A 56950-nucleotide genomic window follows, 5' to 3' on the forward strand; every position below is an offset into this window, starting at 1 on the left:
TTCGGCTCGGTCAAGCAACTGATTAAGCGTATCGATCAATTCGTGTCCCACTACAACGAGAATTGCAAACCTTTTACATGGACCGCTTCCGCTGACTCCATCCTCGCAAAGCTACAAAGACTTTGTACGAGAATCAGCGGAACGGAACACTAGCAGCGTTTGGGCAAATGCCCGCCTGCGCATCCACTATTGTCCTGGTTTAATCGGCTGGCATACTAAAGGCACTTGCGCGCTTAGGCCACCCAATACACACCGGGACTATTCACGAGATGACTGAACCAGCAAATGCACTTACCTTGCGCGACATCCGCCGTGCCGTCGAGAGCGGTGTCCTTACAATCCGGCAAAGCATTGAATCCGCCGATGAGGCGGCCCGGCGAACACAGCCGTGGTTGCATGCATTCAGTTATCTGCCGGACTCGCCAGCGGTCAATCAAGCAGATACCGGGTTGCCGTTCGCGGGCATTCCCGTCGGCATAAAGGATCTTATCGACACGGCGGACATGCCGACCGAGTACAACTCGCCGGCCTACGCGGGCCGCAGGCCCGGGACCGACTCGGTATTGGTGGCGCGCTTGCGGCAAGCGGGTGGAACCGTCGTGGGAAAGACCACACAACAGAGTTCGCCTGGCGCCATCCGGGTCCAACGGTTAATCCGTGGAATACGAAACATACGCCCGGAGGCTCGTCCAGCGGGTCTGCCGCGGCTGTGTCAGCGGGGATTGTCCCTCTCGCGTTCGGGACACAGACCATTGGTTCCGTCATTCGCCCTGCAGCCTATTGCGGTGTCGTGGGATTTAAACCGACCTATGGCAGCATCGCCAGAACCGGTGTGTTGCCGCTGGCGCCATCGCTCGATCACATAGGGCTGTTTACCGCCAACGTTGCGGATGCGGCTTACGCCTTCAAGGTCGTATCGGGCGGTGACGACCAGGACTTTCACTCTTCTCATGTACGCCGCAATGGCAAAGGCAATGACGGCAGCGCACACATGCGCATCGGTATGCTGCGCAGACCAGTAGGGACCGCGATGGAACCGGCTCAGCACAGCGCGTTGACGCAACTGGCCGCACGACTGGAAGCGGATGGAGCGGAACTTGTCACGGTCGATTTTCCCGACGAACTGGGGGACATGGGCGCGTTGATCTCCGCGATATTGTCGGTGGAAGCCGCGGTGGTGCACGGCGCGCTTCTGGACCGGTCGCCCGGTCTCGTCAGCCCGGTCATGACATCGTTGATCAACGATGGCCGCGGGGTATCGAGCGTTGACTATGCGCGGGCGAGGGCTGCGCAGGTGCGGCTTGCCCATTTTTTTGACCACTGGTTGCAAGCCGCCATGCGTCTTGACGCGCTTCTCGTCGCGCCGGCGCCGGGGGAAGCACCGGTCGGGCTCAGCTATACCGGCGACGCTTCGTGGTGCGCTCCATGGACATTCCTGGGCGTTCCCACCGTCACCGTACCCATTGCTCTCGGACCAGCAGGGTTGCCCCTGGGCGCTCAACTGATCGGCGCAGCCCAACACGACGAACGCTTGCTTGCGGTGGCAGAGTGGGTGGAAGCGCGAGCGGGCTGGCAGGATGTGAAGCTGAAGGCAAGCACGAGTCGCGACAACACACGCGACACGTGATGTTTCAAACTCCGCGGCCCAGTCACGTAAATGACCGATCAAGACGGTGATTGCGCCGCACGCATGTCATGCGCCGCACTGAAGACACGCGCTACCACTACGACCAGGAAACCGTAGAATGCAAAGGCATCGAGACAGCACAACACGTGACCTTGCGTATCCGCTCGTCGCGCAGTCACACTGAACGTCCTCCATGTCGGGAGCAGTCTTGTGAAAGATCCGCTGGTTCTTGGCTTCGTGCTGGTCATGACCGACGTCGTGCTCTGGCGTGCGGCGTTTCCACGCAACGACACCATTTGCTTGCTGCTCAGACTGGTGATTTTCGCGCTGCTGAGCGCCCTGTTGTTCGAATCGGCCCTGAGTCCCTTCACGCCGGCGCCGTGGCCTGAATCCCCGGGCCGTCATCTTGCGGCGCAGATCATCGAGGTGTCGTGGTGGCTCATCGGCGCGCGTCTCCTTACGTTGTCGCTGGACGCCGTGTTCCGATCGCGGCATTGGCACAAGGAGCGTCTCTTCCAGGACGTACTTGGCGCACTGGTGTTTCTCGCAGCCGTGGTGGCCTCACTCGCATTCGTGCTGGGGTTGCCGGTGACAGGACTGGTCGCTACCTCCGGCGCGTTGGCAATCGTGCTGGGTCTCGCAATCCAAAGCACGCTTAGCGATGTGTTCGCCGGGATCGTACTGAACACGACCGAGCCCTATCACATTGGGAACTGGGTATCGGTCGATGGCGTGGAGGGCAAGGTGCTGGAGATGAACTGGCGTGCGACGCACCTGCTCACCTCCCAGGGCAATGTCGTCATCGTCCCAAACAGTGTGGCGGCCAAGGCGAAAATTACCAACAGCAGCCGTCCCGTTGCGCTTCACGGCGTGTCCATCACGCTCCAGATTTCGCCGGAAGAACGCCCGGCTACGGTCCTTGGCGCATTGGAGCGCGCAATAGAGGGAAGCAGCATGGTGCTGCAATCGCCGGCGCCCTATACGCTTGTCAAGAAAGCCTCGATCAATGCGATTGAATACGAAGTCACGGTTTATGTCGACGACATAGGCAAGTCCGTGGTCGTGACGAACCAGCTTTACGACCTGTGCCATCGTCATCTCGCCGCTGCGGGAATCGAACTGTGGCCATTGAGCGTTCCCCGGCCGCCACGCCACGACGCCGCCGACAGCCGGCAACGGCTCCTGTCGCACGTCGAGCTCTTCCGTGCCTTGAAGAGCGAGGAAGTCGAAGCGCTGTCGAAGAGACTGTCGCGTCACGAATATGAAGCGGATCAGGTAATCGTCAAGTCAGAGGAGGTGACGGACTACCTGATGATCGTCGAGTCGGGTGTCATTTCGGTGATGGTGGCAGGACCCTCGGGTCCGGTCGAATCCGCGCGCCTGGGACCTGGAGACTCCATTGGTGAAGCGGGCGTCCTGGCGGGGTTGCCGGTCCAGGCGCAAGTCACGGCTTTGACGCGGGCGATAATCTATCGGCTGGACAAGACGGACCTGACGCCCTTGTTAAAGAGCCGGCCGGAGGTCGGCCAGCAGATGTGCCACCTGCTTTCGCAACGGCAAGACTCCCTGCGCAAGCTGAACACCGAGATACCCGTGCCAGTGGGCACCGAACACACGCTGCTGGACTGGGTGCGCGCCGGCATGCACAAGCTACATGACCTGACCACTTAGCGAGTCCATGAAGCAAACGGCTTGGCGAGCAGTGGATTAGAGCAAGGGGCCATCGGCTCGCATGCAACTCATGTTGGCATAAAAGCGCTCTTTAGCGCTGACATTCAGTCGACTTAAAAAGGCAGCCTCATGCTTTGCCTTATGTCTTGTTTTTCAATAAAAAACCATCGCTATAAAAATGCCCGATTTATTGGCTAATACAAAGAGCGTCTTAGTCGTCAAGGCTAGCGGCAATCCACTGCTGGCCTAAGTACCTCATGCCGTGTTGCTTACATTGCACGTGCTCGCAGGCTTTGCCAACCGAAACACATCAAGATTTTCGATTTGTCGGATCGAAATTTTTCAATGTTTCATTCGTGTCCGTGCCGTAAGATTTGCCAACTGAATCGCTTATTGCCGTCACCCGTTTTTTCACCAGTCTCCCTTCGGAATGGAGTGTGCGATGGTCCGGATCGGGCAACTTCTCATCTCCCTCGAAAGCAGGGAAATCCAGCTCAACAGCGAATCGCTGCGCATTGGCCGCCGCGCATTCGACATTCTTGAGGTATTGATCCGCGCAGAGGGAACGCGCAGCCCACAAAGAAACTAGAATCTCCACTAGAGAACAGCGGTTCAGACAAAACGATCAGGAGACGTCGTGGATCTTTTCATATCGATGGAAGCGTTCGTGCGCGCCGCCGAAGCGCAGAGTTTCGCGAACGCGGCACGTCAGCTCGGTGTTGCAAAGTCGGTCGTGACATCGCGCGTGAAGCAGCTTGAAGAGCATTTCAACGTCGCGCTTTTTCATCGCTCCACGCGCGCTGTGCGCTTGTCCGAAGTGGGTGAGTCGTATTATCGCGACTGTGCGCAGCTCGTCAATAAAGTCCACGAACTGTCCGGCCGTACCAGCGCCGAAACCCATTCCTTGAGCGGAACGCTCAACGTTCACGTACTGCCAGGTTTCGCGCTGGGTCACTTTTCGCACGCGCTGATCGCTTTTCGCGAGGCGCATCCCCGTATCGAATTCGTGGTGACGGTCAACGACCGCGTGATTGATCCCGTGCAGGAAGGGTTTGACCTGGCGTTGCAGATCTACCCGCCCGCGTCGAACCTGCTGGTCGAACGCAAGCTTTTCCCGGTGCGCGGCGTGCTGTGCGCGGCACCGGGTTACCTGAAGGAGGAGCCCGTCATAGAAACGCCGCTCGACCTCGTGCGGCACGACTTTGCGCGTTATTCGTATTACCCGTGGGGCGACAACTGGCCCCTCATGAAGGGCAACGAATGTTTCGAGATCGCACTCAACCCGGTGCTCAAGACCAACAGCGTGCACCTGCTCCTCGAATTCGCCCGCGCCGGCGCCGGTGTCGCTTATCTGCCGACCATGGTGGCCGCCGCCGACCTGCTCGAACGGCGTCTCGTACGCGTGCTGCCCGAGTATGCTGCACCGCCGCTATGGCTCTCGGCGGTCTATCCTGCGTCTCACAGGTCGACCACAAAAGTGAAGGCGTTCGTCGAGTTCCTGCGTGCACGCTACCTGCGCGAACCGCAGTGGGACCGGGCGCTCGGCATCTCGCCGCCCGATGACGAAACGAAGAGCGTCGACGACGAACTCGGCGACGCGTGAGCGCGATAAGCGCCGCGCGGCGCGCTTCTTGGTACGCTTCTCAGTACTTTCCTCAGTAATTTCCTCAGTACTTTCCCTAGCGTCTTTTACGAGCACGCAAGGTTCGCCAAACGCGAACCTCAATCCATTGCCCCGTTGCGCGCGCCGCCCTAATCTTCGTTCCAAGGCAACGCGTTCATCACCGTCTTTTACGGAGCAATGGAGACAGACATGCAAGAGACCTATCTCGGCAGCCTCGGTAATTACCGCAAGGGCTCCATCGAAATCATCAAGGGCAAACCCGGACATTACGCCATGTCCAACGTATTCGAGGTCGCCAGCCACGCCGCACCCTACGAGAAAGTGGTGGTCGGTAAAAACCTCAAATACGTGATCGAGACGGTTCGCGCCGAAAGCGTCTCACCGTGGTTCAGCGCGTCGCACGACGAGTTCGCGGTGGTGCTCGACGGCGAGATCGACGTGCATTTCATCAAGCCCTCCAACGGTCCGCTCGTCAACGCCGATACGGAAGGCAGCGTGCGTCTGGACGCCGAACCTGCAGGCCAGCCGATGGGTTATGTGCGTCTGCGCCGCGGCCATCAGGCGCTGCTGCCGGCGGGCGCTGCTTACCGGTTCGAAGCCCGCCAGACCGGCGTCCTGCTCGTCCAGACCATTCTTGGGTCCTGTTCGGTCGAGAAGTGGGCCGAGATCTGCATTCAGTGAGAAAGCCGGTGATTGAGGCGCAAGCCGCCTTGTCGACCTGATCAATTTTCGAGGAACAAGCCATGGACCAGTCAGCAGGTTTTCAAAGTGTCACCGCGACCGACCCGGACGCGACGAGCGGTTACCGCACCTTCACGCTAGGCGATTTCGAATTCAGCCGGGATGCTTATTTCGTCACGGTCAAATGGCCATCCAAGGGAGAAACCCGTTCGCACCAGATGCACGCCGACGACTTCCTGCGCGCGATGATGCGCGACGTGGCGTGGGGATTTTTCTACGGCTGGGTCAACTTTGACGAAGTGATCGGCACGCGCAATCACTACGGCCGCGTGGACATGTATGCCGGTTCGTATAACGCCAGCTTCAAGGAAGCAGGCGTCGACTACACGCAGCAGTTCGAAACGCCGCTGATCATGGCGACCTTCAAGGCGATCCTGAAGGACTGGGTCAACGAAGGGTTCGATCCGTTCGCGGCTCCCGAGGAAACGGGTTCCGCATTCGGTATCAAGCATGGCGACAACATTGGCGCGATCGAGCGCACGCGCATTGCGACGAAACGCATGCCGGGGCTCGTGGGCGATTCGCCGTTGCGCGATGACCTCCCGGTTAACCGGCAATTCGCGGACGTCGGCCAGGACGAGCCGGAGATTCACGCCGAGCCGGGCTTCGAACATGAGCTGCATGCGTTCAGTCTTTTCAAGTACCTCTCGCGTTCGGACGTGACCTGGAATCCATCGGTGACATCGGTGTGCAAGCAGAGTCTCTTTTGCCCGACCACCGAGGAATTCGTGCTTCCGGTTTTTCACGGCAACGACCGCGTGGAGTGGTTCCTGCAACTCTCCGACCAGATCATCTGGGACGTCGGCGACAAGGACACGGGTGAACCCCGTGCCCGCATCACGATGAACGCCGGCGACATCGCCGCCATGCCGGCCGATATTCGCCACAAGGGTTATTCGCAAAAGCGTTCGATGCTGCTTGTGTGGGAGAACGCAACGCCCGATCTGCCCAAGCGTTACGAGAGCGGCGAACTCCCCCCGTATCCCGTGCCGCTTTAAACCCCTTTTTCGTCTATCCAGGTCCCGAACGACGCAGGCCCCGCCGGCGTCGCGGGCAGGGCTTTGTCTTCAGTTTTTATCAGGCAGGACCACCATGCAAACGCAACTGTTCATCAATGGCCGTTTCGTTCCCGCCGAGAGCGGTGAAACGCTGGCGTCACTCAACCCGCACGACAACTCCGTGATCGCCCAGGTATCGATGGCCGGACCTGCGGATATAGACCGTGCCGTCGCCGCGGCAAAAGCCGCATTCCCGAAGTGGAGCAACATGGCGGCGATGGATCGCGGCCGCCTGCTGCTCAAGCTGGCCGACGCCATTGAAGCGAATGCCGATGAACTGGCCCGGCTCGAATCGCTGGATACGGGTCATCCGATTCGCGATACCCGCAATCTCGACGTACCGCGCACCGCCGTCACGTTCCGTTATTTCGGCGGCATGGCGGACAAGTTCGAAGGGTCGGTTGTGCCGGTTGAAGCGGGCTTCCTGAACTATGTGACGCGCGAACCCGTTGGCGTGGTCGGGCAGGTGGTGCCATGGAATTTCCCGCTGATGTTCACCAGCTGGAAGATGGCGCCCGCGCTTGCCGCCGGCAATTGCGTGATCATGAAACCGGCTGAACTCACGCCGCTTTCCAGCCTCGCGATTGCCGAACTGATGGCCGAGGTGGGCTTCCCGCCGGGCGTGGTCAACATCGTTCCCGGTCTCGGTCAGGTGGCGGGGCAATATATCGCCGAGCATCCGGAGATCAGCAAGGTGGCATTCACGGGCTCGACCGCAGTCGGGCGCAAGGTCGTGCAGGCCTCGGCAGGCAATCTCAAGAAGGTGCAACTCGAACTGGGCGGCAAGGGTGCGAACGTCGTATTCGCCGACGCGAACCTTGACGCTGTCGTGCAAGGCTCGGCGTTCGGGATCTTTCATAACCAGGGGCAGGCGTGCATTGCCGCTTCGCGGCTGATCGTGCATGAGTCGGTCGCGGACGAACTGCTTGAGCGTTTTATCGCGCTGGCGCGCTCGATCAGGATCGGCGATCCGCTCGATCCGGCAACCGAGATGGGGCCGCTGACGTCGCGTCATCATCGGGACCGCGTGCTGTCTTATGTCGATGTCGCGCGCGAGCAAGGTGGCCGCATTCTGTCAGGCGGCAAGGCGCCGGATAACGCCGCGCTTGCCAAGGGTTGTTACGTTGAACCGACTATTGTCGCGGCGAAGCCAGGGGACCGCGTGTCGCAGGAAGAGGTGTTCGGACCGTTCGTTACGGTGAGCACATTCGGGAGCGACGAAGAGGCCCTGGCCATTGCAAACGGCACCGAATACGGCCTTGGCGCCGGCATGTGGACACGCGACCTGCAACGCGCACATCTCTTTGCGCGGCAGTTGAAAAGCGGCATGGTCTGGATCAATTGCTATAAGCGCGTGAGCCCGGCGTCCCCGTTCGGCGGCGTGGGATCGAGTGGTTATGGCCGCGAGATGGGCTTTGAAGTCATGCGTGAATACACGCAAGCCAAGTCGGTCTGGGTGAACGTCGACGCCAACATTCCGCCTTACTACCCGCGCTGATCATGGACCCGTTCATCTATCAGGGCATGCCTTCGCGCGTGGTGTTTGGCGCGGGCAGCATCAGCCACCTCGAGCGCGAGATCGATTTGCTGGGGGCCAGGCGAGCCATCGTGCTGTCCACGCCGGAGCAGCGCGAGCAGGCCGAAGTGTTCGCCGCGCGACTTGGCTCACGGGCGGTCGGGGTGTTTTCGAAGGCGGTCATGCATGTGCCTGTCGAGACCGCGCAGGCGGCACGCGACTACGCCGCGAAGCTGGGCGCCGACTGTGCCGTGGCAATAGGCGGCGGCTCCACGACGGGGCTCGGCAAGGCAATTGCGCTCACCTCATCGCTGCCGATCCTTGCGGTTCCGACCACGTACGCCGGCTCGGAAATGACGCCTGTCTACGGGCTTACCGAAGGCGGGTTGAAGAAGACCGGCCGTGATCTGCGGGTGCTGCCGAAGACGGTGATTTACGATCCCGAGCTCACGCTGTCGCTGCCCGCCTCGCTTTCTGTCACGAGCGGCATCAACGCAATCGCGCACGCCGCGGAAGGGCTCTACGCGCAGGATGCGAATCCGATTACCGCATTGATGGCCGAGGAGGGTATTCGCGCGCTGGGAGCGGGTATAGGCCGCGTCGTATCACGCCTCGACGATCTCGATGCCCGCGCCGATTGCCTCTATGGCGCGTGGCTGTGCGGCTCTGTGCTCGGCAGCGTTGGCATGGCGTTACATCACAAGCTATGTCACACGCTCGGGGGCACCTTCAACTTGCCGCACGCCGAGACACACACCATTGTGTTGCCGCACGCCCTTGCGTACAACCGCGAAGCCACACCGCTCGCGATGCAGCGGATCGCGCGCGCACTTAAGGCATCGGATGCCGCGCAAGGCGTGTTCGATCTTGCCCGTGACAACGGCGCGCCGACGGCGTTGAAGGATATCGGCATGAAGGAATCGGATATTGGCGTCGCACTGGATATCGCGTTGAAGAACCCCTACTGGAATCCAAGGCCACTTGAGCGTGCCGCATTGCGGGCTTTGCTCGAAGCCGCTTACGAAGGCCGCCGCCCCGACTGATTACCCTGGGTCAGGCACGCAAGAAGGCCGGCACAGCACGATAAAAGACTGAAGGAGACAAACATGGACGATCATTCCATCGACGGCGCTCGCCGCCATTTCGTAAAGCTGGCGGCGGGCGGTACGCTTATCGCAGCCTCACCGCTGTTTGCGCGCATCGCGAACGCTGCCAGTTCGCGCACACTGAAGATTGGTTACGTGTCGCCACAAACCGGTCCGCTCGCGCCATTCGGAGAAGCGGATCGCTTTGTGATCGGACAGATGCAGGCGGCACTTAAAGACGGCATCGCAATCAATGGCAAGCAGTATCCGGTCGCGATTCTGGTCAAGGACAGCCAGTCGAATCCGAACCGCGCCGGCGAGGTGGCGAACGACCTGATCCTGAAGGACAAGGTCGACATCATGCTGGTTTCCGGTACGCCGGAGACCGCCAATCCCGTGAGCGACGCATGCGAGATCAACGAGATGCCGTGCGTCTCCACCGTCGTCCCGTGGCAACCCTGGTTCTTCGGCCGCAAAGGGGACCCCAAGAAGGGCTTTCGTTTTACGTATCACTTCTTCTGGGGCCTGGAAGACGTGATCGCCGTGTACACCGGCATGTGGCAATCGGTGCAGACCAACAAGTCGGTCGGTGGCCTTTTCCCCAACGACGGCGACGGCAACGCATGGGGTGACAACAAGCTCGGCTTTCCGCCCGTGCTCGCGCAAAAGGGCTTTACGCTGAAGGACCCCGGCCGCTTTCAGTCCATGACGCAGGACTTCTCGGCACAAATCGCAGCGTTCAAGCAAGGCGGTGCGCAGATCGTGACGGGTGTCGTGATTCCACCCGACGCAAAGAATTTCCTGGTACAGGCGCGCCAGCAGGGTTTCAAACCGAAGGTCATTTCTATTGGTAAGGCGTTACTTTTTCCGACGTCGATCGAAACGCTGGGCGATCTTGGCGAGGGTCTCTCAACAGAAGTGTGGTGGTCCCCCTCGCACCCGTTCAAGTCTTCGCTGACAGGGCAGTCGGCCCGCCAGTTAGCAGATGCGTACGAGAAGGCGGCATCGAAACAATGGACCCAGCCCATCGGCTTCGCGCACGCGTTGTTCGAGATTGCGGTGGACGCGCTCAAGCGCAGCAAGGACGTGGACTCGAACGAAGCGATTCGCGACGCGGTGGCATCAACGAAGCTTGATACGGTCGTCGGTCACGTTGCATGGGGGAGCGGGCCGGTGAAGAACGTCGCGAAGACGTCGTTGGTTGGCGGTCAGTGGGTCAAGGGGCAGTCGCATCGCTTCGACCTCGCGATCGTGAACAACCAGCTCGCGCCGAACGTGCCGCTGTCAGGCCCGCTCAAACTCATCGGATAGAGGGGAGGCGAGCATGAACTGCGTTCTCAGATTGACGGACGTCTCGAAGAGCTACGGCGCGCTGAAGGTCACTGACAACATCAGCTTCGCGATCGAACAAGGAGAGACCTACGGGATTCTCGGACCGAACGGCGCGGGCAAGACCACCCTTTTCAACCTCATCAGCGGCGACGTGAGGCCGGACGCAGGCACGATCGAATTCGACGGAGGCGATATCGGCAAGCTGGCGCCGTATCGCCGGTGCATGGCGGGTATCGGCCGCTCGTATCAGGTGCCGCGACCCTTCGGCGGGATGACGGTGTTTGAGAACCTGCTGGTAGGTGCGACCTTTGGCGGCGGACTGAAAGAACGTGAAGCAGCGGACCTGTGCATCGATGTACTCGAGCGCACCGGTCTCAAGCGCCGCGCGGACCAGTTGGCCGGCACGCTTACGCTGCTGGATCGCAAGCGCCTTGAACTCGCTCGTGCGCTGGCGACCCGGCCGAAACTTCTGCTGCTCGATGAAATAGCAGGCGGCCTGACGGAGCCGGAGACACACGAACTCGTCGATGAAATCCGCAGCGTCAAGGAACAAGGGGTGACGATCGTATGGATCGAGCATGTGGTGCATGCGTTGCTCGCCGTCGCCGACCGGTTGCTGGTCATTCACTTCGGCAAGCGTCTTGCCCAAGGCATCCCCGCCGCCGTGATGGATGACCCCGAAGTCAGGCGTGTCTATCTCGGTCTGGAGGGTTGATCGTGGAGGCCATTCTTGAAACTCGCGGACTGACCGCTTTTTATGGCGATTTCCAGGCTCTTTTCGGTATCGACGTGATGGTCGAACGCGGCGAAGTGATCGCGCTGATTGGCTCGAACGGTGCGGGAAAATCCACCTTCCTGAAGGCGCTGGCCGGACTCCTGCCGGCGTCCGAGCAGCAGATTGCCTACAGGGGCGAGGCGATCGGGGGCATGCCGGCGGCACGCATTGTCGGAATGGGGATCGCGCTCGTCCCTGAAGGGCGGCGGCTTTTCGCAAGCCTGTCCGTTGAGGAAAACCTGCTGCTTGGCGCTTATTCTTCGCGCCCCGGACGCTGGACCCTGGACACCGTCTATACGCTTTTCCCCATCCTGAAGGAGCGCCGCCATCATGCGGCAACCGCGTTGTCCGGCGGCCAGCAGCAGATGGTTGCACTCGGCCGCGCATTGATGAGTAATCCGGATCTTCTCATGTGCGACGAGCTTTCTCTCGGGCTCGCACCGGTCGTGGTCAGGGAAATCTATGCCGCGCTGCCGTCGATTGTCGGGGACGGTATGAGTGCGATCGTCGTCGAGCAGGACGTGCAACTGGCGCGACGCGTGTCAAAGCGCTTCTATTGCTTTCAGGAAGGCCGCGTGTCGCTGGCGGGCGCCTCGGCTGAGGTGTCCGACGAAGCTATCACGCGAGCCTATTTCGGAGCGGTCTCATGAGTTCACTCGTCAATATCCTCTTGCAGGGCGTGCTGCTCGGCGCCCTTTATGCACTCTTCGCAATGGGCCAGTCGCTGGTGTTCGGCGTCATGCGCCTGACCAACACCGCGCATGGCGATTTCATCGTGCTGCTGGTCTTCGTCCTGTTCGTGCTGACGAACCTGGCTCATATGCCGTTGTGGGCCGCTGTGCCGGTGTTGATCGGGATCGCATTCTGCGCGGGATATGCAGTGCAATACACCGTGCTCAATCGCGTCAGCAGCCGGGACCCCTTGCCGTCGCTCGTGGTCACCTTCGGTCTCTCCATCGTGATCCAGAACGTGCTGCAGGAAGTGTTTTCCGCAGACCCGCGCTCGCTTGCGACCGGTGGCTTCGAATCGATGAGCATTGCGTTGCCCGGCGGCATGGCGCTCGGACTTCTGCCGCTGCTTACGCTTGCCGTCGCGGTCGTGGCCACGCTTCTCCTGCAGTGGCTCTTTGGCCGCACGCCGCTCGGACGGGTCTTCCGCGCCACGTCCGACGACCGCGAGATCGTGCAGCTGATGGGCGTCTCGCCACGCAGGACGTTCGCTCTTGCAATGGGCATCGCGTTCGTGCTGATCGCGCTTGCCGCGACGCTTTATGCCACGCGTACAGCCGTTTCTCCATCCGACGGCCCTGCGCTGCTGCTCTACGCGTTCGAGGCGGTAATCATTGGCGGGATGGGTTCGTTCTGGGGAACGTTCCTCGGTGGAATCGCACTCGGCGTGGCGCAGCAGACCGGTTTCTACATCGACCCGGGCTGGGGCATCTGGCTGGGACACGTGCTGTTTCTGGCGCTGCTGACGATCCGGCCGCAAGGCCTGTTGCCCAAGACCGCGTGATGAGCGCCGGGAGGTTAAGCACATGAACGTCAATGAACGACATTTCGAAATCCGGCGGGCAACGCGGGCGAGCAGGGTGGCCGTGTTCGTGCTGTTGATTGCCGCGGTACTGGTCGCCAGTTTTCCGTATTGGGCCGGCCGGAACACCCTGCGCGACTTCACGCAGATTGCCGCGTACCTGGTCTTTGCCATGATGTGGAATCTGCTTAGCGGTTACGGCGGAATGGTGTCGATCGGACAACAGGCGTATTTCGGCATTGGCGGATACGCCATGCTGATACTCGCAAACTACGGTGGCCTGTCGCCCTTTGCCGCCGTGCCGGTTGCGGGGGTGATTGCCATGCTGATCGCGGTGCCGGTCTCCCTGGTCGCGTTCCGGCTTGCGGGCGGGTACTTCGCCATAGGCACATGGGTGATCGCCGAGGTCTTCCGCCTGACACTGGCAAACGTGTCCTGGCTCGGCGGCGGGTCGGGCACGAGTCTGACCGCGCTGCAAGACATTCCCAGGTCCTTGCGCGAGTCGCTGACGCTGTGGCTGGCACTGGCAATCGTGGTGGCCGCTATCGGCTTGCTGTATGTCTTCCTGCGCTCGAAACAGGGTCTCGCGCTCACCGCCATGCGTGACAACGCGGTGGCGGCGAACAGTCAGGGTGTCGATGTGAAGCGCGCCCGGTTCGTCGTGTATCTCGTCTCGTCAGGGGGCGCGGCGCTCGCGGGCGGGCTCTATTTCGTGAGCAACCTGCGGATCTCCCCTGACGCCGCGTTCTCCGTGAACTGGACTGCTTTTGCGATTTTCATCGTGATGATAGGCGGCCTGGGAACGCTTGAAGGACCGATCATCGGCACGTTGATATTTTTCCTTCTGAACAAGTTCCTGTCGGACTTCGGGACCTGGTATCTGATCGGACTGGGCACGCTCGCCGTTGTCGTCACGATGTTTTTCCCTCAGGGACTGTGGGGTTACGTATCGCGACGGTTCGGGCTGCAACTTTTCCCCGTCGGCCGGCGTGTCGTGTTTCTTGATCGAGGGGCGGTGGTTCGACCCGCGCGCACGGAATCGGCAGACCCCCGGCACGCGGCGCACTGAGGATAGAAGGAGTAAGCCGCCATGAACGATGGAGCGAGCAATAGCAATAGCGTGCCCCTCTGTATTCTCGAGGACGTGCCGGACGGTGGCGGCCTCGAGGCCCGGGCAGAGGTCGTGGTGCTGCGCCGAGGAGACAGCGCGTGGGCTTACCGCAACGTATGCCCGCACTTTTCCATACCATTGAACTATGAGCCGAACACGTTTTGGGCCTATGGCGGCGAGCTTCTCATGTGTGCCCATCACAGCGCGATGTTCCGCTTCGAGGACGGCGTGTGCGTGGATGGCCCGTGCCTTGGCGCCCGCCTGACCCCCGTGCCCATCCGCATCGAGGGCAGGAGAATATTTGCCGATGAATAGGCCCTGAAGCCGCTATTCCTGCAAGCTAACCAGTGAACCGGCCGCTTCGCCGCGCTTGAACGCCTCAATGTCCCTATACCTCGCACCGGGATGCCCGGCCGGCAGCAAGCGCCCCTTGCCAAACAGTTTTTCGCGCAGCGTACCGGGCGTATATTCCTGGCGATAAACGCCGCGCCGTTGCAACTCCGGCACCAGGTGATTGACGATGTCCTCGAAGGTCTCGTGCGCAACCGCATACGCAAGATTGAAGCCGTCCACGCCGGTTTCTTCCACCCAGGTTTGCAGGATATCGGCAACGGTTGCCGCCGAACCCACGAACACCGGTCCCATGCCGCCAATACCACCCCATGCCGCGAGTTCGTCGATGGTCCAGGATTTCGCACCGCCCGCCAGATGTTCGATGGCGGAGGCAATGGCGTTGGTTTCCACTTTCCTCACCAGATCGGTTGGCGCGTACTGACCGAAGTCGACGCCCGTCCAACCAGACATGAACACAAGTGAGCCGTCGTATGACGTGTAGCGGCGGTACTCCTCGAACTTTGCCTGCGCCTTGGCATCCGTCTCGTCCACGATGACCGTGACCAGGTTGTAGATCAGCAAGGCGCCCGGATCACGCCCGCCAAGCGCTGCCTGTTCGCGGACGTCGGCAACATAGGCCTTCAGCACTTCCTTCGTCGGGGCTGCGACGAATACGCACTCGGCATGCCGGGCCGCGAACGCCTTGCCTGCACCCGACGCACCAGCCTGATAGAGCACGGGAGTGCGCTGAGGCGAGGGTTCGCAAAGATGGTAGCCGGGCACGTCGAAGTATTTGCCGTGGTGACCTATCTCATGCACCTTCTCGGGGTGCGTAAACACCCGGTTGTGCCGGTCGCGGACCACGGCATCGTCTTCCCAGCTTCCCTCGAACAGCTTGTACAGCACCTCAATATATTCCGCTGCCACTTCATAGCGGTTCGCGTGCTTGCGCAAGCCGCCTTCGCTGATATTCTTCGCGCCGCTTTCCAGATACGACGTCACGATATTCCATCCCACCCGGCCTTTGGTGTGATGGTCGGCTGTCGAAAGCCGCCGGGCGAATGTGTACGGATGCTCGAAGGTCGTCGACGCCGTGATGCCGATTCCCAGATGCTCGGTCACCATCGCGATAGGCGCCGCAAGCTGCAGGGGATCGTTGACGGGGATCTGCGCCGCTTGGTGGATCGCGTGATAGTTGCTGCCTTTGTAGACGTCGTAGTAACCGATTACGTCGGCTATGAAAATGCCGTCGAAGAAACCCTTCTCGAGAATTTTTGCAAGATCCGTCCAGTACTCGAGGTCCTTGTATTGCGATGACCGGTCGCGTGGGTGAGACCACAGGCCCGGCGACTGATGGCCGACGCAGTTCATCTCGAACGCATTGAAATGGATGGTTTTGCTCATGGCTGCCGGCTTCCCGATGATCACACTAACAACCGGACAATCTAGTCTTCGAATCGACTGCACGCTCCAACAATTTCAGCTTTGCATAGGTGTGTGGCTGCAAAGGCTTGTGCTTCAGTTCAGTGCGTGCGGCAGATCATGATGGCTTGCCCCTTGCGGTTCATATCGAAAGAAAAACTCCTTCTTTGCGTGACGTGATGGCTGTCCGTATAAAGCTTCTTTGCCGTGCAATCTCACTCGTCAAGGAGGCGCATCTTGAGCACCGTCGACATTGAAACCGCCCTGCCTGCGTCACTGCCGATCGGATCGGCCAGCGACGTGTCGCGCTTGATCAACACAAGCCTCTCGAAGAACAATCACGCGCGCGTGATTGTCTTGCTCGCGCTAGGCGGCGTTTTTCTCGATGCATACGATCTGACGACGCTGTCGTATGGCATTCAGGACGTTACGCGTGAATTCAACCTGACCCCGGCGCTAAGCGGCTTCGTCAGTTCATCCATCATGATCGGCACGATTCTCGGCAGCCTTGCCGGTGGATGGCTGACGGACAAGATCGGCCGCTACCAGGTCTTCATGGCCGACATGCTGTTCTTCGTTGTTGCGGCCATTGCAGCCGGGCTCGCGCCGAATGTCTGGGTGCTGATCGCCGCGAGGTTTGTGATGGGATTGGGCGTGGGCATCGACCTGCCCGTTGCCATGGCGTTTCTCTCGGAGTTTTCGAAATTCAATGGGCGCGGCAACAAGGCGTCACGGCTCGCGGCGTGGTGCCCGATGTGGTATGCGGCGTCATCGGTGTGTTTCCTGATTGTGTTCGCGTTGTACTTCATTCTGCCGGCTCAGCACGCCGACTGGCTTTGGCGGGCGTCGCTGATCTTCGGGGCCGTGCCGGCACTGATCATCATCATGGTTCGCAGCAAGTTCATGAATGAGTCGCCGTTGTGGGCGGCGAACCAGGGCAATCTTAAAGAAGCGGTGCGTATCTTGCGTGAGTCGTATGGCATTCACGCGCACGCCGTGGACGATACGCAAGAGCAGAAAGCGTCGAAGCAGCCGCCGGCCAAATTCCGCGTGCTGTTCCAGCGGCCCTATCTGCAGCGGACGCTCGTTGCCAGCGTGATGAATCTCTGCATCCCGTTCGAATACACGGCGATCGCCTTTTTCCTGCCGTCCATACTGTCCCAATTCCTGGGCGCGGGTGTGTTTGAAACAATCGCGGCATCGCTTGGGCTGAACGTGTTGTTCGCGCTGACAGGCGGTCTGCTCGGCATGAGGCTGGCTTATAAATTCCCTTCACGTCACGTTGCAATCGCGGGCTTCGCATTGCAGTTCGTATCGTTGATTGCACTTGCGTTGATAGGACATCCGCAGGCGGCGCTGGGTATTGGCCTTGCCGTGCTGATGTTGGGTACGTGGTTGTTCGCTGAAGGCTTCGGCCCGGGAGCGCAGATGATGATCTATCCGGCCTTGTCCTACCCGACTTCCATTCGCGGTACCGGTGTAGGTTTTGGCCGGTCGCTGGCTGGCATTGGAAGTGCACTCGCGTTGTTCGTGCTGCCTATCCTCAAGGCTCGTTTTGGCACCGACATGTTCTGGATCGTTGCGTTGGCCGCCGTGATTCCAATCGTGTTCCTGGTGCTGATCCGCTATGAGCCGACCGAGCACGATATCGACGACGAAGACGCGCCAACGCCGGCAACAGCTAGAGCGCCGGCTTGCCTATGTTAGTCGTGCGGTCGGTGTCGAAACGCTTCGGCCCGACGGTCGCGCTCGATCGATTCGATCTCTCTGTCGCGGCGGGCGAGGTCGTGGCTTTAATGGGCGCCAACGGGGCGGGAAAGTCCACGATCGTCAAGATACTGAGCGGCGTCTATTCCGGTGATGGAGGGTCGCTTGAACTGCACGGCAAGCCGTACGCGCCGGCCAGTCCGCAGGAAGCGAAGGCGCTGGGCGTAGCGACAATGCATCAGTCGATCGCCGACACGGTCGTGCCCACCCTGTCGGTCGCGGACAACCTCCTGCTCGATCGTTTCAACAATGCGGCCACGCCATGGTTTGTCAGGCCTGCGGCGCGGCTCGAGGAGGCGCGCTCCATTGCTGCACTGGTTGGCCTCGACGTCGACCTGCGTGCACCGTTGTTCACGCTGTCGCTTGCGACAAGGCAACTCGTCACGTTGGCCCGGGCGCTGGCGGCCAAGCCGTCCTTCCTCATACTCGACGAACCAACGGCAAGCCTCTCGGCTGCGGAAGCCGAGCGTCTCTTTACCGCACTCGACATGCTGCGCGAGCGAGGAGTCGCCATGCTGCTGGTCTCGCATCGGTTAGGTGATCTCAAGCGAATGGCGGACAGGGTGGTCATCGTCCGCGATGGCCGGCTGGTAGCCAATCTGAAGACGCCGATTGATTTCGACGACGCCACTGAAACCATGATCGGCCGAGCGTTGCCGAAGACGCGAGAACGAAGAACGATACGTTCGACGGCGGATCAGGAGCTTCAGGTCCGAGGCCTGAAATTGTTCCCCGGTGCGGATAGCCCGGCGCTCGACTTCGACGCCGCTAGTGGCGAGATTGTCGCGTTTGCGGGGCCTCTGGGAGGCGGCAAGTCGCGGCTGGCGCGGACGCTGTTTGGTATCGAACGCGTGGTCGCGGGCACGATGACAGTCGATGGCCGGCCGTGGCAGCCGCGCTCCGCTGCCGAGGCAATCCGCGCGGGCGTTTTTCTTGTAGGCGAGGACCGCTGGAGCTCGTCGCTCTTTCCGGACAGCGTGTCATTCGCGTCTATAGAAGGCACGTTGAGTTTTCCGTTCCTGTCGAACTGGTTCAGGGACGGGTGGGTGAACAAGTCGCGCGAACGCCGCGAGGCCGCGTCCGCCATCGAGCGCTTTTCCATCAGATGCAACGGTCCGGATGATCGCGTGGTCAACCTCTCCGGCGGCAACCAGCAGAAGGTCGTGCTTGCCCGCTCGCATGCAGAACCCGCACGCCTGTTGTTGCTTGACGAGCCGTTCCAGGGTGTTGACGCCGGCGCTCGCGCGGACATTGCCGATGTGCTGCGAGCGAATGCGGCGGGGCGGGTGACGCTGGTGTTCGTCAGCGCTATCGAGGAGGCGTTCGAGGTCGCGGACCGGGTGCTGCACTTCGATCGTTCGATCATTGAAACAAACATTGAAGATCTTGCCGGAGCCTGACGCATGAAACCTGGCGCTTCTACCGAAGCAAGCTCCGTTACTCGAACGGAGTTCAGACGCACCAGCATCAGGACGCAGCTGGAACGCAGCGGCATCTTGCTGCTGCTCGTGGCGATGAGCGCGGTATTTACCTGGCGTGAGCCGGCATTCCTTAGCGTGGACAATCTGTTCAGCATCTTGCAGGCTGCGTCGATTGTCGCGCTTCTGGCCGTGGGCGTCAGTATTACGCTAGCGGTAGGCGGCTTCGATTTGTCGGTCGGCAGCACGGCCGCAACGGCGCAGATGGCCGCGAGCTACGTGCTCGTTGTGTGGCATGGCAACGCGCTTGCCGCTGTTGCGGCGTGCCTGGCGTTAGGTGTCAGTGCGGGCCTTTTTAATGGCTTGCTGATCACGCGTCTTCGTGTCCCGGACCAGCTTGCCACCCTCGGAACCTTGTTCCTGCTGGCGGGGCTGCAACTGATTCCAACGGGCGGGCGTTCGCTCGCAACCGGCACGATCCTGCTGGACGGCACGGAGACCACCGGGACGTTTCCGACAACCTTCCTGGCGTTGGGCCGGGCTCGCTGGTTTGATGTCGTGCCGGTGCCGGTCATTGTGCTCGCCGTGGTGACGCTGGTCGCGGTGCTCGTCATGGAATTCACACGATGGGGTCGTGTGCTCTATGCAACCGGCGGCAACGAAACGGCCGCGCGGCTCGCCGGTGCGCCGACGGCCCGTTATCGTGTGACGGCGTATGTCGCATCGGGCGTGATCGCTTCACTCGGCGGCGCGTTGATTGCCGCGCGCGTCGGACGTGGCGACGTCGGCGCCGGAAATTCACTGCTTCTGGATGCAGTCGCCGCCGCGCTGATCGGTTATGCGGTGTGGGGTGCGAAGCGTCCCAACGTCCTGGGATCGGCCGTTGGCGCCGTGTTTGTCGGCGTGTTGCTCAACGGACTGACCATGCTCAATGCGCCTTATTACATGCAGGATTTCATCAAGGGTGCGTTGCTGGTTGGCGCGCTCGCCTTCACGTTCAGCATCGGCAAGCAAGGGGGGCGGTGAATCCAGTTCGGCAATAGCGTCTAATTAGCCGACTCGCGCCGGTTCGCGGTGATGTTCGATTTTCACGCAGTCAATCGGGGCGAACGAACGGCCGCGCTTTTATGTTCACATGCGCAACGGGAGCAAGCGGTGGCGCGGGATGATGGGTCTACAAAAAGGTGGGCGTAGCGCGATGAAAAACCGCGCTACGCCCACTTTGTTTTTAGCGTTTTTGCGTTTCTGCTTAGCGAATCCTATGGCTTGTTAGAAGGGCGAAAAGCCGAAACCACCGCGCTGTCCCTGGTCGCCGCCTTGATTGCCTTGATTGTCATCAGTATCGAAGCGGAACGAACTGAACAGGTCGCCAATGGCCGGTTGATTCGTGGGCACGTACGGATTGGACGCGACTTGAACCGGATTTGGCAGGTTGTCGCGGCTTCGATCCGTGATCGGGTTGAGGCGCCAGTTACGCTCGATAAATTTTACGATCGAGACGTGATCCGAGTACTCGTGAACTACGCGGCCACCGCGCGAAAACGGTGAGACTACGATCATCGGAATGCGCGGACCGTCGCCGAAGAAATCGACTGGCTGGATATAACCGGAATCGTAGTAACCACCACCTTCATCGGTCGTGACAAAGATCGCCGTCGAGGCCCAAAGCTTGGGATTCTGCTGCACCGTATCGATCAGCTTGTGAACGAACCCTTCGTAAAGACCGAACTTCGAAGACGAAGGATGGCCGTCCAGTAATCCGCCCGGTTTGACGAACGATACCGCCGGCAATGTGCCGTTGGCGATGTCCGTATAGAGATCGCTTGTATCCTGCAAGTGCGCCTTCACGATCGCCGGATTCGTCATGATGTTCGTTTCATACAGGAACGGATTGCAGATGTTGCAGTACACGCTCGTGGGCGACTTGGCGACAAAGGTGTTCCATCCCTCGCCGTAGTATTTCCAGGAGATGTTCTTCTCAAGCAAGGTGTCGCCAATCGTGCGCACGGGCGAAGGCGGAATGGTAAAGGTACTGGTATTGACCGAGCCGTCGCCGTTGTACCCTGGGTTGTAGTTATTCAGCAGGTAGTAGGTATTGGCCGCGCAATTCGCCTTGGGGTGGTAGGACAGATTGTCGAGGTAGCGCCGTACTGCGCCAACGCCGGGCTGATTGATATCCGAGCAATTGCTGTAAGTCCCGCCCGAATAACCGTCCTGCGCATACCAGTTGTTAGTGCCCGCTTGCGGGTGCGGGTTTTCGATCTCGTTGACAGGCGGTGTTGCAACATTGCCGTTGCCATCGGTGTAGTGGAGCGCGTCTGCCGTTCCAACCATGATGCTGTTGGCACCCGTGCCGCCCATCACCGGCTGGTGATAGTTATCGCTGATCGTGTAGTGGCGGGCGAGTTCGTTGAAGTAGGGCATGTCGCCCGTATTGACGTTGTAATAACCCAGCGCGGTAGACCCTTCCCCGGTCGTCTCGTCCGTGAAGTTCGCCGGCCGCGCGTTGCCGTTCGAACCAGCACCTATCGTTGTTTCAACCCAGGCGAAGAGGTCCATCTTGCAGCCGCTGGGATTCTCTGCCGTCGCGTGCGAAATGCTGCAATCGGATTGCTGCCAGTTCTGATAGAAGCGGTGAACGGGGCTGTTCATGTATTGGTCGTAGTTGGGACCGACCCGCGAAATCTGGTAAGGACCGTTCGGCAAGTTATAGGTGTTCGCGCCAAAGCGCGTGTCCACGGCTTGCTGCGGCAAACCGCTTGCGCCGGTAGTCAGGTGTATCACGTCCTGCGCTTCCAGCACGGCGCCTTCAGCTGCCTGTGCTGCGGCTAGCGTGGCGAACGGCGGCGGGTTCGTATCGCTTGCGGACGTCGGCGTGGAACCGGTGTTTGGCGCCGGCAGCACCGTATAGGGTTTCTTCGATCCGGGACTCATCTCGAACAGATTGGTATTGGTGGCGCTTGCGGTGTTTTGCGCGGCGAGCGAAAAGTTCGGACCTGGCTTGCCATCCGCCGTGATGATTCCCTTGGAAAGCAGGTTCGAAACGAACTGTCCGTTGCGCGGCTTATAGGCGCCGAACACGTGATCGAAAGTGCGGTTCTCGCCTACGATGACGATCACATGCTTGATCGGCGACGCAGTCAACGCTGACGCATCGGGGGTTTGGGACTGGCTATCCGCAAGCGATGGATAGATCGCGCCTGCAAGGGTCAGAGCAAAGGCGCTGCCTAGAAGACAGCTTCGCACCACCGGTTTCGCCAGCTGCTGGCTTATTTGTTGCATGGAACTCTCCTGAACATAAGACGGTTGCGAGGGCTAGCGATGTCTTACGCAATCTCCTCGATTCTTACCGGGCATTACACGGAGAGAACTTAGAGAGATCCAATGACAGATTGAGGACACGGACAAGTCGCGCGCGTGCTATTCATGTGACCCGGTTGACGAATGAATTTGTAATATCTTTCATTAAGCAAACTCCCGAATTTCATCGCGCGGCCGGCCAGCAGCCGACAAATCAGTTTTCTGAATTAAATCGCCGGCATGTCGGATGGAGTGCCTGGGGTGTGAAACCTGGAATGAATCGCACCCAAGGAGCGAGGGAGGTCCATGATGGAAGCCGCGCAAGTGAAATTGATAAGTATTGCAAATAAAAAGCGAAAGAAAATCATTCCACGGCGGGTCTCAATCGGCATCACCCTCGCATCGGGCAGATCGAAGTGGAAAATAGCGCGCTGGCCCGCGTGCGTGCTGCTCGTCGACTAAACTCAAGGAAAAGCACAACATGTGACCGTGTCACTATAGGCACCGACACTTCCAGACCCTGGAAACGATGCAGACCAATTCCATGCCTGGCAGCGGCACGCTTGGTCTAAGAAGCAATGGAGCTAAGCGTAGAAGCATTCCCTTGATGTCCTTAGCGTTATCGTTCGGTTTGAACCCGGTCATGGCGCTGCTAGATTGATGTCGATCCGACACATAAAAGGGTAAGCATGTCAGCCATTCCGCAAAATACAGCGACGCGTCCCGCATCAATCCATCCAGACGGATCTACAGAGAAAGAACCTGCGCATATCATCCGCGATGACGCCGAAGCCATTGCGCGCGCCCACGAAGTGGCCGCTCGTCTTGCCGAGCACGCCAGTGAGCGTGATCGCGAGCGGCGCTTGCCCCACGAGGAAATCGACTGGTTTTCACAAGCCGGCCTATGGGCAATCACCGTGCCCAAAGAGTATGGCGGTGCGGGGGTGTCCTATGTAACGCTGACCGAAGTCATCAAGATCATCGCCGCGGCCGATCCGTCGCTCGGACAGTTGCCTCAGAACCATCTGGGTCTCGTCGATGTCATTGCGCTCACCGGAACCCACGAGCAGAAGCAGTTTTTTTTCGGCGAGATAGTGCGGGGGAAGCGTTTCGGCAACGGCTTTTCGGAGAAGGGCACAAAGCACGTCCTCGACCTGAAGACACGCGTCACGGCTCAGGGTGACGAGTATGTTGTCCACGGCACGAAGTTCTATTCGACCGGCGCGCTGTTCGCGCATTACGTGCCTGTCCTGGGTCTCGACGACGAACGCCGTGGCTGGCTTGCCTACATTCCGGCAGGTACGGAGGGCTTGCAGGTTATCGATGACTGGTCCGGTTTCGGTCAACGCACGACGGCGAGCGGCACGGTTATCGCAGACCAGGTGCGGGTTCCGGCATCCCACGTATTTCCGGCGTTTCGCGTCTCGGATCAGCCGACGCTTAATGGCCCGATTTCCCAGATCATCCAGGCGGCTATCGATGCGGGTATCGGGCGTGCAGCGGTAGACGACACCCTGAAGTTCGTACGCGAGCGCTCGCGTCCGTGGATAGATAGCGGAGTGGAACGCACAAGCGACGATCCGCTTGTAGTGCGTGAGGTGGGTCATCTCCACATTCAATTGCACGCGGCTGAGGCGTTGCTCGAACGTGCGGCGCGTACGCTCGACGCAATTGCAAGCCAGGCGCATGCGCCAAGCGAGGACGATATCGCCCGTGCATCGGTGGCCGTCGGTGAAGCAAAGGTATTGACCACCGAGATCGCCTTGCTTGCCAGTGAAAAGCTGTTCGAACTCGCGGGCACGCAGTCGACGCTTGCTGCGCACAACCTGGATCGACACTGGCGCAATGCGCGTACGCACACGTTGCACGACCCCGTGCGCTGGAAATATCACCTTGTGGGCAACTACTACTTGAATGGCATCAAACCCGCGCGCCACCCGTGGAACTAAAACGGGTTGTCGATAAACAGGGCGGTGGCGCGTAGTCAGAAAAACCATACGACGACGCCTTTTCGCCGCGCGCTTTAGGTCGAACATTGTCTCCACGCGCTCAATCACGGAAACGGAAACTATCCTTTATGCTTAAACCTATCGGCCGTTTGTTCGCCGCCGCATTGCTTGCCGGAAGCATCACCGCCTATGCAGCAGGTGGCTTATCCAATGCTCCCGCGCCCTTCAATAAAGGCGGCGTCAGGATTGCGTTGGTCAACTATCTTTCGACCGGTGATTTCTTTCAGGCGTATGAAGCAGGTGCGCAAAAGCAGGCTAAAGCGCTTGGCGTCGACTTGCGTATTTACGAGGGCCGTCAGGACGCCACTCAGCAACGTGACCAGATCCAGCAAGCAATTAATCTTGGCGTTTCAGCGATCATCGTCAATCACGGCCTGCCGGAGTCCTTGAAGGACGTGGTGCAGGTGGCGCTTGATAAAGGTATCAAGGTAGTGGCGTTCGATGTTGACCTGGGAAATCCGAAAGTGCCGCAGATCGAGCAGAGTGACAACGATCTCGCGACACTGCTGCTCACTCAGGCGGTAAAAGATAACGGCGATGCGTTTGCCGCCGCGTATGTCTATGTGCCGGGTTTTGCGCCGCTTGACCGGCGCGACGCGGTCTGGAAGGCGTTCAAGACCGCGCATCCGAAGATCAGGGAGGAGGCGCGGTTCGGTACGGTGGACAATCCGATTGCGCAGTCGGTGGCCAACCAGGCAGCGGCAGCGTATAGGGTGCACCCCGATGTGCGTGTGGTGTTCGCGCCGTATGACGAGTTCGCTCGAGGCGCGAAGCTGGCTGCGGACGAGGCGGGCATTGCTTCGAAGGTCCGGATCTATAGCGCCGATATATCGACGGCTGATATAGAGGCGATCCGGGCGCCCGGGAGTCCGTGGGTCGCCACTGCCGCCACTAATCCGGCCGTAGTTGGCGCGGTCTCGGTGCGAGCCGCAGCGCTGCTTGTGGCGGGCCAGGACCCGGGGCACAGGATTGAAATAAAACCCGCGTTGATCACGCGCGATGATCTGGTCAAGAACGATATCCGCACAATTGCGGATCTTGAGTCCCGGTTCGTGGACTTCAGGCGGGCCGATGTAGCCAGGGCCGACTGGATTCCCGAGGTTCGTGATTGAAGTAAAGAATAGTTGATTCGCTATCCTGATTACTAAAACAACCTATGTCGCGATGCGGATTTACTCACTTGGCACTGGCCTGGCCCAGCGTCTTCTGCGCCTCCGCAGTGTTGTCCTTGCTGACGAGTATCGACGGTACATAGGTGGCGGGAGGCAAGGTGTGATCGCCCGCGAGATAACGCGCTACGTTGTCTACAGCGGTCTTGCCGATGAGATAAGGCTGTTGTGCGACCACGGCCGCGGCGCAGGATTCCGGGTCCTTGACGAGCGCGATGAAGTCGGGACTGCCGTCGACGGCGTAGGTTTTGATCTCCTGGCGATGCGCCGCGTCAATTGCCTGTGTCGCGCCGATCTGCGGTATATCCCACCCTGCCCAGATAGCCTGCACCGTGCCCTTCGGATACTTGTTGAGTAACTGGCTGACCTGCGAGTAGGCATCCTGCACCGTATTTGGGATCACGTCGCGCAGTTCGGGCTGAATGATCCTGATCTTCGGATACCACTTCAGCACCGAGCGTAACTCGTCGTAGCGCATCGCCATGACCGGCACGCCGTAGAAACCGTTGAAGACGAGAATATTGCCTTCGCCATGCAGGTCGCTGACGAGCTTCAATGCAAGCTGCTCGCCAATATAGAAATTATCCGATGTCGTCACGTTGATGCTCGACGGGCTGGCGGTGTCGACGGTAAAGAGCGGGATGCCTGCGTCACGGATCTTCTTGAGCCACGGTTCAAGCACGGCCGCGGTGCCAAGCTGCTCGATGATGGCGTCGGGCTTTTGCGCGATCAGTGTCTGGAGTTGTGCGATCTGCTGGCCATCCTTGCGGCCGCCGTCCATTGCGATGGGGATTCCCCCAAGCCGCGTCACTTCGTCCATTTGTCCCTTGAAGGCCTTCATGTCCCAGTAGTGTTCCGTACCGGCGACGGAGATGCCAATCCGTTTGCCCTTCAGCGACGGCACGTCGGCCGCCGCCGGTGCGCAGAGCGCAGCGCTGGTGAGTAGCACGGTGAGCAAGACCAGCACTTGTCTCCTGAACGCTCCATGAGCTTTCAGCGAAGCATGATGCTGTTCTTTATTTTTGTACTTAACCATGTCGAATGAAATTTTGCGCAATGAATGAAGGGTGTAAAGACCCGCGTGAGCGTCTCAATTCGATCATTGTATTTTCCTCGGTGTGCCGGCCGTAAAAATGGGTGATCCAGGGACCAGAAAGGGGCTTGGCGGAGCCCTGAAGAATCGTAGGGAAGACGTGCCGAGAATGACAGAAGGTCCATGTCGGAACTATTGGTGTTCCCGCTGAGAACCCTTGTGAAAGAGACAGGCGATCCGGATGAAGACGGATTTTCAATCAGTTCCCGGTCCAAGCTAATCAGGATTCCTTACAGTATTGAAAAATTTCAGCACTTAAAGAAAAACCCCGCTCAGGCGAAGCGCCTGAGCGGGGTTTCAATCAAACGAACTGTGGTTCTTGCCGCCTGGGTGTAACCAAATTGTCGGCAGGTCTGCCCGCGGCTAAACGGCTCGCCCTCGGCTGAAGAGCCTCAGGATGGCCAGCAGGATCACGGCGCCGATCAACGCGGTAATCAGCGACCCTATGATGCCGCCGCCCAGGTGCAGGCCGAGCACGCCGCCCAGCCACCCGCCAATGAACGCGCCGACAATGCCGACGATGATGTCCACAATGATGCCGAAGCCGCCTCCATCAACGATCCGGCCGGCGAGTGCGCCGGCAATTCCGCCAATGATCAGCCAGAAGATGATTCCGTGCGAAACAGGTTCCATAGCGTTCTCCGTCAGGTGAAATGCGCGTAGCAGCGCTACCGGCATGGTGATAACAATACTTACGGGAGGCACCTCGGGTTAGGTGATTTTCATGGTCCCCCTGGTTCAATGAGCCTCTCGGTTGGAGCAAGCGGCGTGCCCGAAAGGGGCAATGTGGCAAGAACGACCGATTAACCAAGCTTGCGCTTAACGTCGCCAGCCGTCATCCGGCTAAACCCGAACCCGAATAGTCCCTCTAACGGCTTGTGATCCACTTTTGCTATCGGACCATCGAATAGTCGGATTGTTTTGCTATGAGAGCGCCCCTATAGTTCATTCATCAGCGGCTTTAGGCAGCGCCGAATCAGCAGGCGCCGCATCAAATACCACCCTAAAGACAAAAGGAGACACGATGAACCAGATCGATCTGGCCGGACGGACTGTGGTGATCACCGGCGGCGCGCGCGGTATTGGCTATGCGGTGGCGCAACGCGCGCTTGCCTCGGGTGCTGAGGCGGCGCTCTGGGACATCGACGCCGAGCGCCTTGAACGGGCACGCGGTGAACTCGCGAAAGCCGGCAAGGTCAGCGTCGCCGTGGTCGAACTGACGGAGGAAACATCGGTCGAGCAGGCAGTGCAGCAGACGCTGGAAGCGCACCGGAAGATTGATGTGCTGATCAACTGCGCGGGCATCACCGGCGGCAATGGCACGACCTGGGAACTGGCGCCGGACGTATGGCGCCGCGTGATCGATGTGAACCTGATCGGACCGTATCTCACGTGCCGTGCCGTGGTGCCGCATATGCTGAAGGAAGGCTATGGACGGATCGTGAATATTGCTTCGGTGGCGGGCAAGGAAGGCAACCCGAATGCGTCGCACTATAGCGCCTCGAAAGCGGGTCTGATCGGGCTCACGAAGTCGCTCGGCAAGGAACTCGCCACGCGCGGCATCCTGGTCAACGCGGTGACGCCGGCGGCTGCCAAGACCGAGATTTTCGATTCCATGTCACAGCAGCATATTGACTACATGCTCTCCAAGATCCCGATGAACCGCTTCCTGTTGCCCGAAGAAGCGGCGTCACTGATCCTGTGGCTCAGCTCGGAAGATTGCGCGTTCAGCACGGCGTCGGTATTCGATCTGTCCGGCGGCCGCGCGACCTACTGAAGCCGCTTTGCGTGTCCCTGCCGGGGCCATCTAGGCACGCTCGCTACATAAAAATATCTGGAGACACGCATGAGCGATACCGCTACTGCGGAGGACGCCGTCACGGCCCGCGTGATGCGTCGTCTGCTGCCGTTCCTGCTGCTGATGTACATGCTGGCGTTTCTCGACCGGGCGAATATTGGCTTCGCCCAGAAAGCACTGCAGCACGATACGGGTCTGTCGAACGCGGCCTTCGCGTTCGGGGCAGGCGTGTTCTTCGTGGGCTATGCGCTCTTTGAAGTGCCGAGCAATTTGCTGCTGCATCGCGTGGGCGCAAAGCTCTGGATGTGCCGGATCATGGTGACATGGGGGCTTGTTTCTGCCGCCATGGCGTTCGCGCACACGGCCACGGCGTTCTATGTGCTGCGCTTCGCGCTCGGTGTGGCCGAAGCGGGTTTTTTTCCGGGCATTGTGTATTACCTCACGCGCTGGTTTCCGCAATCGGCGCGAGCGAGGGCGCTGGGCGTGTTCTATTTCGGAGCGCCGCTCGCATTCATTTTCGGCAGCCCCTTGTCCGGTGCGTTGCTCGACCTGCATGGCGCGCTCGGTTTCGCGGGCTGGCAGTGGCTCTTCCTGGTGGAGGGAGTCCTCGCGTCCATAGTCGGCGTGTGGGCGTTCTGGTATCTCGACAATGATCCATCCAAAGCGCGCTGGCTCAATACCGCTCAACGCGAGTTACTGCTTGCGCGGCTCTCGCAGGACGCACAGGCAGCGTCCGCGCACGGACCGCGTGGCGTGCTTGCCGCATTGATCGATCCGCGAGTGCTGATCCTGTCGGCGGTGTATTTCCTGATTCAGATGTCCGTGTACGGCGTGATCTTTTATCTGCCGCAACAAGTGGCCGCCTTGCTTGGGGCCAACGTGGGAGCGAAGGTCGGTTTTGTCACGGCGATCCCCTGGCTATGTGCGGTGCTTGTTACGTGGACGGTGCCGCGTTATGCGGATCGCCATGGTCAGCATCGATGGCTCGCGGTGTTGATGCTGGTCGTAGCCGGTGCGGGTATTGCGGTATCGGGACTCGCGGGGCAACCCCTGATCTCGCTGATTGCATTGTGCTTCGCGGCCAGCGGCCTGATTGCAGCGCAACCGCTGTTCTGGACCTTTCCCACGCACTACCTGACCGGCGCCGCGGCGGCCGGGGCCATCGCGCTGATCAACTCGCTCGGTAGCCTCGGCGGGTTCGTCGCACCCATGGTGCGTACGGCCGCAGAGCGAGCCTATGCATCGACGAGTGCGGGTCTCGTCTTGCTGGGACTCGTTGCGGTGCTCGCCGCCATCGCGATCATCGTGCTCGTGCGGCCCGCGCGAGTATCCGCTCATACGCAAGACCCGTCGCATGGCGACCGCGCCAAAGCGTCCTGAACATTAGAACCCTTAACGGAGTCCGATCATGTCCATGCCCACCATCCGCCACGTTCGCGCGTTCACCGTTCGCGGCGGCGGCGCCGACTATCACGACCAGGGCGCCGATCACTGGATCGACGACCATATCTCCACGCCAATGGCGCGCTACCCCGAGTATCGGCAAAGCCGCCAGTCGTTCGGCATCAACGTGCTCGGTTCGCTGGTCGTCGAAATTGAAGCGAGCGACGGCACGGTCGGCTTCGCGGTGACTACCGGCGGGGAGATCGGGGCGTTTATCGTGGAGAAACACCTGGCGCGTTTTCTTGAAGGTCAACGGGTGACCGACATAGAAAAGATGTGGGACCAGATGTATTTCGCCACGCTCTATTACGGGCGCAAAGGCATTGTGCTGAATGCGATTTCGGGTGTCGATCTTGCATTGTGGGATCTGCTCGCGAAGGTTCGCAAGGAGCCGGTGTTTCATCTTTTAGGTGGACCTGTACGCGACGAACTGCAGTTCTATGCAACCGGCGCACGTCCGGATCTCGCGAAGGAGATGGGGTTTATCGGCGGCAAGATGCCGTTGCAGCATGGACCCGCGGAAGGTGCGGAAGGACTCGCGAAGAACATCGCGAAGCTGGCCGATATGCGCGCGAAAGTAGGCGACGATTTCTGGCTGATGTTCGACTGCTGGATGAGCCTCGACCTGAACTATGCAACGCGGCTTGGGCACGCGGCTCACGAATATGGTCTGAAGTGGCTTGAAGAAGCGTTGCCGCCCGATGACTATTGGGGTTACGCCGAACTGCGGCGCTCGGTGCCGCGCGGCATGATGGTGACGACCGGTGAGCACGAAGCCACGCGGTGGGGGTTCCGCATGCTGTTTGAAATGGGCTGTGCCGACCTGGTCCAGCCGGATGTGGGCTGGTGTGGCGGCATCACGGAACTGATCAAGATCTCCGCACTCGCAGACGCCCACAACGTGCTGGTCGTGCCTCACGGTTCTTCCGTCTATAGCTATCATTTCGTGGTGACCCGCCACAATTCTCCGTTCGCGGAGTTCCTGATGATGGCGCCGAAAGCCGACGAAGTCGTACCCATGTTCAACCCGCTTCTGCTCGACGAACCCGTGCCCGTGAACGGCCGGATGAAGGTGCCGGAGACACCGGGTTTTGGTGTGCGGCTCAATCCCGAATGCACGCTTGTGCGTCCTTATACCCATTGAAACATTGAGGTTCGACCGTGCTGCTCGAGAACAAAGTGGTGATTGTCACGGGCGGATCGCGAGGCATAGGCCGCGCGATCGCCGTGGCGTGTGCGAAAGAAGGCGCGGACGTCGTGCTGAACTATTGGGGCGACAACGACCGCTCATATGGACGGCTGTCGGCCGTGCAAGAGGTGGTCGCCGAGATAGAAGCACTAGGCCGCGGGGTGATCGCAGTCGAAGGAAATGTGGCGGTGCGCGAGACGGGGCTGGAACTCGTGAAGCAGGCCGTCGACGCGTTCGGTCATGTCGACGTCCTCGCGAGCAATGCCGGTATCTGCCCATTCCACGCCTTCCTCGACATGCCGGCGTCGGTGTACGAAGCGACCATTGGCGTCAACCTGAACGGTGCGTTCTATGTGACCCAGGCCGTTGGCAACCAGATGAAACTGCAAGGAACCGGCGGCGCGATTGTTGCAACGAGTTCGATCAGTGCGCTCGTCGGCGGGGGCATGCAAACGCATTACACGCCAACGAAAGCAGGCGTTCACTCGTTGATGCAGTCGTGCGCGATTGCGCTGGGGCCTTACGGCATCCGCTGCAATTCGGTGATGCCCGGCACGATCGCAACGGACCTGAATGCAGAAGATCTCGCCGATACCGAGAAGCGCGCGTACTTCGAAAAACGTATTCCGCTCGGACGCCTGGGCGAACCTGACGACGTTGCGCAGTGCGTGACGTTTCTCGCATCGGATCGCGCGCGCTACGTGACGGGTGCATCGCTCCTGGTGGATGGTGGCCTGTTCGTCAACCTTCAGTGAACGAGCCGGCCGAATACTTGCGCAGCAGCGCGATGCAGTATTCGGCGGGTTCACTGAGCGTTTCATGTTTGCGCCGCAACAAACCGAAGCCCGAGAGGCTCTTGCCGATCTCGATAGGCAGTTCAATCAGCAACTGCGCACGCAGGTAATCGCGCACGACGGACTCCGGCAGCATGGCGACGGCGTCGCTGTTTTGAAGCAGCTGAAGGGTGGCGAAGATTGACGCGCACTCGACCACGTTGGACGGCGAAGCGAGGCCCGCCCGTGCAAGCTCTTCTTCGAACAACGCGCGCGCCGGGCTGGTGATGGGTTGCAGGATCCATGGCCACGAGATCAGCGCGTCCAGTGAAAGCGAGGTTTGGTGAGCGAGCGGATGCGCGGCGCGCACGACCAGGCGCATGGCTTCGCGCGAGAGCGGTTCGAAGTCGAAGTCGTTGTGCTGGAGCGGCGTGGTGAGGCGGCCGAGCGCGAGATCCACTTCCCGGCGGTGCAGCAGTTGCACCACCTGGTCGCTGGTCTCGCCAAGAATGCGCACGTTGAGCAGCGGCCGCTCGCTTTTGAGTTCGGCGATAGCCATGGCGAGCACGTCGGGCGCGGCGCCCATGATCGCGCCAACGGTCAGTTGGCCATGACCGCCGCGCCGCTTGCTTTCGAGGTCGGCGGCGAAGCGCGTGAGATCGGCTAGCGAGCGGCGCGCATAAGCGAGCGTGGCGACACCGAGCGGCGTGGGCTGCATGCCGCGGGCGTTGCGCTCGAAAAGAAGGAAGCCGAACGCTTCTTCTATGTCGCTCAGCATCCGGCTCGCGCTCGGCTGGGCGACATTGATGGCTTCGGCGGCCTGATGCAGGTTGCGGGCGTCGTCGAGGGCGACGAGCAGCGCCAGATGCTTGAATTTCAGGCGATTGACGAGGGCGATCTGGGAGACGTTCTGGTTCATCGGGCGTCCTCGTGGGTCCATGACGCGATTCGGTTTTGCGATCGGCTGATCCTTACTTCGGATTGTCATGTTATCAGTCGGCGATTTATAGTCGTAGCAGAAAAGCCGGGATTCAACGGTTTCAACATCTATAAAAGGCAAGCCGCAATGGAGACGATTGCGTTCAGGATGACCCTCAAACCGGGCCAGCGCGATGAATACGAGCGGCGTCATCGCGACATATGGCCCGAGCTGGCCGAGGCGTTACGCAACGCCGGGGTCCGCGATTACCGGATTTTCCTCGACGAACCCAGCGGGCACCTGTTCGCCACGCTCAAGCGTGAGCCGGGCCACACCATGGACGCCTTGCCGGACCTTCCCATCATGCGCAAATGGTGGGACAGCATGGCCGACCTGATGGAAACAAACCCTGACCGCTCGCCGGTGCAGCACGCGCTCGTGCCGGTTTTCCATCTACCCTGACGCGCTTTCGGCGAGTTTTAGCGGCACGAGGACATATCCATGCAGGTTGTCGATCCGCACATTCACCTTTGGGATTTAAAGACGCATCACTATCCGTGGCTGGCGAACCCGGGCAAGTCGTTCGTCGGCGACGCACGTGACCTGAAGCACGACTACCTGATCGCGGATCTGTTACGCGATGCTGCGCCGGTTCAGGTGCTCAAGCTTGTGCATGTGGATGCCAATCACGATCCCGCCGATCCTGTGGAAGAAACGCGCTGGCTGCAACAGGTCGCCGATCACGAAGGCAACGGGTTGCCGAATGCGATTGTCGCGGGTGCGGATTTATCGGCGGATAACGCTCAGGAAGTGCTCGAAGGGCACGCCGCGTTCGCCAACACGCGAGGCATTCGTCAGATTCTCAACGTGCATGCGAATCTGCTTTATGACTACGTGGGCCGGCACTACATGCGTGAACCGCAATGGCGCAAGAATTTTGCGTTGCTGAAGCGGTATTCGCTGTCATTCGACCTGCAGCTTTACCCGTCGCAGATGCAAGAAGCGGCTGAGCTTGCGCAGGAACATGCCGACACGCAGTTCATCGTGAATCATGCCGGCATGTTCGTGGATCGGTCTTCTGTTGAGGGTTTTCGCGCATGGCGCGACGGGCTGCGCGCACTCGCCGCCTGTCCGAATGTGGCGGTGAAGATCAGCGGTCTTGCCATGTTCGACCATCAATGGAGCGTCGAAAGTTTTCGGCCGTATGTGCTGGAGACGATCGATACGTTTGGTTGCGAGCGCGCGATGTTTGCGTCGAACTTTCCGGTAGACCGCTTGTTCGCGACGTATGAAGGATTGTGGAACGCGTATGTGTCGATCGTGAAAGACCTGAGCGATATGGAAATAGATGCCCTCGTTAAAAGCAACGCAGAACGTATCTATCGCATCTGAAGGAGACAGTATGGGCAATACCAATCCGCCTCGGCTTGAGCTAAGGCACGCGAGCAAATCGTTTGGCCGCGTGCGTGCGCTTGGCGACGGCAGCCTCGCGATGTGGCCGGGTGAAGTGCATGCATTGCTCGGCGAGAACGGCGCGGGCAAGTCGACTCTGGTCAAGCTGCTTGCCGGTGTGTATCAGCCGGATTCAGGCGAACTGCTGGTCGACGGACAGCCCCGTACGTTTGCGAATCCCGCTGAAGCACGCGACGCAGGTATTGCCGTGATCTATCAGGAACCGACGTTGTTCGCGGACCTCTCCATTGCGGAAAACATCTACATGGGACGTCAGCCGCGCGACCGGATCGGCCGGATCCGTTATGACGAAATGAATCGCGAGGTGGACGCGCTGTTGCAATCGCTTGGCGTCAACCTGCGCGCGGAACGCCTGGTGCGCGGTTTGTCCATCGCGGATCAGCAAGTGGTCGAGATCGCCAAGGCGCTCTCCCTGAACGCGAATGTGCTGATCATGGACGAGCCCACAGCAGCGTTGTCTCTGACAGAAGTGGAGCGCCTGTTCTCAATCGTGCGCGCATTGCGTGAACGCAACGCCGCCATTCTTTTCATCACGCACCGGCTGGACGAAGTATTCGCGCTGACGCAGCGCCTGACGATCATGCGCGACGGCCTGAAAGTCTTCGACGCCATGACCGCCGACATGACCATCGATTCGATCGTCAGCAAGATGGTCGGCCGCGATCTCGATACCTTCTATCCGAAAGCGGATGTCGCGCCCGGCGAGGTGCGTCTTTCGGTGCGTAACCTGACGCGCGACGGTGTGTTCAAGAACGTCTCGTTCGAGGTCCGCGCGGGTGAGATCGTGGCGTTGGCGGGGCTGGTTGGTGCAGGGCGCAGCGAGGTGGCACGCGCCATCTTCGGCATCGATCATGTGGATGCGGGCGAGGTTCATATCGCCGGCAAGCCGTTGCAGCTCGGCCGGCCGCAGGCGGCGGTCCGCGCGGGTCTGGCGCTGGTGCCGGAGGACCGGCGCGCGCAAGGTCTTGCGTTGGAACTGAGCATTGCGCGCAATGCGTCGCTGACGGTGCTCGGACGCCTTGTGCGGCACGGGTTGATCTCGTCACGCAGCGAGAACACGCTTGCCGCCGACTGGGGCAAGCGACTGCGGCTCAAAGCGAGCGATATGGATGCCCCTGTTGGCACGCTGTCGGGCGGCAATCAGCAGAAGGTCGTGCTCGGAAAGTGGCTTGCCACAGGGCCTAAAGTGCTGATCATCGACGAACCGACTCGCGGCATTGATGTGGGCGCCAAGGCGGAGGTGTACCGGACACTTGCTGAACTGGTTCGCGAAGGCATGGCAGTCCTGATGATTTCGAGCGAGCTGCCTGAAGTGCTCGGCATGGCCGATCGAATTCTTGTGATGCATGAAGGGCGTATCAGCGCCGACATTGCACGCGCCGATGCAAACGAAGAACGCGTGATGAGCGCCGCGCTCGGTGCCTCGCCGTCCATGTTGGGGAAGGCGGCATGATGACACGACATTCTCCCGCCATGCCCGCCGTGCACGCGCCCAAACAGAAGCGCCGCAATCTGCTGGCGGAGCTCGTTCGCAGCCGCGAGGCAACCCTGTTTGTCGTGCTGATTGCGCTGGTCGCAGCCACTGCCGCGGTGAAACCCGAGTTCCTGAACCTGCAGAACCTGCGTGATGTGCTGCTCAATGTATCGATCATCGGCTTGCTCACGGCGGGCATGACGGTCGTGATGCTGATGCGGCATATCGATCTGTCGGTAGCGTCCGTTGTTGGTGTCAGCGCGTATTCGGTCGGTAGTCTCTTCGTGATCTTTCCGCACATGCCGATCGCGGTCGCAATGCTCGCGGGCATCGCCATCGGTCTCGCGATCGGCGCGGTGAACGGCACGCTTATCACGTTCGGGCGCGTGCCTTCGCTGGTGGCGACGTTATCGACGTTGTACATCGTGCGCGGTGCCGATTACGCCTGGGTCCACGGCGGCCAGATCAACGCGACCAGCCTTCCCGATGCGTTCTCGCGCATCGCGACGGGTTCGCTGCTCGGCTTGCCGAACCTGGTGTTGATAGCGGTGGTCGTGCTGTTGGCAATGGGCGTCTATCTCAAGCAATATCGCGGCGGGCGTGAGCATTATGCGATCGGGTCGAACCCGGAAGCCGCGCGGCTGGCAGGTATTCGCGTGGAGCGCCGCGTGATGATCGGCTTCCTGTTGTCCGGCGCGATTGCGGGGCTTGCAGGGGTCTTGTGGCTGGCTCGCTTCGGCACTGTGGAAGCGAGCACGGCGAAGGGCATCGAGTTGCAGGTGGTGGCCGCGGCGGTGGTGGGCAGCGTGGCGATCACGGGCGGCGTGGGCACCATCCTCGGCGCGACGCTCGGTGCGCTCGTGCTCGGCGTGATCAACATTGCGCTGGTGGTGTTGCGCGTATCGCCATTCTGGCAGCAGGCCATTCAGGGAGCGCTGATCGTTGCGGCGATCACGCTCGACACACTGCTCGCGCGCTCGGTCGCGCGCCGCATGATGAGGAAACGCGATCATGGCTAAACCCGATTCCGCACTCGCCTTGACACGCCGCCGGCACCTCTCGTGGGAGTCCATGCTGGTCGTGGTGCTCGTGCTGGGACTGATCCTCGGGCGCGTGTTGTCGCCCATGTTCCTCTCGAGCGCCAACCTCTCGAACATGCTTGCCGACTTCACCGAGATCGCCCTGATCGCGTTGCCGATGACGCTGATCATTGTCGCAGCCGAAATCGATTTGTCGGTGGCGTCGGTGCTGGGTGCATCGAGTGCGCTGATGGGCGTGCTCTGGCACATGGGCCTGCCCATGCCGCTCGTGATCGCCATTGTATTGGTCGCGGGAACGCTTGCAGGCCTGTTCAACGGGCTGGTGATCGTGCGCTTCAATCTTCCCTCGCTGGCTGTCACCATCGGCACCCTCGCGCTGTTTCGCGGCCTGGCGTATGTCCTGCTGGGCGACCAGGCTGTCGCTGATTTTCCCGCGTCTTATACCGCGTTCGGAATGGATACCGTCGCCGCGTTCCTGCCCATGCCATTCGTCCTCGTCATCATGGGTGCGGTCGTTTTCACGGTGCTGCTGCAGGCCACGCCGTTCGGACGCAGCCTCTACGCAATCGGCGCGAATCCGGTTGCCGCGCAATTTTCCGGTATCGATGTAGCGCGTACAAAGCTCAAGCTTTTCATGTTGTCCGGCGCGATGAGCGCGCTCGCGGGTGTCGTTTATACATTGCGCTTCACGAGCGCTCGCGGCGACAACGGCGAGGGGTTCGAACTGTCGGTGATCGCGGCCGTGCTGTTCGGCGGCGTGAGCATCTTCGGTGGACGCGGGTCCATGATCGGTGTGCTTCTTTCATTGCTGATCATTGGCGTGTTGCGCAATGCGTTGACGCTCTCGGATGTATCGAGCGAGACGCTGACCATTGTGACGGGTGGTTTGTTGTTGTCGTCGGTGCTGATTCCGAACCTTGTTGCACGTTGGCGTGTCATGCGCGAAAAGCGCTTGATGACGCAGACGCTTATCTGAAGCTTGGCTTTTTAAAACCAGCGTGAAGACTCCGGCCATTCGTGGAACCGGAGCAGCGCGCGACATCAGGAGACACAAGCATGTTCAAACCCTTCCAGTCCATTCGCGGTCCGGCGCTATGCGCTGCGCTGATCGCGGTGTCCGTCGCGGCAGTGATTCCGCTCAGCGCACACGCCGCGGACCTGAAAAAAGACCTGAAAATAGCGTTCCTGCCCAAGCAGATCAACAACCCGTACGAAGTGATTGCCGACGACGGCGGTCTGGCGGCGATCAAGGAGATGGGCGGCCAGGGCAAGGTAGTCGGCCCGTCCGACGCGGGCGCGTCGTCGCAAGTCCAGTACATCAACACGCTGATCACGCAGCGCCAGGACGCTATCGTGATTGCCGCCAATGACGCCAACGCGGTCGTGCCTTACCTGAAGAAAGCGATGGCCCAGGGCATCAAGGTTGTTACCTTCGATTCGGATACCGCACCTGACGGCCGCCAGATCTTCGTCAACCAGGCGAACTCGGAAGCAATCGGACGGGGGCAGGTGCAGCTGATGTCGAAGCTGATAGGCGGCGAAGGCGAGTTCGCGATCCTCTCAGCTACACCGAACGCCACGAACCAGAACACCTGGATCAAGTGGATGGAGGAGGAGCTGAAGAAGCCTGAATATTCGAAGATGAAGCTGGTAAAGATTGCCTACGGCAACGACGACGACCAGAAGTCATTCGTGGAAACGCAGGGCCTGTTGCAGGCGTATCCGAACCTGAAGGGCATCATTTCCCCCACGACCGTGGGCATTTCGGCGGCGGCTCGCTATGTCTCGACTTCGCCGGCCAAGGGTAAGGTCATGGTGACCGGACTCGGCACGCCGAACCAGATGCGCGCGTTCATCAAGAACGGCACGGTGAAGGCGTTCCAGTTGTGGGATCCGGGTCAACTCGGCTATCTCGCGGCGTACGCGGCAGCTAATCTTGCTTCAGGCACGATCACGGGCAAGGAAGGCGACAGCTTCGATGCAGGCAAGCTGGGCAAGCGTACGGTGGGCAAGAGCGGCGAAGTCGTGCTTGGACCACCGACCACGTTTGATTCTTCGAATATCGACAACTTCAATTTCTGAGGGTCGCCAACATTCGCTGCAACGTGATCGATCGCTCACGTCAGTGACATGAACAAGGAACGCCCTGCGGGGCGTTCTTTGTTCCAGCAAGCGTCGGGGGAGCTAGCCGACGTTCGCGGGCAGAGCCTTCATCCCGAGTGGAACGGATTGCCTGGGGCGTCGGACAGAACTGCCATTCCCGGGCCAGTCAGGAGGCAGGTGATGACGCAGTCTTTTTGGAGCTGCTGCGCATATGCCGCGCAGACACGCTCACCCCATGCCGCAAGGCATGCTGGGTGTTCCTATTTGCATCAGTGGTTACCACCGGGCCAGCGGCTTTAAACCCGGTAAAACTCGATATCCTGCCCGGCATGCACGGCGCGTTTCAACCACTCCGGCATGTCGCCTATCCCATCCCACGTGTCGCCGTTTGCGCTTCTGAATACCGGCGTGGTGCCGTTGGCGTTCTCGGGCAACGAGGGCATTGACGGCAACGCGCGCTTCGAAGCCGCGCTGGAACCGTTCGTCAAAGGGGGAGGGGTAACGGAAACCGGCACGTCGGCCAATGCTTCGGCCAGCGCTGTTTCGGTAATGCCAAACTCAGCCATTCGGCTGCGCAAATAGGCAATGATGCTGTCTCGCTTTCTTTCGTCCACGGCTGTCCTGATTCAGCTTTTACTTTCTTGAAGGCGAGCCATCTGCCCGCGCGGACCGGGGCGGCTCGAGGAATAGTTGGGTTGACTAAAATCGTGGCGCGCCGAGTGACGCGCGTCAATTAGTGTAATACCGCAAATTACCGCTTTAACCCGCAACGCCCGATAATCGGACTTCTGCGAGCGCGCAGCTCGACAAACTGGTTACTGTGTTTGAGATCGGTGCGAGATGCGCAAGCCGCCGAGTCAGCGGCTGAGGCTCACGACCAGATCGATGCACGGCTGGCGGCTGTTCATGTTTCAAAAGCACCATGATACAGCCGCTAATTTCAACAATTCGTCCACACAACCGCGGGCGCCACAAGGAAATGATAGCGCCGAATGCCGCTATTGTATGCCTAAATCATTTTAGCGATTATGTTGCTCGCCAGGTAATTCAGCGCCATGCGCGCGAATTGCCGCAATCAGCTCTGCCGGCGTGATTTCATAACGCACTTCACGATGGATGCCGGCCTTCCGTTCATCGATCTCTATCAGCAGGACGGCCTTGCCGTCGGGCGCAGGTTCGAGGCGCAACGTCCGCACTTCCTGACCGGTGGCTTCATCGCGCTCCGTCAGCAAGGTCATGGATCCTGTGGCGGGACTTCTGGTCATTCATTTTCTCCCTTCCGATATCCAACATCTCTCTTGTTGAGACCCTTCGAACGGCTTACCCGCCGCTGCCGTTCACAGAAAAGCACTAAAAGCGGGCGCAGGACGGCGGATCTCAAGGCCGCCGACCTCATTATTGCTTGTCAAAACGATACCCGTCCAGCGTCAGAATGCGTGTTCGCTGCGCCGCTAAACCATTGACATCAGGTTGACATCGCCGTGACATCCGTGAAGCGACGCAACTGGCGCAATGCCACTACGCCACCACTACGCCGCCACCGCCGCGCGGGCCTGCGCCGTGATCTCGAACGAGCGCAGCCGGGCGGCGTGATCGTAGATTTGCGCGGTCACCATCAATTCGTCCGGTTGCGTTTGTTCGATCAGCGACGCCAGTCCGGCCTCCACCTGCTGCTGGTCGCCAATCACCGAGCATGCGAGCGAGTGTTCCACGCCGGCGCGTTCGGCCTCGTTCCACGGAATCTGCGCGACGGGTGGCGGCAACTGGCCAGGCGTGCCGCGTCGCAGATTGATGAATTGCTGTTGCAACGATGTGAAGAGAAACTCCGCTTCCGCCGTGGTGTCGGCGGCAAAAACATTCACACCGACCATCGCGTAAGGCCGGTCGAGTTGCTTCGACGGGCGGAATTGCGTCCGGTACACCTGCAGCGCGGTCAGCAGGTAGTCGGGCGCGAAATGCGACGCGAAAGCGAACGGCAGGCCGAGCGCGGCGGCGAGCTGGGCGCTGAAGGTGGATGAACCGAGCAGCCAGATCGGCACATTCAGCCCGGCGCCCGGTACGGCGCGTACGCGCTGGCCTTCCACCGGATCGGCGAAATAGCGCTGTAATTCCACGACGTCATCGGGGAAATTATCCGCGCTGCCCTGGAGATCGCGGCGCAATGCGCGGGCGGTCGTCTGGTCGGTCCCGGGCGCGCGGCCGAGGCCAAGATCGATACGCCCGGGAAACAGCGACGCCAGCGTGCCGAACTGCTCCGCGATCACGAGTGGCGCGTGGTTCGGCAGCATCACACCGCCCGAGCCGACGCGGATCGTGCTTGTTCCGGCGGCGACGTGCCCGATCACCACGGACGTTGCCGCGCTGGCGATTCCGGTCATGTTGTGATGCTCGGCCAGCCAGAATCGCAGGTAGCCGAGTTTTTCGGCATGCTGGGCCAGTTCGCGCGAGTGCCGGAACGCGTCGGCGGCGGTGGATCCGGCGGGAATGGGGGATAAATCTAGGACTGAAAACGGGATCATTGCGGCTTCCATGGCTTCGTGCATCGGCGGCGCGCGGGCACCAGTGATCCGGCTACCGCCGGGCGCACACTCCCGGATGAAAATCCAGGGCGCTCCGTGCACGTGGGTAAAAACCGATTGTGCCGAAAGTCAGGAAAGTCTGCCGTGACCGCCCTCAGGCGAGGCGGGGATAACCGCGTTTAACGGCGTCCGTTTCGATGTCAAGAATGCTGCCGTAGCCGTTAAGCGGGCGCCTGGCAAAACCGTCGAGCTTGAGCCGTTTTGCCAGAGGACGATCGTGCGCGACGGCGTCGGCGAGTGCGCTCACCAGTGCCTCGATACCCTCCGCCGGCACCCGTTTCGATGCAATCAGCGGCAAGCCCGGCGCACTTTGCGTCGTGCCGATTTCGACTAACCCGCGGGCAAGATGCGGAAGGTGGTCGAGTACGAACGCGAAGCTCACGCAGTCGATGGCGGCAACGTCGGCCCGATTGTCCTGCAGGGCTTGCAGCGAGGCCAGGTGCCCGCCCGTTTCGATCACCGATGCGAAGAACGGTCGGCCGCCGGCAAGCGGCGCAACCGCGCTGCGCAACAGGTTCATGCCGCTGTTCGAATCGGAGGTGTTGTACGCGGCGCGGTGTCCGCGGCATTGCGCGAGCGACGTGACGTTGGCGGCGGCTCTCGCGACCAGCACGCTGTGATAGTCGCCGTCCGCGCAGCCATCGACGGTGAAAACGGGTGTAGTGACAAGCTGCACGCGTCCTGCGAGCGCTTTTACCAGCGGATAACCGCATGTCTGCGACAGCAGCAGGTCGTTACGCAGCCAGAAATCGTGCAGGGATGTTTCGGGATCGACTAGGGCGAGCGTGTCGCCGCGTGCATCGAGCCACGGCCGCAAGCGGCGATGAACATGGTCGAGCAAAACGCGCCAGTCGCCGGCGAGTGCCGGCGTGACGTTGTACATCGGTAGTGCAGCGACCCAGTTCATGCACATTCTTTCCCGTTTTTTCCCGTTTTTTCCCGTTCTTTCCCATTACGCCAGCCAATCGCCAGCCACTACCGATACCCCGGTGTGCGGCCGGAACGACATTTACATGTCAGACGGGTTGCGCCGTGTCGCTGCCAAGCGTTGTTGAGCCAGCGGACCCCTTGGCGCCGGACTGAGCCTGCGCAATCTGATTGGCGGCGCGTGCATGAAGCGGATGCAATGCCGGTGCAACCGGTTGCACGCCATGCCGTACCAGCCATTCCGAATAACCGCGCACGAGAAAACCGCCGTTGCGCTGCAGATACGCGTCGCGATGCCCATGATAAACGCGCTCCAGCGCGAACCACGGCACGCTCGGCAGGTCATGATGAACCGCGTGGAAGTTGTTGTTGAGGAACAGGAGACGCCAGACCCAGGATGCTTCGTTGATGACCGTGCGTTCGGGGATGTTATCCGCGGCGCGATGTTCCTGGAACGAACGGACCGCGCTCAGCGCAAGCGCCGGATATCCAACGCCGAATATGAACAGCGCGGGACTGATGCCGCATCGGTGCGCAAGCCACGTTGCGAGCAGTCCGAGCAGGGCGAGATGCAAGGCCCACGCGCCTGCAATACGCCCATTGCCCCGTGCAATCCGGGTGAGCGCCGACACGATCGCTTTCGCGATGGAAAACCACGGGCCGAGCACAATGCGCCCGAAGAACGTGTTGCGGATGACCAGCAGGAACCGCAAGGCCGGACCTGCTCCGCGCCAGCGCTCTGCGGAGACGAAATAGCTTTCCGGATCGAGATCGGGATCGGTGAGATGAGCGTCGTTATGGTGACGCAGATGTGACTCGCGATAGACCGCGTAAGGGAACCAGACCGCGAGCGGAGCGACGCCGAACAGCGCGTTCAACAAGGGAAAGCGTGTCGGATGACCATGCAGGAGTTCATGCTGCAACGATAAATGCAGGCAAGACAACACGGCGAGGATGCTGATCGCCAGCGGCATTCCTATCGTTCGCGCGTGAAGTGCCGTTGTGAACCAGCCGCCATACACGGCCACGATCAGAAGCCAGGTGGGCCACTCGCTGCGCCAGCGCCAGGACGCGCGTAGCTGTTGAATCCGATGGCGTTGAGCATCGTCTATGTAAAGGCTCATGGCAATTCAGTGACGGAACGAGCCACGATCTTAGCGGCGCTTCGCCTGCGCCCAAACCAAGCATTCCCGCTAAGCTTGTTCCCGTGTGAAGAATCGGGGCTTGAGTGGTCCCGCAACGGGAATCAGCGCCGCAAAGCGCGCCGGAGATTGAATGACGCTCATTGAATGGGATGAAACAGAGGGCGACGGGAGCACGGCGTTCCGCGCAATCGTGCTTGTTGACCGAATTACGCTTGACCGCCTGAACCTGCGAACGCACAAACGACAGACATGCTTAAAACACGACATCCGGCGGCCTGAAAGCCGCGGTCGATTACGCGCGTGATGCGCGATGGCGAAAGCGCCGTAGTTACGCCGCTTTCGCCCAAAGCCTGTTGGTCGTTCTTTTGCGCCCTGAGCTGGGGTCGTCCTGAGGTTGAGAGAGGGATTCCAGCACTTTGCGCAATGCATCTACGCGCCGCCGTTGCGCGGGCACCAGTACGTAGCCGGAGCAGACTGCGGTCAGGCGTTCATGCCAATACTCGACGTTAAGCGCGCCAGCCGGCTTCTGACTCATCGCCCGCAACTGGCCTATTGCCCGTTCGATGTGTTGAAGCTCTGCGTCGGCCTGTGTCGACGTTCGTGGACCTTCTGACGTCGGACATCTTTTGGCTTTCATCTGCGCCCCCATTCTTGCCGGCAAGCTTCTGAACGCATGTCGATTCTGTCGATGACTGCTGCGTCCATTGCTGCATCTGGCTATTCCCCATCGCCCGCGCGTTTATGTATGCGTCCGGCGTCCCCGGTTTGATTCGACCGTTGATGCATAGTCGCAAGGGCGGGACACACGCACCGTCTGAAATCGCACATTGAAGGCGCCGGGTGCCCGGCTAATCGGGCGATGCAAACGTTTTCTGTGTGCTGGGATACGAAGTAAGCGCGCCGAACAACGCTAATGTCCGGCGGAACGATGCTTGAGACGGGGCAGTTGGCGAGAAAGCAGCTTCCGGGAAGGTCGCTTCCAACAATGCTGGTTTCAACAACGCAGGGACATGCACCACGCGCAAGACATCAAGCGACGCGATTAAAAGCAGGTCACTCGTCTGTGGGCGTCTTCAGCTTGCCGCTGCGTTTGATCTGTTCGTCCATGGCCAGGTCGAGCTTGCTTACGCGTCGCGGTTTCTCGGGCTTGAGTCCGTTCACGAAGGCCACGAAATCGTCCATGGTCTGCGGCGGGGACAGCTTCTGTTCACCGCTTGCCGCCCGGTCGACGAGATAAAACAAGCCGCCGCTCAGGCTCACGGCTGCATAGTGCGGATTGCCGGAGCGCGTCTTGAGACGCTCTACCGCGTTGATGGCTTTAGTCGAGCGCACGATCAGCCCGGTAAAAAAGCACGCGCGAAGGTGTCAGGAAACAGGTGTCATGGAACACCTTGTGAAGCCCCCTCATGGCGCGCATTTCTTGCTCGCGCCTTCGAGCCACAGGTTCGACAGATGCCGTTCGCCCGGATAAAACCGGTACGATGTTTCGCCGTTATCGAAGCGAACCTTGATCACGTTGGAGTCCCCGAATTCGAGCATCGTGCCCTGGGGAATCGGTGTTTGCTTGAACGTGGCGTCATGTTTTTTCGCTTCGTCCGTCAGGCACTGCACGATGCTCGCCACCGACGCGTTAGGCGCCGTTTCGACTTCCGGCTGACCGGCGTCGACGTTATGGAATTGAGCACAGGCTTGCAATAAAAACAACGGAAGCGCGAGCGCGCCGACAATCTTTTTCATGGTGTCCTTAAAGGTTTGCGACCGGCTTTTCGACGCAGTGTTCGACTAGCGCAATCCCACATTACAGCACAGCGGCCTTACGTTTTCCGTCCGCGCCGACCCTGACCGGGGACGACGACGCGAAGGACGAAACGCCGTGGGCGCTGACGCAGATCACGCATCCGGCGGCACGCCGAGAAGCTGCATGGTGCCGCCGACCACGCCCGAAAACACCGGCCCGGCGACGGTGCCGCCATAGTAGGAGCCGGCCGACGGTTCATCGATCATGACGGCGACTATGACTTGCGGGTCGCTCATCGGCGCCATGCCGACGAACGACGCGCGATACTTGTTCGCCGCGTACGTGCGTCCGACCTGCTTGCGCGCGGTGCCGGTCTTCCCGCCCACGCGATACCCATCCACCGCTGCCGCACGTCCCGTGCCACGGGGTCCCATCGCGAGTTCGAGCATGTCGCGCACAGCCGCCGCCGTCGCGGGTTTCGTGACTTGCACCGGTTCCGGCGTGGCCTGGCCGCGAATCAGGGTGGACTGCCGGAATTCACCGTTTCCCGCGTAAGCCGTATAAACCTGTGCAATCTGCAACAGCGACAACGACAACCCATAGCCGTACGCCATGGTCGCCTGTTCAATCGGCCGCCAGCGTTCGTACGCCCGCAAGCGCCCGGTCGCGGCGCCCGGAAACGTCAGGTCCGGCGCCTGGCCAATGCCGTATTCGCGATACTTGTCCCACACCGTTTGCGGGCGAAGCTTGAGCGAGAGCTTCGTCAACGCGATATTGCTCGACATCTGCACGGCTTCTGAGACCGTAATGACGCCGTGGTTCGACGTATCGTGAATCACGTTCGGCCCGAGTTTGAACGTCCCCGGCGATGTATCAATGCGCGTGTCCGGCCGTACGTAGCCGAGATCGATAGCGAGCGCCGCCACCAGCGGCTTGATCGTCGAGCCCGGCTCGAAGGTGTCGGTCAGCGCGCGGTTGCGCAACTGTTCGCCGGTCAGCCGCACGCGATCGTTCGGGTCGAAGGTGGGATAGTTCGCGAGCGCGAGGATCTCGCCGTTCTTCGCGTCGAGCACGACCACGCTGCCAGCACGCGCGCGGTGCTTCGTGATCGCCGCCGCCAGTTGCGTGTGCGCGAGCTGCTGGATCCGGCGATCGATGGTCAGATGAATGGTCTCGCCATTCTCCGGCAACTCCACTTCGCCGATCTCGGACACCACCCGCCCCAGCCGGTCGCGGATCACTTCGCGTTGACCGTGTTCGCCCGTCAGCCGGTCGTTTGCCGCGAGTTCGATGCCTTCCTGGCCCTTGTCCTCGTTGTCCGTGAAACCGACGATGTGTGCCGCTGATTCCCCTTCGGGATAGAAGCGTTTGGTGTCGGCTATCAGGGTCACGCCCGCCAGGCCGGTTTCCGCGATACGGGTGGCCGTATCGGCATCGACCTGCCGTTTCAGCAGCACGAACGAGCGCGCACCGTCGAGGCGGCGCGCGAGCTCCTTTTCGGGCATGTCGATCAGGCGAGCGATTGCTGGCAAGGTCTCGCGATCAAAGCGCGATGGCGTTGCCCAGATCGCATAGGTCGCAAGACTTACGGCCAGCATTGCGCCGTTGCGGTCGACAATGCGCCCGCGTGTTGCGCTGAGCTCCAGCGTGCGTTGATAGCGCTTTTGCCCCTCGCTAATATAAAAGTCCTGGTTCACGACCTGCACCCACAGCGCACGCGCGGCGAGCGCTGCGAAGGCGCTGAACATCAGCAGCACGACCAGCGTGGAGCGCCACCGTGGCAGCCGGCTTTCGAGCACGGCGTTTTTCACGGGCGTCCGATAAGATTCATGGGCTCGCTTGGCGGTTTTACGCATCGGGACGATTCAGGACGTGGTGGACGTGGACAACCGCGCGATACGCTCGAGCAAGGCATCGGCCTCGTTGCCGGCCAAGGTGAGCCCAAACACGTCTTGCAACACGCTGCGCAGTTCCGCCGGGTTCGCCAGTTCGCGCCTGGATTCCGTCTTGCCACGCTGGGTCAGGGTCATGTCGTACAAGGTCTGCCGCTCACCCGGCACAACCCGCGCGACGACCAGGTGGTTCACGAAAATCGACTCGGGATACGTCGATACATAGTGGTTCGCGATGGCGTAGTCGGAGGGAAATTGCGGTTCGAGGTCGAAACGGTAGATTGGCCTCCAGGTATCGCCGAGTTTTACTTGCAGCATGAAATCGCCGCGCTCGATAAGGTCGAGACGAAACGGCTCGTGTGGCGTCGCCTGTTCGCGGCCTGCGTCGAACAGCAGCGGGGCGCTGAGCGTCATGCTGCCGAAGCCGACGTCCGCAAGCCAGGTGTCGTCGGGCGTTTCGACCAGCAACATCATGTGGGTGCGTGGCGCCATGGCGGCCGGATCGTTCCACAGCACGCGGGCGGCGAGGCCCGTGGTCTCGAAGCCGAGCGTGTCGAGCACGGCGCGAAACAGCAGGTTGTGTTCGTAGCAATACCCGCCGCGCCGGGCGCTCACGAGCTTCGCGAATACGGACGCGAGGCCCAGGCTTGGCGTGCGCCCGAGCAGCGAGTCGAGATTTTCGAACGGGATCGCTTGCGGATGCAGCCTGTGCAGCGCGTGCAGCGTCTCTGATGTAGCCTGCTGAGACTTGCGATCAGGCGCGATATAGCCGATGCGGTCGAAATAGGCGGCGAGTTGCGCCGGGGAGAGTATCTGATTCATGTGGAACTCCTGCACGGATAATGGAAACGAGGCCGGGCGAGCCGCCGCGAGGTGCCGACATTCTACGGCACCGCCCACTTGCCGATTACATATTGCATACGCTGCGCATCGGTCCGCACACGTCGGAAAGGCAGAAGCAGGCCAGGAAACAGGCCAGGAAACAGGCCAGGAAACAGGCCAGGAAACAGGCCGTTTGGGCGGGATTTTGAACTGTGACGCGCCCAACATGGTCTTTAATAGGCAGTGCGTTCAACTCTTCTTTTAAAGAACCCTATGTCGACCTCACTCGCTACCGCAACTTCGTCCCCGCCGCCCGCGGGCAAGCATCCCGCCCCGCCGTGCACCCTTGTGATCTTCGGTGCAGCCGGGGACCTGACCAAACGGCTGCTGATGCCGGCGCTATACAACCTGTCGTCGGATCGCCTGCTCGACGACACGATGAAGATCATCGGCGTGAATCACGGGGAGCTCGAGACGAGCGCCTGGCGTGACCAGCTGACCGACTCGCTGAAAAAATTCGCCGCAGACAAGGCTGGTGCCTTCCACACGTCGCATTTCGACGACAAAGCGTGGAGCTGGGTCGCGGACCGCCTGCAATACGTGGCCGGCGAATTCGAAACCGACGACGTATTTAACAAGCTGAAGCAGACGTTGGGTGACAACGGAAATGTCATTTTTTATCTCGCCGTCAGTTCGCGCTTCTTCAAGCCGATTGTCGAGCGGCTTGGCCGAGCGGCATTGCTGAAGGAAAGCGACCAGGGTTTCCGTCGCGTGGTGATCGAAAAGCCGTTCGGGCACGACTATGCGTCGGCGAAGGATCTCAACGAGAGCATCCTCAAGTTCGCCGACGAGAACCAGATTTATCGTATAGATCATTTTCTTGGCAAGGACACGGTGCAGAGCATCCTCGCGGTGCGCTTCGCGAACGCGTTGTTCGAGCCTATTTTTCGGCGCGAATACATTGATCACGTGCAGATCACGGCGGCGGAAACCATTGGTGTGGAAGCGCGTGGCGGGTTTTACGAGCAGACGGGCGCGTTCCGCGACATGGTGCCGAACCACCTGTTCCAGTTGCTTGGCATGGTCGCCATGGAACCGCCGAATTCATTCGATGCAGAAGCCGTGCGCGACAAGAAGGCGGAAATTTTCGACGCGATCCAGCCGCTGAAACCCAACGACGTCGTGCTCGGGCAGTACGAAAAATCCGCGGCCATGGCGGGGTATCGGGAGGAAGCGGATGTCGCGCCGGATAGCCAGACCGAGACATACGCGGCGGCGCGCGTGTTCGTCGAGAACTGGCGCTGGGCCGGCGTGCCGTTTTATCTGCGAACCGGCAAGCGGATGACGGCGCGGCGCACGGAGATATCGGTGCAACTGAAGGCGGTGCCGTTCCTGCTCTTCCGTGACACTCCCGTGGACACCCTCGTGCCGAACGTGCTGACCTTGCGCATTGACCCGGAACACGGCACGACCTTCGATTTCAACGTGAAGGTGCCCGGGCCTGTGATGCAGGTCGGGGCCGTCAAGTCGTCGTTCAAGTACGGCGACTTTTTCGACGAGAAGCCGAACGTGGGTTATGAAACACTGCTGTACGACTGCATGCTCGGCGACGAAACGCTGTTCCAGCGTGCCGATAGTATTGAAACCAGCTGGGCGGCTGTTGACGCCGTGTTGCATCCCGAAGGCGGCCCGTTGCCGGTACATGGCTACACGGCGGGCAGCGCGGGACCGAAAGAAGCTGACGATCTGCTGAAGGCGGACGGCCGCGCCTGGCGCCCGCTGGCAGACGAGCACACGCAAAAACCCGATCACGACGACAAGAACTGAGGAGAACCGTATGGGGACAGCAGCACGCAAGGCAGCAGTGAAAAAGACCGCGGCAGGTAAGACAGCGGTGAAAAAGGCGGTTGCGGGTAAGGCAGCCGCGGTCAAGACAGCCTCGCGCTCGCGCGGGAAAGAACGGATTCTGGCCATTGATGTGGGCGGCACAGGCCTGAAGGCCGCGATTATCGATGCGCACGGGAAGATGGAAACCGAGCGGCTAAAAGTGGCCACGCCGCATCCGTGTCCGCCGGACGTGTTGGTGCAGAAGCTGGTGGAACTGGTTCAGCCGCTGTCGACACCGCTGCCGGCCACGCAGATCTCGATTGGCTTTCCGGGCGTAGTGCGGGACAACCACGTGCTGACCGCGCCGAACCTCGGCAACGAATTCTGGCGCAACGTGCCGCTCGCCCAGATGCTGGCGGAGCACCTGGGGAACCTGCCGGTGCGCATCATCAACGACGCCGAGATGCAGGGGCTTGCCGCTATCGAAGGGAAAGGCATCGAGTTCGTGCTGACGCTTGGCACGGGCGCCGGCACCGCACTTTTCCGCGATGGCGAACTCATGCCGCATCTCGAGCTGGCGCATCATCCGGTGAATAAAAACAAGACGTACGATGAATATCTCGGCAATGCGGCGCGTGACAAGGCGGGCAACAAACGCTGGAATCGCCGGGTGGAGAAGATCATCGGCATCCTGAGTTCGCTGGTGAACTACGACCGTTTGTGGATTGGCGGCGGCAATGCAGCCAATCTGAATTTCGAGTTGCCGGATAACGTGAAGGTAGTCTCGAACGAGGCGGGCATTGAAGGCGGCGCGCGGCTCTGGCACCCGCGTTCAGTGCGCGAGACGCGGCAATTGCCGCCTGGAGCGTTTGAATGACTTCCATCGGTTTGACACTCGGTCCCGGCCATGGCGACCCGGACCAGGCGCTGGCCGCGCTGGCGAAGGTCGAACTCGTGATCTCCGATTGCGACGGCACCTTGCTCTACACGGACAAATCGCTCGGTGAGCCTGCGCAGGAGGCGGTGCGCAATCTCACCGCCGCGGGGGTGCGCTTCACGGTGGCGAGCAGCCGGCCGGGCAAGGGCATGCATTCGATCGTGGAGACGCTCGGGATCAAGGCGCCGTTTGCCGCGTTCAACGGCGGCAAACTGGTGGATCCCGACGGCTGGAAAACCCTGAACGCCCATTGGCTGCCGCGGGCAGCCGCGCAAACGGCGCTGGAAAGCCTGGAGCGCGACGGGATCGACGCATGGGTGTTTATCGACGACCAGTGGTACATCACGAATCCCGGCGGCGACTATGTGCCGCTCGAGCGCCGGACAGTGGGATACGACGCGGTGGTGGTCAAGCGTTTCGAGGATATCGACCTGGACTCGGTTGAAAAGATCGTGGCGTCGACGAAAGACGCTGCGCTGCTTCAGCGCAAGGAAGCCGAGTTCCAGGACACGCTCAAGGGCCGCGCCATGGCGATGCGCTCACAAACCTATTATCTCGACATCACCCATCCGCTCGCGAACAAAGGCGAGGGCGTGCGCGAACTGGCGCGGCTGGCGGGCGTTGCGCTGGAAAATGTAGCGGTGCTGGGCGACATGGGCAACGACGTCGCCATGTTTGATGTGGCGGGTGTATCGATCGTGATGGGGCAGGCGTCAGCAGAGGTTCAATCGCACGCGACGTTTGTGTCGGCTACGAACGACAAAGACGGTTTTGCCACTGGCCTCAACGGATTGCTGGCGGCCCGGAAGGGAAAATGATGTTTGTGGATGGGCACGCGTGAAGACGCATGAGCGGGACACATGAGTCGGGACGCGTGAGAGAGCGGCATCGGCGCCATGCGATGCTGACTGGCAGCATCCAGCGGCGGCGCCGACGAAGCTTTGCTCTCGATTCCGGTAAGCAGGACTGTGCAGGACTCGCTTTAACAGCGCGTCACGACAGCTTCCTGCTTAGCGGCGACGCATTTGCGGACGCGGGCCACCGCCGCCGGTCGCGCGTTCGTCCTTGTGCCGGAAGTTGATCCGGCCTTTCGTCAGGTCATACACCGACAGTTCCAGCGTCACACGGTCGCCCGCGAGAATCCGGATGTGGTTCTTGCGCATGCGGCCCGATGCATACGCACCCACGACTACGCCGTTGTCCAGCGTCACGCGGTAGCGGCTGTCGGGAAGCACTTCGTCAACAATGCCGTCCAGCTCGAGTAACTCTTCTTTCGCCATATAAAGCTCCTTAAATCATCTATTCGTTGCGATTGTATGCGAGACCGGCCCGACCTCGCGATGCCTTTTAACGCCTAACAGTCGCGCCTAGTCACAGATCCGCAACAGTCTGGCCGTCGATCTGGCCGTCGATCAGCTTTTCCGCATGCAACAAGCACGCCCGGCGAGCCTGTCCACCGTTTTCGAACGATCCGGCCTGCTCGATGCGGAACACGCGGCTTTCGCCCGTTGCTTCCTCGCCTGCCGGCGGCGCGCGGCGGATGCGCACCGACGCTTCGTAACCGGTGTCCGCTGCACGGACTGCCGCACCGCCGTCCCGGGCGCCGCGAGGGTAGATCAGCGGATGAATTTCGTAACCCTTGTACGTCTTAAGCGGCTTGACCAGTTCTTTCATGTTTCCTGAATTCCTGAATTGCGCCCGCCCGGGCGTCGACATGATGCGGTCGATGCCTTGAAAACCGCACCGCCGACCGTTCAGCGCCCCTTGGCACGTGCGGTCGACAGGCGATTACGAGCAAAAAATGGCGCGCGGCGCACACAGGGCGCAGCCGCTCGCCGGGCTGTAGGTGTTGAAGAACGTCGAGGTAACACGTGCGCTGCTCACGTATTACCCATGCAACCATGCGCGGTATAACGCCTGGGAACAAGCAACCGTCGACGTCGCTGCTATTTAAACTTTGAAGACGAATGCAGGGCCGCGACCGGTTGCGGAGCCCACACTGCCGGGGCGATGACATTCAGCCAGGGCGTTGCGCTGAAATGTTGGGTGGATCGCTGTTGCCGTGGCGAACACGCTGCGCCAGAAGCGCACTATGTAATATTAGACAGCAAATCAGAAAAAAGTTCTGCTGTCGCCGGAGGCCCCGCCTCTCGATGCTGCAATGCTGACGTGCCCGTCAACGGTAACCGGGGTTTCCGTCGAGCCGTTTTCCGTCATCCAACCGCCTTCCCGCGGCACCGAAGCCTCCATTATAACCATCATAGCCATCCAGCCTTGCGGAACCGCCAGTAAAGGCAAATGTCCACCGCGAGCATCACGCAGATAACCGCCGGATAGCCATAGACCCAGTCGAGTTCCGGGATGCGGTGGAAGTTCATGCCGTAGATCCCGGCGATCATGGTGGGCACGGCGAACAGCGCCGCAAACGAGCCCAGCCGCTTGGTCACCTCGCTTTCCGCCAGCGAAATCAGGCCCAGGTTGACCTGGATGGCGGTGACGATCATTTCGCGGCGCCCTTCGATCGTTTTCACGATCCGAAGCAGGTGGTCGTACACATCGCGGAAATAGTCCTGCATGCCGGTACAAATTCCCGGCGCGCGGCCGCCGTACAGCTTGCTGACCGCTTCCAGCAGCGGCGCGGTGTGATGCTGCAGCAGCACGAGCCGGCGCTTCAGGGAATACAGGTCTTCAATGATTACCCGCGACGCCGCCGATCCGTTGCGCGTGAAAATGCGTTCCTCGAGCTCGTCGAGTTCCGCGCCCAGCGTCTCCAGAATTGGGAAATAACGGTCCACCACGTTGTCGATCAGCGCGTACATCACGAATGCCGGACCGTTTTCCAGCAAATGCGGCTCGCGCTCGCAGCGCAAACGTACGTCCTGGAATCCCTGGCTCGTCCGGTTGCGTACGGACAGCACATAGTTTCTGCCCACGAACACGTTGATCTCGCCGACCACCAGTTCGTTGTCGGTATCGAGTTCCACGGTGTGGAGCACGCAAAACAGCGAGTCCGCGTACTCGTCGATCTTCGGACGCTGGTGCCCGTTCTGCGCGTCCTCCACGGCGAGTTCGTGCAGCCCGAACTGATGCGACATATGCGCGAGTTCGCCCGGGCCGGGGTCTTTCAGCGCGACCCAGATGAAGCAGTCGGGAACGTCCCGGTACGCGGAAATGTCGTCGATGGCGACGTCGGCGAGCTTGCGGCCTTTCTGGTAGGCCGCGCAATTGACCAGCATGGATTCTTGCCCCTCTCGCACGATGATGGAGCCGGCGCATGCTGCCTTTCGCGAACGCTTTTCGCCAGGCTGGGCAGCGCATCAGGGAGGCATGGCCGGAATGCTGTGAATGTTAGCGGATTTGTCAGGTGCCTACTGCGCGTAGCCGTCGTGCGTCGTCCTGTCATGCAGTCGCCGCGCAGGTCATGTCTCGCTGTGCGAGTAGTCCGAGGTCAGATCGGAGGTGAGGCGCGCTTGTGCCGTCTGTGCCGCTTGTGGCGCCAGGGTGTTGTCGCGTTTGGTGAGTTTCCCTTCCACGGACGCACCCACGTCCATGCGCAATTGCTGGTAATAGATGTTGCCGTTCACATGCGCATTCGATTGCAGTTCGACAAAATGTTCCACCGTGACGTCGCCGGTGATGGTCCCGTTGATCACGATGTCATAGGCGTTGACGTTGCCGGTGATCGAGCCCTGGTCGCTCACGACCAGCAGCGTCTGTTCGCCCGGGCGGCCAGTCACGTTACCCTTCACGTGGCCGTCCATGCGCAGGCCGTCGCTGAACTCGAGGTTGCCGGCTATCTGCACGTCGTGTGCGATCAGCGTTGCCAGCTTGGCCTGACTGACGCCAGGAGATTTTTTCTTGAACATGGGAAGACCCCTTCTGGTATGAATTGCAAAGTAGTGCCGGTAATGGAACCTGCGCACGCAGGTTCCGGGAACGGTCAGTTGGATAGGGTTAGTTAGACTTATCGTGTTGACGCTTGAGGAAGGTCAGGTCGGTCCGCATCCTGTGGATCTCCGCCAGACTTTCGGATGCTTGCTGCTCCATGACGAGCCGTGTCGCCACCTCGTGGTCGAGCGCAATGCGCGCCTTCGAAAGTTGCTCGCGAATCTCGCGTTCAGACATGGGCGGTGCGCACAGCGCGTCGGCCTTCTTGCTGTTGTCGCGCGACGTGACGAGCGCGAAGCCGGCAGCGGCCAGCGCCGCCGCGGCGCACGCTGCGGCGATCGTGCCGAGCAGCAGCATGGGCCAGGTCGGGCCGCGCCGCGAGGTCAGGGAATAGGTGCGGCGGGTGAGTTTGTGCGTCGGCCTGTTTCGATCAGCTTGCGGCATTGGATTTCAGCTTGAAGAGCGCGAGATAAGGCGTGGGATTGACCTGCGTCCCGTCGATGATCACCTCGAAGTGCAAGTGCGGTCCGGTCGAGCGTCCGGTCGAGCCGATTTCGGCAACCTTCTGGCCGGGCATGACAAGATCGCCGACCTTCACGAATAGCTTCGATGTGTGCCCGTAGCGGGTGATCACGCCGCTGCTGTGCTGGATCTCGAGGGAGTTGCCGTAACCGCCGTGCGGTCCCGCTTGCACCACGCGGCCGCCTGCGCTTGCGAAGATGGCCGTGCCGGTGGGGGCGACCAGGTCGACGCCCGGATGAAAGTTCAGGTGCCCCGTGAACGGGTCGATGCGGTTGCCGAACGGCGAGCCGAAGCGCGCGCCGGGTGCGGGCTGGCGGCCCGGAAACGCCATGTATGACGCGTAGTGCGCGAGCACGGCGTCATCGAGCGCGCCGATGGTTGCATCGAGACAATCCAGCGCGCTTTGCGTGTGTTTCAGGCGCTGCGGCGCGGTACCGGTCAGCGCTGCCCGCTGGGCGTCGCAGAGCCGGGGCGGCATGGACGGCCCCCTCGACGCACTGCTGTCGAGCGGCGATTCGTCGTCGTTCTCGGGAAGCGGCGGAACCACGTGAATATCCGGCCGGTCGGCCGCGCGCCGCGCCGCCTTCAATTGTGCTTCGAAGTCCTGAAGTTCGTTCACTTGCTCCACGAGTTCGACCACACGCGGTTCAATATGCGTGAGGGTTGCGCTGATCTTGCCGAGTTCATCGATTTCATAGGAGCGCCGCTCCGTTTGCGATTTCTCTTCGGCCGCGTGGGTGTTGCCCATTGCCGCGCCAATGGCAATGCCGAGCGCGAGCGCGGCCAGGATCATCGCAATGACGGCAACGATCACCATGGTGCGGACAGTGCGCGCTTCGACGAAACGCACGCGCTGATGCGACACGTTCCGGCGGGACCAGATGACGAACGCCATCAGTGCACCGGGCGCGGCAAACGCGCGGGCAAAAGAAGACGCGCGGGCGATGGATTACCGGCCTGTCTGCGAGTGCTGTTAATGAGATGGATAAAGGTCACGTCCATGTGAAAACGCCGCAGCAGGGCTACGGCGGAAAGCCTTATTGGGCGGACGATTATGCACCTGTTACGCGAATGCGTATCTCATATATAAGTGGAGCTGAATAAACGCGAAATTCACGGCTTCACCGTTTCACTCCATAGCATCTCGCCCGCCTCGCCCATCAGCAGCGGACGATTGATTTCAGCCACTGTGCGCACGAAGTCCCACACTGCCGTGATGCGTTTCAATTTGCGCAAATCTTCGCGGCAGGACAGGTAAAACGCGCGCGTGACGACGATCTCATCCGCGAGGACGGCCACGAGACGCGGGTCCTGTGCGGCCATGAAACACGGCAGGATCGCGAGCGAGCGACCTTGCAGCGCGGCGTGATATTGCGCGATCACGCTGGTGCTGCGCCAGTGCGACACAGCGCCCGGAACCGCGCGTTCGAGATACAGCAGTTCGTAGCTGAAAGCGAGGTCGTCGATATAACTCGCAAAGCGATGCGTCGCGAGGTCTTCCACCTTGCGCACCGGTTCGTGTTGATCGAGATAGTCGCGCGTGGCGTAGAGGCGCAAGCGGTAGTCGCAGAGTTTGGTGTAGACGGTCTGGCCGTGCTCCGGGCGCTCCAGCGTGACGGCTATGTCAGCCTCGCGCTTGGACAAGCTGACGAAGTGCGGCACCGGCAGCAGGTCGATGGAAATCTGCCTGTGCGCATCCTGGAACCGCGCGAGTTGCGGCGCAAGAAAGAAGCAGCCGAAACCTTCGGTCGAGCCTACCCGCACGTGTCCGGACAGCGCGTGACCGGAGTTCGCAATGCGCTCGGTCGCCGACTGCACCGTGGTTTCCATCGCGTCGACGTACGCCAGCAGGCGCTGCCCTTCGGCGGTCAGGATGAAA

Annotated in this window: 54 protein-coding genes and 2 pseudogenes (1 of these 56 cut by a window edge); 34 read left to right on the forward strand and 22 right to left on the reverse strand. The window is 60.6% G+C overall.

The features are described from left to right. The 4 genes and pseudogenes from AWB69_RS47860 to AWB69_RS21505 form a co-directional block, all read left to right on the forward strand. Positions 1 to 153: pseudogene (locus tag AWB69_RS47860) on the forward strand (IS630 family transposase); the annotation flags it as partial. A gap of 116 nt (positions 154 to 269) precedes the next feature. Beyond that, a pseudogene (locus tag AWB69_RS50370) lies at positions 270 to 560 on the forward strand (amidase family protein); the annotation flags it as partial. A 2-nt stretch (positions 561 to 562) separates the two neighbouring features. After that, on the forward strand, positions 563 to 1627 hold the full coding sequence (locus AWB69_RS21500) for an amidase (RefSeq protein WP_269447489.1): 1065 nt from the start codon (positions 563 to 565) through the stop codon (positions 1625 to 1627). A gap of 210 nt (positions 1628 to 1837) precedes the next feature. Next, positions 1838 to 3298, forward strand: a complete 1461-nt coding sequence (locus AWB69_RS21505) for a mechanosensitive ion channel family protein (protein WP_062088473.1) — start codon at positions 1838 to 1840, stop codon at positions 3296 to 3298. Between the two features lie 310 nt (positions 3299 to 3608). On the opposite strand, the gene AWB69_RS47865 is transcribed toward AWB69_RS21505, so the two are convergent. Then, positions 3609 to 3896: a hypothetical protein gene (locus AWB69_RS47865; protein ID WP_156528925.1), complete on the reverse strand. Its 288-nt coding sequence runs from the start codon at positions 3894 to 3896 to the stop codon at positions 3609 to 3611. A gap of 39 nt (positions 3897 to 3935) precedes the next feature. Here AWB69_RS47865 and AWB69_RS21510 point away from each other — a divergent pair, with 39 nt between their 5' ends. The 11 genes from AWB69_RS21510 (at position 3936) to AWB69_RS21560 (ending at position 14386) form a co-directional block, all read left to right on the forward strand. Then, positions 3936 to 4901: a LysR family transcriptional regulator gene (locus AWB69_RS21510; protein WP_062088475.1), complete on the forward strand. Its 966-nt coding sequence runs from the start codon at positions 3936 to 3938 to the stop codon at positions 4899 to 4901. A 210-nt stretch (positions 4902 to 5111) separates the two neighbouring features. Next, entirely contained in the window at positions 5112 to 5603 is a 492-nt protein-coding gene (locus tag AWB69_RS21515; protein ID WP_062088477.1) for a cupin domain-containing protein, read from the forward strand. 62 nt (positions 5604 to 5665) lie between these two features. After that, positions 5666 to 6661, forward strand: a complete 996-nt coding sequence (locus AWB69_RS21520; protein ID WP_062088480.1) for a hypothetical protein — start codon at positions 5666 to 5668, stop codon at positions 6659 to 6661. A gap of 94 nt (positions 6662 to 6755) precedes the next feature. Further along, positions 6756 to 8219 (forward strand): aldehyde dehydrogenase family protein, encoded by a 1464-nt coding sequence (locus AWB69_RS21525; RefSeq protein WP_062088482.1) that lies wholly within the window; start codon positions 6756 to 6758, stop codon positions 8217 to 8219. A 2-nt stretch (positions 8220 to 8221) separates the two neighbouring features. Beyond that, positions 8222 to 9280, forward strand: coding sequence for a maleylacetate reductase (locus tag AWB69_RS21530; protein ID WP_062088484.1), 1059 nt, complete (start codon positions 8222 to 8224; stop codon positions 9278 to 9280). 63 nt (positions 9281 to 9343) lie between these two features. After that, a complete protein-coding gene (locus AWB69_RS21535) occupies positions 9344 to 10633 on the forward strand; it encodes an ABC transporter substrate-binding protein (protein ID WP_062088486.1) in 1290 nt (429 codons plus the stop codon). A 13-nt stretch (positions 10634 to 10646) separates the two neighbouring features. Beyond that, the gene (locus AWB69_RS21540) at positions 10647 to 11369 is read left to right on the forward strand and encodes an ABC transporter ATP-binding protein (protein WP_062088488.1); all 723 of its coding nucleotides are present in this window, start codon (positions 10647 to 10649) and stop codon (positions 11367 to 11369) included. Positions 11370 to 11371: 2 nt separating this feature from the next. Beyond that, on the forward strand, positions 11372 to 12079 hold the full coding sequence (locus AWB69_RS21545; RefSeq protein WP_062088490.1) for an ABC transporter ATP-binding protein: 708 nt from the start codon (positions 11372 to 11374) through the stop codon (positions 12077 to 12079). Further along, the gene (locus AWB69_RS21550) at positions 12076 to 12942 is read left to right on the forward strand and encodes a branched-chain amino acid ABC transporter permease (RefSeq protein WP_062088492.1); all 867 of its coding nucleotides are present in this window, start codon (positions 12076 to 12078) and stop codon (positions 12940 to 12942) included. The genes AWB69_RS21545 and AWB69_RS21550 overlap by 4 nt, the downstream gene beginning before the upstream one ends. A gap of 22 nt (positions 12943 to 12964) precedes the next feature. Beyond that, positions 12965 to 14029 carry a branched-chain amino acid ABC transporter permease gene (locus AWB69_RS21555; protein WP_062088494.1) on the forward strand — a complete coding sequence of 355 codons (1065 nt, stop codon included), beginning with the start codon at positions 12965 to 12967 and terminating at the stop codon, positions 14027 to 14029. 21 nt (positions 14030 to 14050) lie between these two features. After that, positions 14051 to 14386 carry a Rieske (2Fe-2S) protein gene (locus AWB69_RS21560; protein WP_062088496.1) on the forward strand — a complete coding sequence of 112 codons (336 nt, stop codon included), beginning with the start codon at positions 14051 to 14053 and terminating at the stop codon, positions 14384 to 14386. A gap of 12 nt (positions 14387 to 14398) precedes the next feature. Here the strand turns inward: AWB69_RS21560 and AWB69_RS21565 are convergent, their stop codons facing one another. Next, positions 14399 to 15808, reverse strand: coding sequence for an LLM class flavin-dependent oxidoreductase (locus AWB69_RS21565; protein ID WP_062088498.1), 1410 nt, complete (start codon positions 15806 to 15808; stop codon positions 14399 to 14401). Positions 15809 to 16063: 255 nt separating this feature from the next. Here AWB69_RS21565 and AWB69_RS21570 point away from each other — a divergent pair, with 255 nt between their 5' ends. Genes AWB69_RS21570 through AWB69_RS21580 form a run of 3 tightly spaced genes read left to right on the forward strand, consistent with a single transcriptional unit; the run spans position 16064 to position 20037 of the window. Then, complete coding sequence (locus tag AWB69_RS21570) at positions 16064 to 17533, forward strand: MFS transporter (RefSeq protein WP_062088500.1); 1470 nt, start codon at positions 16064 to 16066, stop codon at positions 17531 to 17533. Next, positions 17527 to 18993: a sugar ABC transporter ATP-binding protein gene (locus AWB69_RS21575; RefSeq protein WP_062088502.1), complete on the forward strand. Its 1467-nt coding sequence runs from the start codon at positions 17527 to 17529 to the stop codon at positions 18991 to 18993. Before AWB69_RS21570 ends, AWB69_RS21575 begins: the two co-directional genes overlap by 7 nt. A gap of 3 nt (positions 18994 to 18996) precedes the next feature. Beyond that, a complete protein-coding gene (locus tag AWB69_RS21580; RefSeq protein ID WP_062088505.1) occupies positions 18997 to 20037 on the forward strand; it encodes an ABC transporter permease in 1041 nt (346 codons plus the stop codon). Positions 20038 to 20280: 243 nt separating this feature from the next. Here AWB69_RS21580 and AWB69_RS21585 read toward each other — a convergent pair whose 3' ends face one another. After that, entirely contained in the window at positions 20281 to 22293 is a 2013-nt protein-coding gene (locus tag AWB69_RS21585; protein WP_082913509.1) for an alkaline phosphatase family protein, read from the reverse strand. Positions 22294 to 23000: 707 nt separating this feature from the next. Here AWB69_RS21585 and AWB69_RS21590 point away from each other — a divergent pair. Both AWB69_RS21590 and AWB69_RS21595 read left to right on the forward strand, forming a co-directional pair. Next, entirely contained in the window at positions 23001 to 24260 is a 1260-nt protein-coding gene (locus tag AWB69_RS21590) for an SfnB family sulfur acquisition oxidoreductase (protein WP_062088507.1), read from the forward strand. A 128-nt stretch (positions 24261 to 24388) separates the two neighbouring features. Next, on the forward strand, positions 24389 to 25432 hold the full coding sequence (locus tag AWB69_RS21595) for a substrate-binding domain-containing protein (protein ID WP_062088508.1): 1044 nt from the start codon (positions 24389 to 24391) through the stop codon (positions 25430 to 25432). 64 nt (positions 25433 to 25496) lie between these two features. On the opposite strand, the gene AWB69_RS21600 is transcribed toward AWB69_RS21595, so the two are convergent. Continuing rightward, a complete protein-coding gene (locus AWB69_RS21600; RefSeq protein ID WP_407923049.1) occupies positions 25497 to 26447 on the reverse strand; it encodes a sugar ABC transporter substrate-binding protein in 951 nt (316 codons plus the stop codon). A gap of 258 nt (positions 26448 to 26705) precedes the next feature. On the opposite strand from AWB69_RS21600, the gene AWB69_RS21605 reads away from it, so the two are divergent. Next, the gene (locus tag AWB69_RS21605; protein ID WP_062088510.1) at positions 26706 to 26918 is read left to right on the forward strand and encodes a hypothetical protein; all 213 of its coding nucleotides are present in this window, start codon (positions 26706 to 26708) and stop codon (positions 26916 to 26918) included. Positions 26919 to 26945: 27 nt separating this feature from the next. Here AWB69_RS21605 and AWB69_RS21610 read toward each other — a convergent pair whose 3' ends face one another. Beyond that, on the reverse strand, positions 26946 to 27215 hold the full coding sequence (locus tag AWB69_RS21610; protein ID WP_062088512.1) for a GlsB/YeaQ/YmgE family stress response membrane protein: 270 nt from the start codon (positions 27213 to 27215) through the stop codon (positions 26946 to 26948). Positions 27216 to 27606: 391 nt separating this feature from the next. On the opposite strand from AWB69_RS21610, the gene AWB69_RS21615 reads away from it, so the two are divergent. The 4 genes from AWB69_RS21615 (at position 27607) to AWB69_RS21630 (ending at position 31767) form a co-directional block, all read left to right on the forward strand. Then, positions 27607 to 28359, forward strand: coding sequence for an SDR family NAD(P)-dependent oxidoreductase (locus AWB69_RS21615; protein WP_062088514.1), 753 nt, complete (start codon positions 27607 to 27609; stop codon positions 28357 to 28359). A 69-nt stretch (positions 28360 to 28428) separates the two neighbouring features. Further along, the gene (locus tag AWB69_RS21620; protein ID WP_062088516.1) at positions 28429 to 29760 is read left to right on the forward strand and encodes an MFS transporter; all 1332 of its coding nucleotides are present in this window, start codon (positions 28429 to 28431) and stop codon (positions 29758 to 29760) included. Between the two features lie 28 nt (positions 29761 to 29788). Beyond that, on the forward strand, positions 29789 to 30967 hold the full coding sequence (gene rhmD, locus AWB69_RS21625) for an L-rhamnonate dehydratase (RefSeq protein ID WP_062088518.1): 1179 nt from the start codon (positions 29789 to 29791) through the stop codon (positions 30965 to 30967). Between the two features lie 17 nt (positions 30968 to 30984). Further along, the gene (locus AWB69_RS21630; protein ID WP_062088519.1) at positions 30985 to 31767 is read left to right on the forward strand and encodes an SDR family NAD(P)-dependent oxidoreductase; all 783 of its coding nucleotides are present in this window, start codon (positions 30985 to 30987) and stop codon (positions 31765 to 31767) included. Here the strand turns inward: AWB69_RS21630 and AWB69_RS21635 are convergent. Next, positions 31754 to 32704: a LysR family transcriptional regulator gene (locus AWB69_RS21635; RefSeq protein ID WP_062088521.1), complete on the reverse strand. Its 951-nt coding sequence runs from the start codon at positions 32702 to 32704 to the stop codon at positions 31754 to 31756. The genes AWB69_RS21630 and AWB69_RS21635 overlap by 14 nt on opposite strands. Positions 32705 to 32851: 147 nt before the next feature. Here AWB69_RS21635 and rhaM point away from each other — a divergent pair, with 147 nt between their 5' ends. The 6 genes from rhaM (at position 32852) to rhaS (ending at position 38773) form a co-directional block, all read left to right on the forward strand. Then, the gene (gene rhaM, locus AWB69_RS21640; RefSeq protein WP_062088523.1) at positions 32852 to 33166 is read left to right on the forward strand and encodes an L-rhamnose mutarotase; all 315 of its coding nucleotides are present in this window, start codon (positions 32852 to 32854) and stop codon (positions 33164 to 33166) included. 39 nt (positions 33167 to 33205) lie between these two features. Continuing rightward, the gene (locus AWB69_RS21645) at positions 33206 to 34096 is read left to right on the forward strand and encodes an amidohydrolase family protein (RefSeq protein ID WP_062088525.1); all 891 of its coding nucleotides are present in this window, start codon (positions 33206 to 33208) and stop codon (positions 34094 to 34096) included. A 10-nt stretch (positions 34097 to 34106) separates the two neighbouring features. Continuing rightward, positions 34107 to 35630: a sugar ABC transporter ATP-binding protein gene (locus AWB69_RS21650; RefSeq protein ID WP_062088527.1), complete on the forward strand. Its 1524-nt coding sequence runs from the start codon at positions 34107 to 34109 to the stop codon at positions 35628 to 35630. Next, entirely contained in the window at positions 35630 to 36670 is a 1041-nt protein-coding gene (locus tag AWB69_RS21655) for an ABC transporter permease (RefSeq protein ID WP_062088529.1), read from the forward strand. The genes AWB69_RS21650 and AWB69_RS21655 overlap by 1 nt, the downstream gene beginning before the upstream one ends. Continuing rightward, on the forward strand, positions 36663 to 37667 hold the full coding sequence (locus AWB69_RS21660) for an ABC transporter permease (protein WP_062088538.1): 1005 nt from the start codon (positions 36663 to 36665) through the stop codon (positions 37665 to 37667). Before AWB69_RS21655 ends, AWB69_RS21660 begins: the two co-directional genes overlap by 8 nt. Positions 37668 to 37747: 80 nt before the next feature. Then, positions 37748 to 38773 (forward strand): rhamnose ABC transporter substrate-binding protein, encoded by a 1026-nt coding sequence (gene rhaS, locus AWB69_RS21665; protein WP_062088541.1) that lies wholly within the window; start codon positions 37748 to 37750, stop codon positions 38771 to 38773. Between the two features lie 317 nt (positions 38774 to 39090). Here rhaS and AWB69_RS45950 read toward each other — a convergent pair whose 3' ends face one another. The 9 genes from AWB69_RS45950 to AWB69_RS21710 all read right to left on the reverse strand — a co-directional run bounded on the left by AWB69_RS45950 (position 39091) and on the right by AWB69_RS21710 (position 47897). Next, positions 39091 to 39408 (reverse strand): H-NS family nucleoid-associated regulatory protein, encoded by a 318-nt coding sequence (locus AWB69_RS45950; RefSeq protein ID WP_075643964.1) that lies wholly within the window; start codon positions 39406 to 39408, stop codon positions 39091 to 39093. A 405-nt stretch (positions 39409 to 39813) separates the two neighbouring features. Then, the gene (locus AWB69_RS21675) at positions 39814 to 40059 is read right to left on the reverse strand and encodes a hypothetical protein (RefSeq protein ID WP_062088545.1); all 246 of its coding nucleotides are present in this window, start codon (positions 40057 to 40059) and stop codon (positions 39814 to 39816) included. 264 nt (positions 40060 to 40323) lie between these two features. Then, entirely contained in the window at positions 40324 to 41313 is a 990-nt protein-coding gene (locus tag AWB69_RS21680; protein WP_062088667.1) for an LLM class flavin-dependent oxidoreductase, read from the reverse strand. Between the two features lie 154 nt (positions 41314 to 41467). Further along, the gene (locus tag AWB69_RS21685; RefSeq protein ID WP_062088547.1) at positions 41468 to 42280 is read right to left on the reverse strand and encodes a phosphate/phosphite/phosphonate ABC transporter substrate-binding protein; all 813 of its coding nucleotides are present in this window, start codon (positions 42278 to 42280) and stop codon (positions 41468 to 41470) included. Between the two features lie 109 nt (positions 42281 to 42389). Next, positions 42390 to 43424, reverse strand: a complete 1035-nt coding sequence (locus AWB69_RS21690; RefSeq protein ID WP_062088549.1) for a fatty acid desaturase — start codon at positions 43422 to 43424, stop codon at positions 42390 to 42392. A 1074-nt stretch (positions 43425 to 44498) separates the two neighbouring features. After that, a complete protein-coding gene (locus AWB69_RS21695; RefSeq protein WP_062088551.1) occupies positions 44499 to 44777 on the reverse strand; it encodes a hypothetical protein in 279 nt (92 codons plus the stop codon). 72 nt (positions 44778 to 44849) lie between these two features. Next, positions 44850 to 45182, reverse strand: a complete 333-nt coding sequence (locus tag AWB69_RS21700; protein WP_062088554.1) for a hypothetical protein — start codon at positions 45180 to 45182, stop codon at positions 44850 to 44852. A gap of 153 nt (positions 45183 to 45335) precedes the next feature. After that, complete coding sequence (locus tag AWB69_RS21705; protein ID WP_062088557.1) at positions 45336 to 47039, reverse strand: peptidoglycan D,D-transpeptidase FtsI family protein; 1704 nt, start codon at positions 47037 to 47039, stop codon at positions 45336 to 45338. Between the two features lie 9 nt (positions 47040 to 47048). Then, complete coding sequence (locus tag AWB69_RS21710) at positions 47049 to 47897, reverse strand: arylamine N-acetyltransferase family protein (protein WP_062088560.1); 849 nt, start codon at positions 47895 to 47897, stop codon at positions 47049 to 47051. A gap of 273 nt (positions 47898 to 48170) precedes the next feature. Between AWB69_RS21710 and zwf the strand changes: the two genes are divergently transcribed. From zwf to AWB69_RS21730, 3 genes are read left to right on the forward strand one after another with little or no spacing between them, the layout of a single operon-like run. Beyond that, positions 48171 to 49724 (forward strand): glucose-6-phosphate dehydrogenase, encoded by a 1554-nt coding sequence (zwf, locus tag AWB69_RS21720; RefSeq protein ID WP_062088566.1) that lies wholly within the window; start codon positions 48171 to 48173, stop codon positions 49722 to 49724. A gap of 10 nt (positions 49725 to 49734) precedes the next feature. Next, positions 49735 to 50601: an ROK family protein gene (locus AWB69_RS21725; RefSeq protein WP_082913510.1), complete on the forward strand. Its 867-nt coding sequence runs from the start codon at positions 49735 to 49737 to the stop codon at positions 50599 to 50601. After that, positions 50598 to 51479: a Cof-type HAD-IIB family hydrolase gene (locus AWB69_RS21730; protein WP_062088569.1), complete on the forward strand. Its 882-nt coding sequence runs from the start codon at positions 50598 to 50600 to the stop codon at positions 51477 to 51479. The genes AWB69_RS21725 and AWB69_RS21730 overlap by 4 nt, the downstream gene beginning before the upstream one ends. A gap of 192 nt (positions 51480 to 51671) precedes the next feature. Here the strand turns inward: AWB69_RS21730 and infA are convergent, their stop codons facing one another. The 7 genes from infA to AWB69_RS21765 all read right to left on the reverse strand — a co-directional run. Further along, on the reverse strand, positions 51672 to 51941 hold the full coding sequence (infA, locus tag AWB69_RS21735) for a translation initiation factor IF-1 (RefSeq protein WP_050382773.1): 270 nt from the start codon (positions 51939 to 51941) through the stop codon (positions 51672 to 51674). Between the two features lie 91 nt (positions 51942 to 52032). Further along, positions 52033 to 52326 (reverse strand): hypothetical protein, encoded by a 294-nt coding sequence (locus tag AWB69_RS21740; protein WP_197500291.1) that lies wholly within the window; start codon positions 52324 to 52326, stop codon positions 52033 to 52035. A gap of 593 nt (positions 52327 to 52919) precedes the next feature. Beyond that, positions 52920 to 53897, reverse strand: coding sequence for a magnesium/cobalt transporter CorA (corA, locus tag AWB69_RS21745; protein ID WP_062088575.1), 978 nt, complete (start codon positions 53895 to 53897; stop codon positions 52920 to 52922). A gap of 183 nt (positions 53898 to 54080) precedes the next feature. Further along, positions 54081 to 54527 carry a bactofilin family protein gene (locus AWB69_RS21750; RefSeq protein ID WP_062088578.1) on the reverse strand — a complete coding sequence of 149 codons (447 nt, stop codon included), beginning with the start codon at positions 54525 to 54527 and terminating at the stop codon, positions 54081 to 54083. Positions 54528 to 54615: 88 nt separating this feature from the next. After that, complete coding sequence (locus tag AWB69_RS21755; RefSeq protein WP_062088581.1) at positions 54616 to 54993, reverse strand: hypothetical protein; 378 nt, start codon at positions 54991 to 54993, stop codon at positions 54616 to 54618. Then, positions 54980 to 55966, reverse strand: a complete 987-nt coding sequence (locus tag AWB69_RS21760; RefSeq protein ID WP_062088583.1) for a M23 family metallopeptidase — start codon at positions 55964 to 55966, stop codon at positions 54980 to 54982. Before AWB69_RS21760 ends, AWB69_RS21755 begins: the two co-directional genes overlap by 14 nt. 218 nt (positions 55967 to 56184) lie before the next feature. Further along, positions 56185 to 56950, reverse strand: partial view of a LysR family transcriptional regulator gene (locus AWB69_RS21765; protein ID WP_062088586.1) — the 3' portion only. 197 nt of this gene lie beyond the right edge of the window; only the last 766 of its 963 coding nucleotides appear in the window; the start codon falls outside the window, past its right edge — the gene reads right to left on this strand; the stop codon is at positions 56185 to 56187.

Origin of the sequence: Caballeronia udeis, from assembly GCF_001544555.2 — a bacterium.
Classification (GTDB): Bacteria; Pseudomonadota; Gammaproteobacteria; order Burkholderiales; family Burkholderiaceae; genus Caballeronia; species Caballeronia udeis.

Bases quoted from the DNA above. Each gene is read 5' to 3' on its own strand.
- AWB69_RS21535 (WP_062088486.1), top strand. From the start codon at position 9,344: ATGGACGATCATTCCATCGACGGCGCTCGCCGCCATTTCGTAAAGCTG.
- AWB69_RS21585 (WP_082913509.1), bottom strand. From the start codon at position 22,293: ATGCAACAAATAAGCCAGCAGCTGGCGAAACCGGTGGTGCGAAGCTGT.
- AWB69_RS21520 (WP_062088480.1), top strand. From the start codon at position 5,666: ATGGACCAGTCAGCAGGTTTTCAAAGTGTCACCGCGACCGACCCGGAC.
- infA (WP_050382773.1), bottom strand. From the start codon at position 51,941: ATGGCGAAAGAAGAGTTACTCGAGCTGGACGGCATTGTTGACGAAGTG.
- AWB69_RS21550 (WP_062088492.1), top strand. From the start codon at position 12,076: ATGAGTTCACTCGTCAATATCCTCTTGCAGGGCGTGCTGCTCGGCGCC.
- AWB69_RS21615 (WP_062088514.1), top strand. From the start codon at position 27,607: ATGAACCAGATCGATCTGGCCGGACGGACTGTGGTGATCACCGGCGGC.
- AWB69_RS21730 (WP_062088569.1), top strand. From the start codon at position 50,598: ATGACTTCCATCGGTTTGACACTCGGTCCCGGCCATGGCGACCCGGAC.
- AWB69_RS21580 (WP_062088505.1), top strand. From the start codon at position 18,997: ATGAAACCTGGCGCTTCTACCGAAGCAAGCTCCGTTACTCGAACGGAG.
- AWB69_RS21635 (WP_062088521.1), bottom strand. From the start codon at position 32,704: ATGAACCAGAACGTCTCCCAGATCGCCCTCGTCAATCGCCTGAAATTC.
- AWB69_RS21530 (WP_062088484.1), top strand. From the start codon at position 8,222: ATGGACCCGTTCATCTATCAGGGCATGCCTTCGCGCGTGGTGTTTGGC.
- AWB69_RS21620 (WP_062088516.1), top strand. From the start codon at position 28,429: ATGAGCGATACCGCTACTGCGGAGGACGCCGTCACGGCCCGCGTGATG.
- AWB69_RS21700 (WP_062088554.1), bottom strand. From the start codon at position 45,182: ATGAAAAAGATTGTCGGCGCGCTCGCGCTTCCGTTGTTTTTATTGCAA.
- AWB69_RS21750 (WP_062088578.1), bottom strand. From the start codon at position 54,527: ATGTTCAAGAAAAAATCTCCTGGCGTCAGTCAGGCCAAGCTGGCAACG.
- AWB69_RS21525 (WP_062088482.1), top strand. From the start codon at position 6,756: ATGCAAACGCAACTGTTCATCAATGGCCGTTTCGTTCCCGCCGAGAGC.
- AWB69_RS21605 (WP_062088510.1), top strand. From the start codon at position 26,706: ATGTCGGAACTATTGGTGTTCCCGCTGAGAACCCTTGTGAAAGAGACA.
- corA (WP_062088575.1), bottom strand. From the start codon at position 53,897: ATGCTGGTCAATTGCGCGGCCTACCAGAAAGGCCGCAAGCTCGCCGAC.
- AWB69_RS21710 (WP_062088560.1), bottom strand. From the start codon at position 47,897: ATGAATCAGATACTCTCCCCGGCGCAACTCGCCGCCTATTTCGACCGC.
- AWB69_RS21705 (WP_062088557.1), bottom strand. From the start codon at position 47,039: ATGCGTAAAACCGCCAAGCGAGCCCATGAATCTTATCGGACGCCCGTG.
- AWB69_RS21555 (WP_062088494.1), top strand. From the start codon at position 12,965: ATGAACGTCAATGAACGACATTTCGAAATCCGGCGGGCAACGCGGGCG.
- AWB69_RS21655 (WP_062088529.1), top strand. From the start codon at position 35,630: ATGACACGACATTCTCCCGCCATGCCCGCCGTGCACGCGCCCAAACAG.
- AWB69_RS21660 (WP_062088538.1), top strand. From the start codon at position 36,663: ATGGCTAAACCCGATTCCGCACTCGCCTTGACACGCCGCCGGCACCTC.
- AWB69_RS21690 (WP_062088549.1), bottom strand. From the start codon at position 43,424: ATGAGCCTTTACATAGACGATGCTCAACGCCATCGGATTCAACAGCTA.
- AWB69_RS21610 (WP_062088512.1), bottom strand. From the start codon at position 27,215: ATGGAACCTGTTTCGCACGGAATCATCTTCTGGCTGATCATTGGCGGA.
- zwf (WP_062088566.1), top strand. From the start codon at position 48,171: ATGTCGACCTCACTCGCTACCGCAACTTCGTCCCCGCCGCCCGCGGGC.
- AWB69_RS21680 (WP_062088667.1), bottom strand. From the start codon at position 41,313: ATGATCCCGTTTTCAGTCCTAGATTTATCCCCCATTCCCGCCGGATCC.
- AWB69_RS21515 (WP_062088477.1), top strand. From the start codon at position 5,112: ATGCAAGAGACCTATCTCGGCAGCCTCGGTAATTACCGCAAGGGCTCC.
- rhaM (WP_062088523.1), top strand. From the start codon at position 32,852: ATGGAGACGATTGCGTTCAGGATGACCCTCAAACCGGGCCAGCGCGAT.
- AWB69_RS21590 (WP_062088507.1), top strand. From the start codon at position 23,001: ATGTCAGCCATTCCGCAAAATACAGCGACGCGTCCCGCATCAATCCAT.
- AWB69_RS21675 (WP_062088545.1), bottom strand. From the start codon at position 40,059: ATGACCAGAAGTCCCGCCACAGGATCCATGACCTTGCTGACGGAGCGC.
- AWB69_RS21650 (WP_062088527.1), top strand. From the start codon at position 34,107: ATGGGCAATACCAATCCGCCTCGGCTTGAGCTAAGGCACGCGAGCAAA.
- AWB69_RS21560 (WP_062088496.1), top strand. From the start codon at position 14,051: ATGAACGATGGAGCGAGCAATAGCAATAGCGTGCCCCTCTGTATTCTC.
- AWB69_RS21760 (WP_062088583.1), bottom strand. From the start codon at position 55,966: ATGGCGTTCGTCATCTGGTCCCGCCGGAACGTGTCGCATCAGCGCGTG.
- AWB69_RS21595 (WP_062088508.1), top strand. From the start codon at position 24,389: ATGCTTAAACCTATCGGCCGTTTGTTCGCCGCCGCATTGCTTGCCGGA.
- rhmD (WP_062088518.1), top strand. From the start codon at position 29,789: ATGTCCATGCCCACCATCCGCCACGTTCGCGCGTTCACCGTTCGCGGC.
- AWB69_RS21685 (WP_062088547.1), bottom strand. From the start codon at position 42,280: ATGAACTGGGTCGCTGCACTACCGATGTACAACGTCACGCCGGCACTC.
- AWB69_RS21755 (WP_062088581.1), bottom strand. From the start codon at position 54,993: ATGCCGCAAGCTGATCGAAACAGGCCGACGCACAAACTCACCCGCCGC.
- AWB69_RS21725 (WP_082913510.1), top strand. From the start codon at position 49,735: ATGGGGACAGCAGCACGCAAGGCAGCAGTGAAAAAGACCGCGGCAGGT.
- AWB69_RS21565 (WP_062088498.1), bottom strand. From the start codon at position 15,808: ATGAGCAAAACCATCCATTTCAATGCGTTCGAGATGAACTGCGTCGGC.
- AWB69_RS21645 (WP_062088525.1), top strand. From the start codon at position 33,206: ATGCAGGTTGTCGATCCGCACATTCACCTTTGGGATTTAAAGACGCAT.
- AWB69_RS21575 (WP_062088502.1), top strand. From the start codon at position 17,527: ATGTTAGTCGTGCGGTCGGTGTCGAAACGCTTCGGCCCGACGGTCGCG.
- AWB69_RS21540 (WP_062088488.1), top strand. From the start codon at position 10,647: ATGAACTGCGTTCTCAGATTGACGGACGTCTCGAAGAGCTACGGCGCG.
- rhaS (WP_062088541.1), top strand. From the start codon at position 37,748: ATGTTCAAACCCTTCCAGTCCATTCGCGGTCCGGCGCTATGCGCTGCG.